The organism is Runella aurantiaca (assembly GCF_003339505.1).
Lineage (GTDB): Bacteria > Bacteroidota > Bacteroidia > Cytophagales > Spirosomataceae > Runella > Runella aurantiaca.
Genome location: NZ_QPIW01000013.1, coordinates 115,344 through 173,014, shown reverse-complemented (window position 1 = coordinate 173,014; position 57,671 = coordinate 115,344). Strand labels below are relative to the sequence as shown.

The window sequence follows — 57,671 nt, the reverse complement described above, 5'->3', positions numbered from 1 at the left end:
TAATTTTGAAATGGAGAGTAAAGACAGCACCAAGCGCGTTCGGATTAAGGATTTTGACAACATGGACAATCACGTCGAAATGCGACTGAGTGACAAGCCTGTTTGGTCATTTGACTTAGGTTTGGGAGCTGGAAAAGCGGAGTTTGATTTGTCGGAGTACAAAGTTAAAAATGTAAAAATCGGAGCTGGCGCGGCGGAAGTTGATTTGAAATTGGGTGAAAAAATTGAAAACAACGCTGAAGTAAAAATTGACGCTGGGGTTGCTTCCATCGAAATCAATATCCCAGAATCGATTGGCTGTGAATTTACGGTAGACGGGGCTTTTAATTCTAAAGAATTGGATAATTTTGAAAAAATAAGCGATGGACTGTATCGTACTTCCAATTATAACTCGGCTACCAAAAAAATCAAAGTATCGTACAACGGTGGATTGTCAAAGTTAGAAATCAATCGGTATTAAATTAACACCAATAAATAATCCAAAAATGCTGTCAGTTAAAATAACTGGCAGCATTTTTGTTTTTTGTACCTTTGTCAATCACGCAACAAACAGCCCGTTTTTTCGTTTAAAATTGGCAAACATTCGCATTCTAATGAAAAATATACTGACCGCTGCCGCTTTTTTTACAAGCGTTACCCTTTTTGCCCAAACGACGGCAAAAGACTTCACCATTTCGGGGACGGCCAAAAATCTTCAACCCAATGACAAGGTATACCTTGAAATTGCGGGTACTCAGCCACTTGTGAGAATAGACTCATCAAAAGTAGGACCTGACAAACGCTTTACTTTTAAACGTAAAGAACTGGATGAAGGTACCGTGTACCAACTCAATCTTGCCAACGCGCAACGGGTTATTGTGCTTATTGAAGGCGGAGAAACCATTGAGATTACGGCGGATGGAACGGAGAAAGGAGCGTCGAAAGTAAGCGGCTCCCAAAACAATGATTATTACCAGCAATTGATTGGCATGTATAAAGAGATGAACGAAAAGTCTCAGAAATGGCAGGAAGAATATGCCCAGGCCGAACAAAAGAAAGACAGTAAAAAAATAGCGAAGATTCAGCAGGATTTTGAAGCCGCAAGTCAGGGATTTACGGGAAAAGTTAAAAGCATGATTCCTGAAATGGGAACGTCGTTGGTTGCGTTGTTTGCGACCAATTTTCTGAACCCCGAAGTCGATTTTGCGACCATTGATGCGCTGGCAAAACGCTTTGAGGCAGAGCGCCCAACCATGAAACAGGCGCAGGTTTTTGTCGGAAATGCCAAACGTATGCGTGGAATTCAGATTGGAGATGCCGCTCCCGAAATTACGCTCAACAGCACGCAGGATAAGCCCGTAAGTCTTTCTTCATTGAAGGGAAAGATTGTGTTGATTGATTTCTGGGCTTCTTGGTGTGGGCCGTGCCGTCAGGAAAATCCGAATGTGGTGCGGGTTTATAATCGTTTTAAAGACAAAGGGTTTGAAATCTTCAGTGTGTCGCTCGACCGCGACAAAGCGGCTTGGTTGAAAGCCATTGAAAAAGACGGGTTGATTTGGCCAAGCCACGTTTCAGACTTAAAATATTGGCAGTCAATTGCGGCCCAGACTTACGGTGTCAACGCCATTCCTGCCACTTTCCTGTTGGATAAGGACGGAAAAGTGATTGATAAAAACCTGCGCGGGGCCGCATTGGAGAAAAAGCTCGAAGAATTATTGAAGGTAAATAATTAAAAGTACGTCTAACTCAGACGCTTTTTATGCTTTTCATCAAAACTTTTCAGGTTTTCAAGACTTGGAAAGTTTTTTTATTTTCAATGAAATCTTAATCTTTACATTCCAAGAAACAGAAAAATGTAAAACAGTAAATGTTAACGGTTAAAAGCCCAAAAGGGGGCACTGAACCCCAAAAAACAATATTGTTTTACCATTATTACTAGACATAGACCTTTTACTTTCATGAAATTTCATTTCTACTCTCGCATAACTTTTTTTGTGGCTGCCTTGTATTTTTCGTCGTTTGCGGTGCAAGCCCAAACTTCTGATTTTACGGCAGAGCATGAGTTTACCCAAAACTGTGAAGGACCTTCTGTCGATTCTGACGGGTCGGTGTATGCCGTTAACTACATCATGGATGGTACCATCGCCAAGATTTCCAAACGTAATAAATCGTCAATTTTTCTGACTTTGCCAAAAGGAAGTACAGGAAATGGGATTCGGTTTGGCAACGCCACGACCTTTTACGTGGCGGATTTTACGGGGCATAATGTTTTGAAAGTAGATGTAACAACCAAGCAAGTGAGTGTTTATTGCAACGAGCCTAAAATGAACCAGCCAAACGATTTGGCCATTACCAAAAAGGGACATATTTTTTGCTCAGACCCAAACTGGAAAGAAGGAACAGGACAGGTTTGGCACGTGTCGCCTGAGGGCAAAGCACGAATCGTGGCGCCCGATATGGGAACAACCAACGGGATTGATGTAAGTCCAGACGAAAAGACACTGTACGTCAACGAAAGTGTTCAACGCAATATTTGGGCCTTTGATTTGGCGGCTGATGGCTCACTTTCCAATAAACGGCTGTTGCATAAGTTTAGCGATGGTGGTATGGACGGAATGCGCTGTGACGCCAACGGAAATCTGTACATCACAAGGCATGGGAAGGGTGAAGTGGCGGTTGTGTCGCCCGAAGGAAAAGTCATAAAAACGATTACTACCAAGGGCAAAAGTGTTTCAAATATTTGCTTTGGAGGCAAAAAAGGGCGAACTTGCTACATCACTCTCCAAGATCGCGGTTGCCTCGAAACTTTTCAGGCAGAAGCTCCCGGACGGGAGTGGCTAATGATGAAAGCGTTTTTGGGAAAGAAATAAACCTATTCTATGTACAAGTTTTTAACTGTTTGTTTATCCTTAATTTCACCATTATTTTTGATGGCAGCGGATGCTCCCGGTGCCCAACTATTGACTTTGGGGCAGGCGTTTTTGCAGCTTAATGCGCAGATTCGTGAACAAACCATTGAACCAGATTCTGCTCAGTTACGGTTTAGGTTGATTTTTAGCGAACTGCGCGAAGTAACCGACGGCTATCGTCAACAAACGTGCAGTGATTCCATTCGTTTTGTTTTTCCAATAAAATCATACGATGCCGAGCAAATCGGTGGAAATGGCTCTGGATACCGTCCGTTTGGCTTTAATCTATTTGACCACGCGGTACAAGGTAGCCATCCAGCCCATGATATATTTGTTTATGACCGCAATCAGGATAACTTGGATGACCAAACCGAGCAGCCTATTGATGTACTGGCGATGCGTCCTGGTATTGTAGTGGCCACCGAATCTAACTGGAGTCCCGAAAGCACCTATCGAGGCGGTAATTTTGTGTGGATTTATGATCCGTGTTTGGATGGATTATTTTATTACGCACATCACAGCCGGGTAACGGTTCAAGTAGGTGACCAGGTGACGGCAGGGCAAAAAATTGCGGAGGTGGGAAGAACGGGCCTCAATGCTGCCAAACGCCGTTCAGGAACTCATTTACACCTTATGTACCTTCAGCTTACGCCCGAAGCGTTGCCGATGCCGCTCAATACATACGATTGGCTGGCATCTGCCGAAGTGATAAAATAAAAGGAGTTAAAGGCTGACCCCTTAACTCCTTTTCCATTCAATTATTTTCTGATTAAATCCCTAAGTTCGACTTGTAACGGTTTGTTGTCAGGAAACTCCTGCGGAATCCATCGCTCCACTATTTTTCCTTGCGCATCAATCAGTACAAAAGGATAGCGCATCGTAGAAGCATAGGACCCTTTGAGCATTTGTGCATCATAGTCGGAGGCCCATAGATGCAACACTCCAGGGCGCTTTTCGGTGGTTGGCTGCCATATTTCATACGTAGTTGCTGGGGTTACGTTGAGGTAGACGAAATTCAAACGGCCACGGTATTTTTCTTCCAAAGGTTTAAAATCATTTTCGTGCTGTTTTAGATTATAGCAGAAAGCAATGCAAACAGGCTTGCCCCGCAGACTTGACAATGCTACGGTGTTACCATCGCGGTCTTTAAGCATAAACTCGGGCGCCTGCGAGGCTACCTCCATCTTCTCTTTTGCTTCAATGGTACGCTTAAAATAAGGCACCAGAGTCGATTCAGGATATGTTTGTTCGTACTGGGTCAGTAATGTACGGGCGGTACTCATGTTGCTCCGAAACGTGGTGGAATAATTGAGCCAATGGGTCAACAAATATTCTTTTTGTTTGGGATAACTCTGGAGTTCTTCGCTGCTCAGTTGATACGCCATTTGTACCGCCTCAGGTGAGAGCACATACCGCTTGGCGGAGTCGGTCGGATATTTTTGGATGACGGGTACTTGAATAAAATTGCGCAGTTCGTTGCGATAGACTTCACTCAGTAGGGCCGCATCGGGCATAATTTTGAAATTCTGAAGTGCTAACTCCTGAATTTCTTTTCGTTGATTGGGCTTTAGCTGCACCCCCTGACTTTCACGGATTTTTTTGTCGGAAACTACGAGTTTAAGTAAATAAGGTTCCGTATTTGTAATGGCCGTTACGTAGGTTTCAAATGCTTCGTCGACGGGTTGTTGGCCTTTCAAAGTTTGCAAGCGTTGTTGACGTGTACGTTGTAGACTGTCTACCTTGGTGAGAATGTGAAAATTATCAATTTGGGAAGGATTATACCCAAATTGGGGCAAATAATCATACATGTTTTCCCGGAAATAATCTCGCAGGTACTCTTGGTAGCGGGCATTGGTCCCCGTAAAAGTCAGTGTTTTGTTGGGAGAGATGCCGATTGTAAGGTTATCATTTGGGCTGATAAACAGCAAATAATTTACACCTTCTTGGCTTTTATAAGCAGTTACCTTGCGTTTGTTGACAATATTTAATCGAACAACCTGCGGTTCTTTCAGTTCAAATTCGGTCTTTGCCCATTGTTTTGTACTGTCATCAAATACACCGATGTTTAGAAATTCTACGTCGGTAAGACCGATGGAAGGAGCATCAAGATAACGGACTTTCTCGGCCGTTAAAGAGATAATAAAATCGTTGTTTGGGGGCAGTTTGAGCAGGATTTGAGCTGTTTGGGCATTCGCCGTCAAGCTTAAAAAAAGGCAAAAAGCGAACAGATTTTTCGTCATAAAGATTTTTGTTAGTTGTACAGTGAGTTAAATGTGGATACTTGCCGAAGGTGTTAACCAAATGACCCAAGATAATAAAACGAATAAGTTGTCTAAAACGTGTCTTTTCGTTGCGTCAATTTAAGTTTCGGCAGGTCCTAAAAGAGTACTGATTGGTTTCCATGAAGGAACGTGGTCAGCAATAACTTTCAGGATGGCTGCAAAAGGTAAGAACAAAACCATGCCAGACACTCCCCATATCACCCCGCCGATAAACAAAGCAATGATGGATGCGAGTGTATTCACTTTCAATTGACTGCCAACGACCATCGGAAAAATGACATTGGCTTCCAAATATTGCACCACCCCAAACACGGCTACCACCGCCAAAGGATACCAAAGTGAATCGTAAGAAATCCAAGCAATCGAAATAGGCAACAGCGCTCCTACCATGATACCCACGTAAGGAATAATGGTCAAAATGGAGGTAATGAACCCAAACAAAATGGCGTACTCAATCCCAATGATGGCCAGCCCGATGGAGTTTAAAATACCGACCGATAGATAAACCAGTAGCAGCCCCTTGATGTAATTATGATAAGTTTGGACCGTTTGATGCGTAACGGAATAGACAAGTTTTTGATTTGATTCGCCAAAAAGTTCGTATAAAAATTTCATGATTAAACCGCGATAGTACAAAAACAACGCAGTAAATAAAGGAATCATGAAGGCGTTGAAAAGCAGATTGGCTGTGATATTAAACGTTCCGACCAAAACAGCTCCGATTTTTGAGCCCGCTTCTGAGCCTGTTTTAATCAACCAATTGTCCAGCATTTTTTCGGTAAGATGAAAACGAAATTGAAGCCATTCCTGTATTTGAGGCCAATTTTCTTTGAATTTGGTAGTGATTTTGGGTACTTCTTTTTGAAATTCGTCCAATTGCCAAACCAATAATGTCACCAATGCGGCTACAATCAGGAAGACGATGGCTAAGCAAGCGGTGATGGCTAAACTGCGGGGCCATTTCCATCTTTCTAACTTCTGACAAAAAGGTGCCATGACGATAGCAACCAATAAACCAAAAGCCATGGGTATGGTAATGGATTGCGTAAAGTACATAAATACAGCTACAAAAAAGACGATTTGAAGATATCGGACGCTTTGTTGAGTAGTAGGCATAAGAAATAGTTTTTTGACAATATTGGTAAAAAAACAGCAAAAGCCTTCTGATAAATATCAATAACTAGGATTTGAAAGTACTAAAAACGAAACAGCCGTTCTGCAACGGCTGTTTCGTTTTTAGTACATGAAGAGAGCAATACTGTTACTTGCCCGTATTTGCGATCCCGTTGGGATTAAATTGAATCCATTCCAAACCAAACAATCCTTTGTTTTCGGGAACGGATTGGGCGGTGGTGAACACAAGATAAACGTTGTGAAGCTTTTCATCGGGTCGACGAATAGATGCATTTAATACCCCTACCTTATTGTTGGGTACTTCTACTTCACCAATCAAAGCACCCGTTGGACTATCGAGTCGCACTTCGATTTTGCCGCCTACTGTGCGGCTTGGTTCGGCATAGACCATAAATGAAAGTGTACTGATGTCGGTCAAATCAATGTCTTTGTATACCGCATAGCTGCCATTTTTAACGGGAGCCAGTACCTCGCTTTTGGTCGGTAATTCTACATTGGTGGCATCTTTCACTTCGTCATTTTGCACCGCCTTCACTTTGGCGGGGCGCAGGGCTACCGTAGTGGTAGAAGTCTGTGGTCCTAGGTTAGCGTTTCCTTTGTCAGTATAGCTAGCCGTAAAAATATAAGAACCTTCTTTTTGCTTGGCGGCCGTTACGTATTCGCCTTTGACGGGTTTTTTGTCAGGCCCTTTTTCGTTGGCCAACGACATAATGTAACGTACTATATCTTTGGCGTCGTCTTTCTTAATTTGGGGGTGCGCACTCATGGCTTGCTCGCCCCAAACACCGCCACCACCATTGATGATTTTATCGGCAAGCATACTTACCACGTCGCGTTCTCTTTGGTATTTTTTTGCTACATCACGGTACGATGGGCCAATAGATTTTTTGTCAATGCTGTGACAGGCCATACAATCAGAAAGCTCCATGAGGCGTTTTCCCGTGGCAAATCCCAAGTTTGCTTGGTGGCCCTGGGCCAAAATGGTCTTGTCAAATCCTTCCAAATAATCAATCGTTACGATGACATCCTCGGGGCTGATTTTCTTATTTGCCAAGCTACCGTCTTCTTTATCGGCCACTTTTACTTCGTAGCTAACGGGTTTATTTTCCCAATAAAAAGATTTATTTCCTGCTACGGCTACTTCCACTTTTGGCGGTTCATTGCCCACTTTTACTTCTACACTGCTCGACGAAACATTCCCTTTTACGTCGGTTACTTTAAGCGTGGCGGTATAGGTGCCGGGTTTTGTATAAGTAAAAGTTGGGTTAGGAAGGGTGCTTTTAGGAAGCCCTTTGCCAAAGCTCCACTCATACGTGAGGGCATCCCCGTCATAATCTACCGTTGCTTTAGAAGAGAACACGGCTTTCATGGGCGCAGCACCCGCTTTTTTGTTGACAGTGGCGGCGGCTACTGGTTTACGGTTTCCGGCATTGTACGTAATCCGCGACAAACGCGAATCGTCATTCTGGGCAAACCAAGTGTTGCCGTATTCCATGACGTACAACGAACCGTCAACCGCAAACTGCATGTCAATCGGATGGCTAAACTTAGTGCTTGGCATGAAGGTTTCCATGCTTACAAAATCGCCTTCTTTGGTCATCGTAACGGGATGAATCCAATCGCGGATCCATTCGTAGGCAAACAGTTTTCCGTCATAATGGCGGGGGAATTTTACGTCATTTTCTGGATAGTCATCATAATAGTAGACGGGTCCAGCCATGGCGTTGCGTCCGCCTTTTCCCACGATGGGCCCAAATTCGGGTGAATCGGCGTAGGGATAATAGATAAAGGCTTTTTGAGCAGGAGGCAATTCAATCAAACCCGTATTGTGCGGGGAGTCGTTGATGGGTTTTGCGGGGTCAAATCTTTCGCCCGATATTTTGGTGCCTAAGTCGTAACGATTGTAAGCCCTATTGTCGGCTACAAACAGGGGATATCCAAAATAACCTGCTTTGCGCGCCTGATTGACTTCATCGTACCCACGCGACCCACGCGTCTCGCTGTCATTGCCTGCGTCTGGCCCTACTTCTCCCCAGTACAGAAAACCAGTCCGCTGGTCAATTGAAATACGGTAGGGGTTGCGATTCCCCATAATGTATATTTCGGGGCGGGCTTTTTCGGTGCCTGGAGCAAAGAGATTCCCAGCAGGGATGTCATATCCACCTTCGGCGCGTGGTTTGATGCGGAGAATTTTACCCCGTAAATCATTGGTGTTAGAAGAAGTGGAGCGACCGTCCCAGTTGGCTCTTCCGGGGCGTCCGTCGAGTGCGCCGTAGCCATCATTGCCAAAAGGGTTGATGTCGTCGCCAGTAGAGAGATACAAATTGCCCTGCTTGTCCCACGCAATGGAGCCTCCTGTATGGCAGCAATCATTGCGTTTGACAGGTACGCGAAGCAGCACTTGTTCGGTACTCAGCAACAAAGAATCCCGCTCGGTATCGTACTTCATACGTACTAGCCGTTGTGAGGTATCGGCCTCTGAAGAGACGGGAGAATAGTACAAATAGACCCACTTGTTTTGTTTGAAATCGGGGTCAACGTTGATACCCATCAGGCCGTATTCCTGTTTGATATAGACAGGAATGTTGCCCACGAGTTTATAGGTGTTGGGCTTTTTAGGATTGTACAGTTTTACTTTTCCTTTCCGCTCAGTAAACAACACGCGCTGATCGTCTAGCACAACCAACTCGGTAGGCTCGTCTAATTTTTCAAGTAAAATGGTTTTCGTAAAACGATTTTCTTCGGGAAGGGCAGGGGATTGGGCTGAAACGGTACTACTTAGCAATGCGGCTAGCAATAGTGAACTACTGCCTATACACATTGTTTTTTTCCAAAATGGATTTTCCATGAGGTCACTTATGTTGGTTATAATTTTACTACTAAAGTACAAACGCACCGAAAACTAATGATGTAGTCGGTGTACATATAACGCTGAAAGTCGAAATGGTACTATTGGGCGCATGCAACTGAAAATTATTTCTCTTGAAAACAATTTGTTTAATGAATTGTTTGGCCGCAGAAAAACTGTAATAGGTTGTATACCAAGCATTCTGTCTTTGTTTGAACTAATGAAAAAAATAAATCGTTTATTTATTGGATTTAGAATACAATTTAACCGATATTTGTCACGTTTTTTTCAAAAACCAAATACAAAAGTGGCACACACTCTCTCACATACTCGCTGCGCGCACATTACGCCATTTTTTTGTAGGTCCGAAAGGACACACTAATACTGTTTGCCTACGCGGCGAACGCTCTCGCCAGATTTCCAAAAATCGTTTCTTTTTTTTCTCAACACCAAAGCGGATTTGTTGTCTCCGCAGAGGATTCAATTCCAATAAATGACAATGTCAAACATCGAAATAGTAGCCAACGAGTACATCGTAGAAACAGCCGAAGACAAACACTTCCATCTCGCCGAAACCATCTGTAAAGAGATGGAAGAAAGTGCCAAACAGCGCGGAACTGGAATCGCCAAACGTTCACCTGTATATATTCAGGAAAAAATGGCCGAAGGCAAAGCCATCATCGCAACAACGTTGCTTGGCGAATGGGTTGGTTTTTGTTATATCGAGACCTGGGAGCATGGCAAGTTTGTGGCCAATTCTGGGTTGATTGTTCATCCTGATTACCGCAAAAGCGGTATCGCGAAAGCCATTAAAAGAAAGGCTTTCGAACTCTCGCGGACCAAATACCCAGAGGCCAAAATCATTGGAATTACGACCAGCTTGGCCGTGATGAAGATTAACTCAGATTTGGGATATGAGCCCGTTACGTTCAGTGAATTGCCCGCCGACGACGCCTTTTGGAAAGGCTGTTCGAGCTGCGTAAACTATGACGTACTCACCCGGACCAACCGTAAAAACTGCCTTTGTACGGGGATGATGTATGACCCGTTGGAGGTGCCAAAAACGGAAAAGAAAGCCCCATGGGATTTTCTGAAAGAATCAAAATTGTATGAGCGCTGGATGCGTATCAAACAACGGATTCTGCTGCGTCGCGAAATACGTGAAGCCAAAGTCCGTCAGCGTCAGAACGAACTGGAACTGACGCACTAGGCTGCTTTTATTCCTTTACTAACCCCGATTCTCAGTTTTGGCTGGGAATCGGGGTTTATTTTTTATCTTGGAGATAAAAATTCACATCTACATCAGGCTCCTAAGCCAAAAAGCATTTACAGTTTTGGAACTCAAACAAATTATCAATCGGCTTATTCCGTTTCTTAAGCCTTATAAATGGCTGATTATCGGCACATTGCTACTCACATTGTTGGGTTCACTGACCGCGCAGGTCAATCCTCTGGTGTTGCGATATACCGTTGATCAAATTGATTTAATGTTGCGGCAAGGCAAGGTACTGCCCGCGGGACTTTCGCTGCTTGGAGTGATTAGTGTGATTCTTTTTGCCAAAGAAATCCTTAATATTTTTCTACAATTTGGTCAAAAGTTTTACGGAGAGAAACTCCGAATCAACGTTTCTTTTCATTTGGCGCAAACAGCCGTGGAAAAGATTTTGACCTACCGAATGGCTTTTTACACCAATGAAACCAACCAATCGGGGCGTTTACAAACGCGGATCGACCGGGGTGTGGAAAGCCTGACCAAATTGGTCCAGAATTTTTTTATTGATGTTCTCCCTTTATTTGCCAACGCTATCGTGGCCTTGGTGGTGATGTTTTCGGCCAATGTGTACGTAGGCTTGGTGGCGCTTTGCGTGCTACCCGCTTATTTTTATGTGAGTTTCCGACAAGCACAGAAACTGCAGGGCGTTCGACGTAAATTGCGAGGTCAGCGGGAAGATAAAAACAACGGGTTGATTAACCTTATTGATTCTATTTCTGTCATAAAATCATTCGTAAGAGAGCAATATGAAGGAAAAAAACAATTGACCCTGCAACAGAGACTGATGGACTTGCAGTTACAAACCCGCAAAACGGGCTTTATTTTTGAGGGCTTAAAATCGTTTATTGAACAAATTGGCGTGGTGCTGATTATTATCTTGACGGCCTATTTGGTATTGGATCGTCAAATTTCAATCGGGGCTATAATGTTTCATATTATGTTGTTCAGTAATGTGTCGGCGCCGATTCGTCAGTTGCACCGTATTTATGATGAAATGAACGATGCCCTGATTTATGCCGAAGGTTTTTTCAGCATTTTAGACGCCGAGGGAGAAACTGAATCCTTGGGTCATACGGTTTCTACACCTTTAAAAGGTGATTTTGTGTTGAAAAACGTTGATTTTTATTATCCAACGGGAGTTCATGCCCTAAAAAATGTCAACATTCATATTCAAAGTGGTAAAACGACCGCTTTGGTGGGGTTGTCGGGGGCGGGCAAATCGACGGTAATTAATTTATTGACAAAGTTTTATGCCTCATCGGGCGGAACAATTGCGTTGGATGGTATACCGCTCCCTGCGTATGATACCCATGCTTTGCGTGATGATATTGGCTTGGTACTCCAAAAAAATCACATTTTTAAGGGAAGCATCGAAGAAAATATTCGTTATGGTAAGCCCAAAGCTACGTCCGAAGAAATCAGAGAAGCGGCTCAAAAAGCTTTTTTACATGAGCAAATTTTAGATTTACCTGAGCAATATCAATCCGATGCTTCTATGCTTTCGGGTGGACAACAACAGCGCATTGCTATTGCCAGATTGTTTCTTAAAAATCCACCAATTATCTTTTTAGATGAGCCGACGGCGAGTCTCGATGCGATTGTAACGGAGCAAATCCGAAACAGCATCGAAGCCATCAAGGAAGGCAGAACGGTAGTGATTATTTCGCACAGTATTTCACAAATCATGGACGCTGATATGATTTATGTAATGCAGCGGGGAGAGGTAGTAGAAAATGGGAAACATGAAGAGTTGTATGACCAAAACGGGGTGTACCGAACTATTTTTGATGCCTCTACACGGAGTCTTAATTTGGATAAAATTAGCAAGACCCTTGACAATAACTAAAAATGCGGTCTGTGGGGCGCATTTCAAAAAGGATGAATCGGGTCTCATTTTTTTTAGTAACCTTGTCTTTATTCTCCTAACTTTGCGCTAAAATAGTGAGTATAACCTACCAATTTGTCAAAGGTAATGGTTGCCCTGATGGCGTGATTTTACAAAAACCTGCTTAATGGGCTGTCGCAAACAAAATAACATTAAAGAAGTCCATGTCTGAAAGTAAAAAAGTTGTTTTAGCGTTTAGCGGAGGTTTGGATACCTCTTTTTGCGTCAAATATTTGTCGGAAGACAAAGGCTACGAAATTTACTCCGTATTGGTGGATACGGGCGGTTTTTCGGACGAAGAACTGAAAGCGATTGAAGCCCGCGCGTATTCGTTGGGCGTCAAAAAACACGCGACCATTTCCAAAACACAGGATTATTATCAGCAATGTATTAAATACCTAGTTTTTGGAAATATTCTCAAAAACAATACTTATCCGCTTTCGGTGAGTGCGGAGCGTATTTTTCAAGCCATTGCGGCTGCCGAGTACGCCAAAGAGATTGGTGCTGAGGCTATTGCGCACGGAAGTACGGGCGCTGGAAATGACCAAGTTCGGTTTGATATGGCCTTCCGTATCATTATGCCAGAAGCCGAAATAATTACTCCGATTCGGGATTTAAGACTGTCGCGTGAGGCTGAAATTGATTATTTGAAATCAAAAGGAGTGGATCAAGAATGGCACAAAGCGGCTTATTCTATCAATAAAGGCCTGTGGGGAACGTCGGTTGGGGGTAAAGAAACCCTGACATCAGATAAATATTTGCCCGAAAGCGCTTTTCCGACGCAAGTGAGTAAAACTGAAGCAGAACGCGTGACCCTGCAATTTGAAAAAGGAGAATTGGTCGGAATCAACGATACGGCTTACGCGCCAGTGGAAGCCATCCAAAAACTGGCCGAAATCGCGGCACCGTTTGGCATCGGGCGCGATATTCACGTAGGAGATACCATCATCGGTATCAAAGGACGCGTAGGCTTTGAAGCTGCCGCGCCTTTGGTCATTATTAAAGCCCACCACACGCTTGAAAAACACGTCTTGAGCGAGCAACAATTGTATTGGAAAGAACAATTGGCCAACTGGTACGGAAGCCTTTTGCACAAAGGTCAGTTTATGGAGCCTGTGATGCGTAATATTGAGACATTCTTAGCCGATACCCAACAGCACGTAACGGGCAAAGTGCACCTTACGTTGGCACCTTATCGTTTTTATGTGGAAGGAATTGAATCAAGTTATGATTTGATGTCGCCAGTGTTTGGAAGTTATGGCGAGATGAACAACGCATGGACGGGCGACGATGTGCGGGGATTTGCCAAAGTTGCATCCAACCAAGTGATGATTTATCAGAAAATCAGTGAATTGAATCAGTAGTCATCAGTGAGGATTTCAGGATTGACAAGCCTAAAACGCGGTCAATCCTAAAATCTTCTCTCAAGAAATATCCCGACTGAATGAGAAAAAATGTACTTCTTTTTATTACCCTATTTTTGGTTTCGTTGATCACAAAAGCCCAAACCGAAGGCTGGGCTATCTGTAACAGCGGTGCCAATTTATATTTCAAAATCGTCGGGAGTGGGAGCCACGTATTGGTCGTAGGTGATGCGGGCAATTCGTCGGCCTACCTAAAAGACTTGATTAAAAAATTGTCGGAAACAAACCGCGTGGTTTATTACGACCCGCGTGCTACGGGTAAAAGTCGTTTTCCCGTTATCAATGATTCAACAATTAACTTTACGAAAGCAGTGGCTGATATTGAAGCCCTTCGCATGGTGTTGAGGATTCCTAAATGGTCGGTAATTGCGCACGGCTTCGGAGCCAAAATTGCCTGTGCATATGCATCTCAGGCAGGAAGCCATTTGGCACAATTGGTGCTTATCAACCCCACCGCCATGACCGAAACAAAGCCACTTTCGGCCAATGGCTATTTTGATACCTACGAAGAATACGGTTTTTCGCGTATGTTATCGCAGGAGGTCATCAATCGGCGTTTTGAAGGGTTACAACATCAACTCCAAACGCAAATTATGCCAACGGATTCTTTGGCGAGGGCCAGAGCGATTATGGCATTTCAAGCAGCCACTTACGTGCATGATACGCTCCATGAGCCCATTGCCGCCGATTTTTTATACGAAAAAGTGCGTAACGTAGGCATTAAAAGTCGGGTAAGCACTAAATTTGTTCCCAACCCGCTTGATTGTATTACTGCATTACGACAGAGGAACATACCTGTACTGGTGGTTGTATCGCGACAGCGTTATGACCTCAATGGATTGGTGAATTTCTGGAAAAAATCAGTTCCAAATGTCACAATCAGTTTGATTGACCGGGCGCATCATTTCCCTTGGTTAGACAATCCCGCCGCATTTTATGCGCAGGTAACTCCATTTTTACAACGTTTTGTAGAGGAAACTTATGCCGAACAAAAAAAAGCTAGTCGTCCTGTCGGGCGCGGGAATCAGCGCGGAAAGCGGTATTAAAACATTTCGCGATTCAGATGGACTGTGGGAAGGGCACAGTATCGAAGACGTAGCCACCCCAGAAGGCTGGCGTCGCAATCCGCAATTGGTGTTGGATTTCTACAATGAACGTCGTAAACAGGGGTTGGAGGCCGAGCCCAACGCCGCGCATTTGATTTTGGCGGAACTGGAAAAATACTTTGACGTTCAAATCATTACCCAAAACGTCGATAATCTGCACGAAAAAGCAGGCTCAACGAATGTACTTCACTTACACGGCGAATTGTACAAATCGCGCAGTACCAAAGACCCCTCGTTGGTGTATGATGTGAAAGGCTGGGAGCTGAAATTGGGCGATACCTGCGAACTAGGAAGTCAACTTCGGCCCAATATTGTGTGGTTTAGGGAAGAGGTTCCGATGATGGTTCCGGCTGTTGAACTGGCCGAGCAAGCTGATATTTTTATTGTTGTTGGCACGTCGTTAGTGGTATATCCTGCGGCAGGATTAGTATATTACGTACCTCCTCGGGTGCCGATTTTTGTGATAGATCCCAAAACTCCAGAAATGTCGGGTAGCACGAAATACGTGACGTTTATTCAGGAAAAAGCAACGGTGGGCATGACAATGTTGAAGGAGAAATTATTGAAAGAGTATTTATGAAACTACTCGGATTAAGAACCGTCATTTACCTCGCCGCTGATTTAGAGGCGACCAAACAGTGGTACATTCAGGCAACGGGTGTTCAGCCTTATTTTGATGAACCTTTTTATGTGGGGTTCAACATTGGTGGTTATGAACTGGGCCTTGACCCCAACGCCTCTCAAACAACTACCTATTGGGGTGTGGAAAATATTGAACTGGCTTGGGAACACCTACTCGGGACGGGAGCAACTGCGGATGCAGAGATTCAGGAAGTGGGTGGCGGAATCAAAGTTGCGACGGTCAAAGACCCATTCGGAAATGAGTTTGGTATTATCGAGAATCCTCATTTTGAGAAATAAATTCGCTTATGAATCCCTTGCTGAAAGATAACTTGTCTCAATTGAAAACCATTTTTCAGGCTCATAAACTTGAAAGAGTATATGCATTTGGATCAGTAGTTTCAGAGCGATTTGGCAACGAGAGTGATATTGATTTTTTAATAGTATTTCAAAACGAAATTGAACCGCTTGAAAAAGGAGAGCTTTGGTGGTCACTTTATGATACATTAAAAGCATTTTTTAAAAGAGAAGTAGATATAATTACGGAGGGCTCATTAAAAAACCCTTATTTTATTCAGGAGATTAATAGAACAAAGGAATTAGTCTATGGATAATATTGCCAAAAAGTATCTGTTTGATATTCGAGTGTGTATTGATAATATCGAAAAATATATTGGCACACCTCAAGTCTATGAAAACTATGCTGGTAATGATATGTTACAGGATGCGGTGGAACGAAATTTAGAAATTATTGGTGAGGCGGTCAATAACTTGCTCAAAATACACCCAACTATTCCTATTTCCAATGCGCGTAGAATAGTAGATACACGTAATAAAATTATACATGGTTACGATACAATTGAGCCAGTAAATATCTGGGCAATTGTTATCAACTATCTCCCTGTTTTGAAAGTAGAAATACAGTATCTGCTTGATAATTAAGATTTAACGATTAATTTAATGCAACTATTAGACGGTAAAAAACTTTCTGCTGAAGTAAAAGCGGAAATCAAAGTAGAAGTAGATAAAATCAAAGCCAACGGCGGAAAAACCCCGCATCTGGCGGCTATCTTGGTGGGCAATAACGGTGCAAGCGAAACCTACGTGGCCTCAAAAATCAAAAGTTGTGAGGAAATCGGTTTTAAGTCAACCCTCATCAGCCTGCCCGATACCACCTCAGAAGCGGAGTTGCTTTCGCACATTCAGGATTTGAATTTCGACGAAGATATCGATGGCTTTATCGTGCAATTGCCGCTTCCGGCGCATATTTCAGAAAATACAATCATGGAAGCGGTTGCGCCCGAAAAAGACGTGGATGGTTTCCACCCCATCAACGTGGGTCGGATGTGTAAGGGCTTGCCCGCCTATATTTCAGCTACTCCTTACGGAATTTTGGAAATGCTCGAACGTTATAAAATAGAAACGGCTGGTAAACACTGTGTGGTGGTAGGGCGCAGCCAAATTGTGGGCTTGCCCATGAGTATTTTGATGCAGCGCAATGCCTATCCGGGCAACTGTACCGTCACGATTTGCCACAGCCGTACGCACAATCTGAAAGAAGTTTGTCAAAGTGCTGATATTTTGATTGCGGCCTTGGGTCGCCCCGAATTTATCACCGCCGACTACGTCAAAGAAGGGGCAGTGGTGATTGACGTGGGCATTACCCGCGTGCCAGATGCAACCAAAAAAAGCGGATTTGCCATCAAAGGTGACGTGAAGTTTGACGAAGTAGCGCCCAAATCTGGCTACATTACGCCCGTGCCGGGTGGCGTGGGCTTGATGACTATTTGCGGTCTACTGACCAACACGCTGCTATCGTCCAAGAAAGCTATTTTTAAGTAGGGGATTGGTGATTGGTTACTGGCTAACGGTGCTCTGTAGTAGTGGCCAATAACCGTTAACCAATCAACCAAGAACCAACACCAGCGCCTAGCTAGGCATATAGTTCAAGTCATTGTTCCGTTTTAGCTTGATAATTCCCGTGGCGTTGAGGAATAAAATAAACGGATAAGTAGGGTCAAATTCGTGCCATTTTACTCCAAAATTGGCGCGACCTCCGAGTTTGTGGTGGTTGTTGTGGTACGATTCGCCCATCATCAAAAAGTCAAAAGGTAAAAGGTTGCGGGCGGTGTCGTTTACTTTAAAATTGGTATAACCGTATTTGTGGGCATACCAGTTGATAATTACCCCGTGAACGGGCCCCATCAAAAAGTGGATTGGCAACAACAAAAACATCCACCAAGCCGTGGCAAATTGTATATAAAACAAGGTGTACAATACGCCCCAACCAATGCGGATAACCCAATAATCACCGAGCCGTTCCATAAATGCCCAGTGTGGGACATCTTTTTTGAATTTGGTGGGAATACTATCTTCGCGGTGCAGGATATTGTTGTAGTAATTCTTTGTTTTCCACATCATATCCACCAAACTCGACGAAAAACTCGGCGAATGTGGGTCTTCTTCCGTGTCGGCATAAGCGTGGTGGAGGCGGTGCATTACGCCATAAGCGTAAGGACTTAAAAACGATGAACCTTGAAATATGAAAGTGAGGGTATAAAAAAACTTCTCCCAAAAAGGACTCATCGTAAACATTTTGTGGGCGGCGTAGCGGTGCAAAAAGAAGGTTTGCATCAAGAGAGATAAATACCAGTGGGCTACGAAAAATACAAGAACATACATAATTTAAAGATTGTGTTATCGGTAATGTATGGCAAAAGTACTAATGCCATTTTTCAAAAAAGATGAGTAAAATCAGTTCGACCCTTTTTTTTAAGGGTAAACTTTTCTACTTTTCACAATGGATTTTATAACGTTTCAATCGAGCCTGAAGGATTCACAACCTCCCAAAGACTGTACGCCAGTGTTGCAGGCGCTTTGGTACGACGCCAAAGGAAACTGGGAAAAAGCGCATGACATCGCGCAGTCACGGGAGGGTACTCGTGATTACGATCGTTTGCACGCGTATCTACACCGCAAGGAAGGCGACCAATGGAACGCGGGCTATTGGTACCGCCGCGCCCGTGCCGAAATGCCTACGTATACGCTGGAAAAAGAATGGGAAGAATTGGTGAAAGGTTGGCTGTAAAACATGGAAAGGTAAAAATAAACTGGGCAGAGGCAAGCCCTGCCCCTACTTTCTGGCGTAAAAATATAGATTGACGCTGGGTACGTTGCGACGTTCGCTGAGGGTAAAATAGCCTCTGCCATCTTTGTCAAAACACACAGCCTCGCCCTGCGGCTCAAAAATATAGGGCAAACTTTTGGTAGGATTACGGAGCAGCACGTCGCCTACTTTTTCTTCAACTTTGCGTTTCCAGTAATAAATCGCGGTGTATCCTCTCACAATAATTTCCTTGCCATTGGTCGAAATACTGCCTCCTGTCAAATCGCCGCCAACGGTCAAATTGCCTACTTTTTCTGCCATCATGACTTCACTCGTCGATTGAGGGTAGGCAAGACGATACAAATGCGCTTGGCCTTCCCATTTAGAAACGATAAATAGGTCGCGGGTGAGGGGGTCGAGTAGCAATGTTTCGGCATCACGGGAGCCGTCTGGATAGCGAAACTGAATGCGGTCGTAGTTGGTAATGGTCGAGGTAAGACTGGCAGGTTCAGGAAAACGATAAATGCGTTTTACGTCTAGATTGATGGCATTGTCGCCGATGTCACCCAAATACAGGTAGGTTTCGTTGGCTTGTGGGCCTGGGCCGATGGCAATGTCTTCCCAGTCAAAATTGGTAAAAGGGGTTTTTATTTTACCCGCAATCTGACCCTCTCGGTTCACTAAAAATAGCTCATCGGGCGAGGCGGCGTCTTCGTGTGACCATAACAAACCCGGTTGTTTGAAACTATCGGCCAGTCCAGAAGCTTCGTCGAGGTCGTCGGCGGGCTGGACGGTTTTGGAGGTTGGCGTATCGGCAAAGTTGTCAGATTCAGGGTCTACGGGCTTTTCTTCTCTTTTACAAGATAAAAAAAACAAAACGAGTAATGTGGATAGAAAGAGTGAGTTTTTCATTTCAATTTTTTAATGACAAATTCTACCCGTCGATTCAGCGGACGGGTTTCTTCACGGTTGTTATTGGCAATGGGACGCGTTGAACCAAATCCGCGCCCGCTGATGCGTTGACTGGCAATTCCCTTTGAAACCAAAAATGCTTTGACGGATTCAACGCGCTGCCTCGACAGGGCTAGATTGAGGTCAAAGTCGCCCAAATTGTCGGTATGCCCGTGCAATTCGATTTCGGCGGCGGGGTTATCGCGCATAAACATCCACAAACGATTCAAGTCCTCTTCCGATTCGGGAAGCAACTCAGGCTTTCCCTGCACGAAGCGAATGTTTTTCAATACAATACTTTCACTAATTGTAACGGGTTTTAGGGTAAAAATAGTGCCGTTTTTTGATTTTTCGGTTAATTCCTTGGCCGTGAAATGAATACTTGTGGGGAAAAAACCATCGGCTTCTACCATAAAATACACATCCTGACCTACTTCAAACGCGATTTTAAACAATCCATCGTCGGTCCCTTTGAGTCGCTGTTTTTCAGTATTATATTTATTCAATACCAACACCGTTGGCTGTTTGATGGGTTTTCGGGTCGTTTCGTTCTGAACTTGTCCACTCAGCACCAATGAGGGCTCTTTTGAGGGCAAATCATTAGCGTTAGTAGGCGTTTTCGTCTCGGGCAGCGGGCGGGCGGGGGGAGGAGAGGTGGCTACGGGCGGAACCATCGGCTTTTTGAGTACCGACTCATTCAATTTGAGGTAGCTTTTTTTTACTTCGGTAGGTTCTACCACGTAATCGAAGATTTTGATAATGGCTACGGCTCCCGCGCTGGCTTCTTCTTTGACGATGAGGTCGTCATGAAAAAAGTTTAACACGCCGTCTTCGTCAATGACACCTTCATCATTTTGGTCCGTAAACTCCACTTTAGACTCCCCGTCCACGTACATTTTAAGTTGTTTGGTTTTTCCATTGCGCGAAATCACGTAGTGCGTGTATTCGTTGGCGCGCACGGGAGCGCGGGTTCCCAAGGCAAAATTATAGAAGTTGAGCTTACCGTCGTAGATGTAACAGCCATTGTCAGACTTACGGTTTTTGAAGTCAATGACGCGTTTCCAGCTATCGAGTGCCGAAAATTTGAAATAAATTTCGATGGTATACGAATCCCGCAGAAAGCCGTTGGCGGCTCGGTTGTCAAATTGAAGACCGTAATTTTTTTCAAATACGTAGACTGAGCGTTTGGCATTTTTGAGTTCAGGAAGCACATCTTCTTGAAATATACCTGCTTCTTTCAGTACTTTTAGGGGTGGTAATTGACCCGATTCTTCTTCCAGATTTTTCTCAAACTGATATACACCCGCCCGTTGAGCGTAAGTGCCTTGAGAAATCACCCAAAAAAATAAACACCAAAGAAGTCGATTCATTCAATAAAAACGGTTGGTACAAATACCCTTTGCCATTAGTAACGAACAAAAATAGGGGTAAATTAGCTTCAAAGGCGTTTTTTTTATTTAACGACAAACTCCCAAACCGCCGCTGAGGAGTCAACGATAGCTTGGGAGTCAGGCTGTTCTAAAATGAAATGACGGATTATTCTTCGATTAAAAACGGCAGGTCGTATTCGCGGATGATGGGTGCTTTTTTGCTCCGCACTTTTACCTCAACCCGGGCTTTGGGCTTCTCGTCAATGATTAAATAGTTCTTGATGTAGGTATCTTCGTAGGTTGTCCAAGAATTGTCGGCAATAAGGTATTCCTGAACGTTTTGTTTTTGGGCTTGGTATGCCCAGCGCTCGACATGAAGCGGCTCAAAATTGACGATGGAAGTACCGCCCGCAATGGTATACCACACCTGAATGCCCGGCACGCCACGGTTGCCCATTTCGGTGTTGTGCTCTACATAAATACGCAGGATGCCGTTATCTTCAAGGTCACGAACCTCAAATTCGTCTATTTTAGTTTTAATGTTTGACATGGCTATCAGGATTTGATTATTAATGTTTAACAAATCGAATGTTTTCAAAAGGCATGAAATAATTGGGTAGGCAAGTAAGCGTGTCGTTGTCCAACGTAAAATCAACGCCTTTAAAACTCACCTTCTCCAACGAAGGGTTAAGGCCCACTTCGAAGTAGTTGTTGTGGTTGGTTTCAGATTTTATTTTGCTGGCGATGTCTGGGAACAGCTCGTGCTGGAGGTAAATTCGGTCAATGTGCCCGTCGTTGAGGTGCAATTCGCCTTTTTTATTCACAAACTCCACCGATTTTTCTTGCCCTTTAAAAACAATCGCTTTTACGTATTGCGCCAACATCGGATTTGGGGCTACTACTTTGATGGTGTAGCCTTTGCCAATCTTACTTTGTTTGGTGATACTAAAATCCTTCCCAGCCTCTTTACTGCTTTTGAGCTTAATGGTTTTACCATCCACGGTGTAGGTACCTTGGGCAAATCGGTCGACCGCACCATACACGTAGAAAAATTCAAATGTACCTTGCTCCGTTAAGGTAAATCCTGCGGCCATGTCATGAATACCCGCTAGTCGGTATTCGCCCGCTACTTTGGTCTGTGCCATGCTGTTAAAATGGATAAATAATGAGGTAAAAAAGAAAAAGAGGGTTTTCATGACTGAAAGAAATACGTTGTAACGGTTATTTGTACCTGTTTTTGGCTGTTTTGATGATACAAAATTGTGAGATGAAATTCGGCTACCGAAACGAATGAGTATGAGGTGCGTAAAAAAACAATTGAAGTGCCGAAAATGAGGAGGTAAGGCGTAAAACCCGAAGACAAAAGGGAGAATGAACCGATAAAAGGCTGCTAAAAGTAAAGGGCCCGTAGTGGGGGGCTAAGAATGTACAAAGAGGTTGAAGTAATCAACTCAGAAGCTGGGTATATACTTTATTTAGGGGTCTTCACAGACCTGAGAAAGGATTCGGGCAAAGACGCTGCTCTTTAGCGCCTTTGCCTGAACTTTGTATTCTTAGGCTTCCTCCTTCTTCATGGATTTTTTGAAGCTTTTCAAGCCCTGCAATGGCGTATAATGGTCGCTCTTTTTGGGATAATAGCCTGTGCCGTTATAGACCCGTTTGTTGGGGCTGCATTTACATTCTTCGGAGCAGGCCCCTTCCATTTTCCAGCCGCAGTCTTCACACATTGCTACGTGAATGTTGCAGTCGTTGTTGGCGCAGTTGACCATCCGGTCGGAGGCAGTGCCGCACACGTAGCATTTTGAAATCACTTTGGGGTTTACTTGGTTGACATCCACCGTGAGGCGATTGTCGAATACGTAGCATTTCCCTTCAAAATCTTCGCCGCCTGCTTCCAAGCCGTATTTGATGATACCGCCGTGGAGTTGATAGACGTTGTCAAAGCCTTGGTCCAATAGGTACGCACTGGCTTTTTCGCACTTGATACCGCCCGTGCAATAGGTTACGATTTTTTTGCCTTGCCCTTTTAGGTGCTCGATTTCCTTGATATGGTCGGGAAGTTCGCGCAGGTTTTCCATGTCAAACGTAATGGCCCCTTTAAACTTTCCTACGCTGTGCTCGTAGTTGGAGCGCATATCAATCACCACCAAATCAGGGTCTTCCTGCAACATCTGCTTAAATTCAGTCGGCTCTAAGTGGGTTCCCGTTTGTTTCAAGGGGTCAACGGGCAGGTCTGAATTAACGATTTCTTCTTTCAGGCGCACATGCAGTTTCTGAAACGCGTGCGCTTCGTGGTATTCTACTTTGAAGTCAATCGTGGCAAAACGTGGGTCTTCTTTCACCCATTTCATATAGGCTTCACAATCGGCCACCAACCCCGACACGGTGCCGTTGAGCCCTTCGGGAGCGATGATGATACGGCCAAGCAAATTATTATTTACGCAAAACTCGTGCTGCGCATCACGATACGCCTCGGTATCTTCGATGGGCACGTATTGATAATACAAAAGGACACTGTAAGGCTTCATCACAAAAAAACGGTTGTTTGTTACGCAAACGGTTGGCCATTTACTCTTTTTCAATCAGTTAAAAGAAAAATTGACCAGATAAGTTTCCTGCAAAAATACAAATTTATCACCAGTCAATAATTGACAACGGTCATATACGGCAGAAAAAGCGCAAAATCTCTTTATCTTCGCAGACTTTTCGTATATTTCTACGTCTCAAACAGCAAATCACATACCCAAAATATATTACTACTAACGGTTAACCTTTTTTACTTCAATGCACATTGCAATTACCGGAAACATTGGTGCGGGCAAAACCACACTAGCGCGTAAACTATCAGAACATTACAAGTGGGGCGTATTGTACGAAGCCGTAGAAGGCAATCCTTATTTAGCCGATTTTTACGAAGACATGGCCCGTTGGTCTTTCAATTTACAGGTTTTCTTTCTCAACAGTCGCTTTTCGCAGGCCCAAAAAATCCGCTCTATGCACTACCAAACCGTGGTGCAAGATCGTACGATTTATGAAGATGCATTCATCTTTGCCAAAAACTTGGCCGATTCCAAATTGATGGAAGAGCGCGACTACCAAAATTACCTGATGCTGTACGAAACGATGATAAACGCCATCAAAGCCCCCGATTTGATTGTGTATCTACAGGCAGACCTGCCCAAACTCCGCAGCCAAATCCAAAAACGTGGCCGCGATTTTGAGCAAAGTATTTCTGACGAATACTTGTTGAATCTGAATGAATTATACGAAAACTTTGCCCACAGTTATCTGGACGGAACTTTGTTGACCATCAATGTCAACAGCCTTGATTTTGAAAACAATGCCGAAGATTTTGACTTCATTGTTCAGCAAATGAATAAGGCTTTGGGGTACCGATAAGTAGGCAGTCTACAGTGGGCAGTTTACAGTCAACAAATAACAGAAAAAGGAAGCCTAGGCTTCCTTTTTCTGCTTGTATACATTGGCACTTAAAATGTACTGCCTACTGTGAACTGCACACTGCTAACTGCCCACTAAAAATCAGCGTCAAAGCTCAGTTGTTGTACTTCTCTTTCTTTGCTGGAGTTTTTCACGCCTGCTTTCTGGTATTCGCCCACTTTCTTCTCGAAGAAATTGGTTTTTCCCTGAAGCGAAATCATGTCCATAAAATCAAAAGGATTGACCGCATTGTATACTTTCTGCAAGCCTAGCGACAACAACAGGTGATCCGCCACGAATTCGATGTACTCGTTCATCAACTTAGAATTCATCCCAATCAACGACACTGGCAACGATTCTGTCACAAATTCCTGTTCAATGGCTACCGCATCTTTGATTAAACTATATACGGTTTCCTCGGGTAACTTATTGACAATGTGGTCGGTATAGAGCAAGCAAGCAAAGTCGCGGTGCAAACCTTCGTCACGCGAGATAAGCTCGTTGGAGAATGAAAGCCCTTTCATCAAACCGCGTTTTTTCAACCAGAAAATAGAGCAGAATGAACCAGAGAAGAAAATTCCTTCAACGGCCGCAAACGCAATGAGACGCTCGGCAAATGTGCCGTTGCCAATCCAACGCAATGCCCATTCGGCTTTTTTCTGCACGCAAGGGATGGTTTCAATGGCCCGCAACATACGGTCTTTTTCGGTCGGGTCTTTGATGTAGGTATCTATCAACAAAGAATAGGTCTCGGAGTGGATATTTTCCATGGCAATCTGAAATCCATAGAAACACTTCGCTTCGGCGTACTGAACTTCTTTCAGAAAATTAACGGCCAAATTCTCGTTCACAATTCCATCTGATGCCGCGAAGAAAGCCAATACGTGCGAAATGAAGTGGCGCTCACCATCGTTGAGTTTTTCCCAGTCCTGCAAATCAGAGGCAAGATCAATCTCTTCTGCTGTCCAAAAGGCCGCTTCGTGGTTTTTATAAAATTGCCAAATGTCGTGGTGCTTAATCGGAAAAAGCACAAAACGGTGGGGGTCTTCAACCAATAACGGCTCTTCAGAAGCATCTAATAAATTTGACATACAATAGGTCTTTTAAAAAAGTGTATAAAAAAATTTAATTATCAATGAATACTCAACTCTGTGTCTTAGTTCGACGTAACAAATTTATTAACTTTGGTGCTCAGGTAATTACCCTTTGGGGATTTATTGAGAATATTCCTATTGTGCATTTTACAACTCAAAGGTTATCAATACATTCACCAAATAAATTCCTTTTTTTTTACCATTGATACGTATAAAGGTTATCCGTTGGCGGTGATTGTTGGGGTATTACACCACATTTGTTTTCTCCCAAATCAGGCGCTTTGCACCCTAGAATATGCTTTGTCAATCTATTTGTATAACCCGCGATAATAACTTTAGTTTCATTCATCCTGTTTAAAAAAAATCACAACTCTCTGATTGTCTTTTATGTTGCCCCTAGACATCTAATGGAGATAAAAAACCTGATTAACCGTTTGCGTTTATGGCCCTCAATCCTTGGTATATCCTTCAAAATGAGTCAGAAGCCGACTCCCCTTCTCTGCTGATTTATAAAGAGCGTGTTCAGCAAAATATCCTAAAAATGATTGCCATTGCGGGAAGTGCCGACCGACTTTATACCCACGTAAAGACCAACAAAATGCCCGAAATCGTGAAAATGATGCTTGAAGCGGGTATTTCCAAGTTTAAATGTGCCACCATTGCGGAAGCTGAAATGGCCGCGATAGCAGGGGCCAAATACCTCATGATTGCCCACCAATTGGTCGGGCCAAAAATTGAACGATTGGTTGCGCTGTGTCAAAAATATCCCGACGTATTTTTTGCCTCTCTCATTGATACAGAAGCCATCGCCGATGACCACAATCAGATTTTTGAAAAACAGGGCCTTATCAGCAACGTTTTTGTAGACGTCAACAGCGGCATGGACCGTTCAGGCCACCCGCTCGACGACACTATTTTTTCGTTATACAAACATCTACACGAACTGCCAAACCTCAAATGCCACGGCTTGCACGTCTACGACGGGCACCTGCGAACGCCCGATTTTGAAACGCGTAAACACGAAGTTGAAACGGGCTTTGTGGATGTACAGCATTTTATAGAATCCATTGAGGAAGCAGGCTTGCCCAAACCCATTATCATCGCGGGCGGTACTCCTACCTTTACTGCGCACGCGTTACACAATGAAATCTATTGCAGTCCTGGTACGTGTGTATTATGGGATTGGGGCTACGGTGACAAACTTCCTGAACAACCTTTTGAGTACGCCGCCTTGGTCTTGACCCGGGTGATTTCAAAACCTAAAAAGGGAATTATTACCATTGACATGGGGCATAAAGCGGTAGCCGCCGAAAACCCCATTGATAAACGGATTCGTTTTTTAAATTTGGAAAACTATGAGCTCATCGGCCAAAGTGAAGAGCATGGTGTGATTCAAGTCAGCGATTGGGAAAGGATCAAAGTAGGTGATGTTTTGTACGGAGTTCCGTATCACGTCTGCCCCACGGTCAACCTTTATGACGAAGCCTATGTTGTCGAAAATCAGTCTATTACCGATACTTGGCAGGTGATGGGAAGAAAACGAAGAATTACGGTTTAAAAAAAACACGCAAAGTCGCTAAGATGCAAAGCATGAATTTCTTTGCGTCCTAGCGACTTTGCGTGGCCCGCCGCAGCGGTGATTAAACTGACTACGCTACAAAAATCTCTTGCGTGGGTTGTTCGGAGCCAGGAATAATCGGTAAAGTTACCTGCAAAATCCCGTTTTGATATTCGGCTCTAATTGCGGCTGAATCAATCGTTTCGTCGACAAAGAAACTGCGTTCAAACGACGCTTTTTTAAATTCGGTCCGAATCCAATTTTTGTTTTGGTCTGCTTCTTCTTTTGCCTGATACGAAACGGTCAATTCATTGCCTTTCAGACTGATTTTGAAATCATCCTTGGCGCGGTCGGGCGCAATGACGAAAATTTCGTAGCTGCTGTCAGTTTTCAGGACGTTGACAGGAACCCGAAAAGAACCGCCTCCAAACGGCCGGCCAAATCGCTTCCCTGGGTGGCCGTATCCCATTCCGGGGTGTCCATGGCCACATCTTCCTTGGTGATGCATATTGTTGTAATTTAGTTGGTTACTGATTTTTTTGAGATTCGGTCTGGGGCTTTTCGGTGCCTTGGTGACCGTGTTTGTGCCAATGGCTTTCGCATTGTTGATGGCCTTCAGCATGATGACGATAGCCTCGCCAATGATGATGATGCCCAACGGTAATGCGCAAACTCGCGGCGGTAATGAGCGCGACTGTTACGCCCAAGACCCATTTGGTTCTTCGGTTCATGTTGGTTCCGTAATTTTAGGGGATGTTTAGATTTTGATGGTCGGACGTTGAAACTCGTCCTTCAACCCTTCTTTTCGGTACTGCGCCGTTACGTCTTCATAGGGCGCAAAATGGGTTTGGTATTGTTTCCAATATCGGCGGCGACGCCCCGCAAATAAACGGAAAATCAGCCCTGCAAAAAGAAAAAACAAAAAGGCCTTCAACAATAAAAAGGGAAGAATAAATAAAAATAGCCCACCCAAAAGACCCGCAATAATTACTCTTGAAACTTGTGTTAACATAGCTGTAATTGGTTTAAATGATTCGTTTAAAAGCGTACAAATTGCTGTACATAAAGGATGACGAATGAAATCAAAAATTACTTTAAAGAATGTAGAGAAATTTTTAGTTTTTTTGATTTACCAATTCCCTTTTACATTCTACATTTAGAATTCATCGGTTTTTCGGTTTATTGCTTGCCTCCGCGCCTACTTTTGGCAGCGTTTACGCCATTCTTCTTTCAATTTGGCGCGTTCTTCGTCAGTCATGTTCCGCCATTTTTCTCGCCACGCGCCCCCTCCCTGAAAACGATTTCCTTGGTTCCATCGGTGGTTTCCACCCATGGAGCCGCGTCCAAAATTTCCGAACAAAATACGGCACAAAACGAGCAACCCCACTGCCTGCCAAAAAGAAATGATTCCTACCCCTAGCAGAGGCGGCAAAATTGCATTCCAAAGCCATTTTACAACCCCTCCCAATGCCAGAGCCGCTACCGCTGCAAAAAGGGGGAATAGCCAAAAGCGAGGTCTGTAGTTACGTGGTCTGTTCATATTTTTACTGGTTATCAATCAAATTCATTATTGAGATTCAAAACATTTAGCCACCATCTGTTAAATCCTGATACAGGCTTTCGAGACGTTGGCGCAGGTGTTGTACGGCATAGCGTTTACGAGAAATCAAAGTTTTGATGTTTTCGCCCGTACGGTCCGCAATCTGTTGAAAGGTTTCGTCTTCCAACTCGTTCCAAATAAATACCTGCCGTTGATTTTCGGGCAGTTCGTCGAGGGCGTCAAACAATTGTTGCCAAAAGATTTCCCGCAAATATTCCGTTTCGGGCGTACCGTCGTCGGCGAGTAACAAATCTTTAAAATAGATTTCCCCCTCATCGTCTTCGTAGCCGTAGTCTTCCAGTCGTTCGGGTCGCTGCTTACGGTAGCCGTCTACAATACGGTTGCGGGCCACCCGATACAACCAGCTCCCTACTTGCTCAATGGCTTCCACTTCCGGTTGACTGCTCAACTGATACCATACATCCTGCAAAATATCCTCGGCATCTTCGTCGCTGCTCACGCGCTGACGAATAAAGCCGAACAATTGCTTGCTGTACTTTCTGATGGTCTGTACGATATTTGATTTTTGTGATGCCAAAATCAGGAATAAATGCTTTTCAAGGTAGACGTATCACGGCAAAAATTACTTTATTTGACCCAAATATTTTTTATCATAGCACCCGCAAACAAGCCCCATGAATATTTATTTACGAAAACCTTGTTGAAATCTTAGGGTGTTGTTCTTCGTTAGTATCTTTGTAGTGTACAATTTTTTCTAAACATCAACCTAAATCCCGATGACAGTCACTATTGATTCTTTTCCATGGCTTAAATTTTATCCGCCGGGAATGGCTTACGAAGTTGCTCCTGAAATCTATCCATCCCTTTTGGAAATGATGGAAGAGGGCTTTACCAAATATGCTTCCAAACCTGCGTATGCCTGCATGGGCAAGCAAATTAGCTACGCACAACTTGATAAAATGTCGAATGATTTTGCCGCTTATTTACAACATATCGGATTAAAAAAAGGCGACAGGATTGCCATTCAAATGCCCAACGTTCTTCAATATCCCGTAGCGATGTTTGGGGCGCTGCGGGCGGGGCTTACCATTGTCAACACCAATCCGCTCTATACGCCCCGCGAGATGGAGCATCAATTCAAGGATTCGGGCGCTAAAGCCATTGTTATTTTGGCCAACTTTGCCGATAAACTTGAAAAAGTACTTCCTAGTACCCAAATCCAGCACGTGTTTGTGACCCAAATTGGCGATATGCTGGGCTTCCCCAAAAAGCAGATTGTTAATTTTGTGGTGAAGAACGTCAAAAAAATGGTTCCTGCGTACCACCTTCCTAAGGCGATTTCGTTTATGGATGCCGTGGAACAGGGCGCTTCTATGTCGTACACAAAACCCGCCGTAAATCAATTGGATTTGGCCTTTATTCAGTACACAGGCGGCACAACGGGCGTTTCGAAAGGGGCCATGCTGACCCACCGTAATATCATCTCCAACGTAGAAGCCAACTGCATCTATCTGGGGCCCTTGCTCGAAACGATTCCCGAAGGGCAACCCAACGTTCTGGTGGCGGCGTTGCCTTTGTATCACGTTTATGCTTTGACTTGTAATGCCCTTTCTGCCCTCAAAAACGGTGGCATGAACCTCCTCATTACCAATCCTCGCGACATGGAGGCATTCATAAAGGAGCTAAAAAAATACCAAGTGACGGTTTTTACTGGACTCAATACCCTTTATAACGGGCTGATGAACCACCCTAAATTTGGCGAAATTGATTTTAGCCAGTTGAAAGTTACTTCGGCGGGAGGCATGGCCTTACAAAAGGTGGTGGCTGAGCGTTGGTATAAACTGACCGGCAATCTACCGACCGAAGGCTACGGTCTTTCCGAAACATCTCCCGTTTTGTCGGCCAATCCACTCGACCCCAAGCTGAACCGCATCGGCACCATCGGTATCCCTTTTCCAAGCACCGAAATGCGAATTTTGAGAGAAGACGACACCTGGGCTGACGTTGGTGAATCGGGGGAGATTTGCGCCTTTGGTCCACAGGTAATGCCCGGATACTACAACCGTCCTGACGAAACCGCCAAGGTGATGTTTACTGACCCCATCGATGGTCGTCAGTGGTTCAAGACGGGCGATGTCGGCATTATGGATTCCGACGGTTATTTCAAAATCGTTGACCGTAAGAAAGACATGGTATTGGTTTCGGGCTTTAATGTCTACCCCAACGAAATAGAAGATGTAGTGGCCCAGTGTCCGGGGGTATTGGAAGTAGCCTGCGTAGGCGTGCCCGACGAAAAAACCAGCGAAGCCGTTAAAATATTCGTGGTCAAAAAAGATGAAAGCCTTACCAAAGAGCAAATTATGGCATTTTGCCGCGAAAATCTGACCGCTTACAAGTGCCCCAAACACATTGAATTTAGACAGGAACTCCCCAAAACCAACGTGGGTAAAATCCTCCGCCGCGCCTTACGCGATGAAACCGTAAAATAAGACTTTCGAGCCGCCGATGAGGCGGCTCGACGTTTGTTTTTAACGTCAACAAAAATGCCTTCATTCTTCTCAAAACGCGACCTTCATTTCAATTTATACGAAGTACTCAACGTTGAGCAACTCACGGGTTACGACTATTTTAAGGACCATGACCGACAATCCTTTGATATGGTTCTAGACGCGGCCGAGCAGATTGCCGACAAGATGCTCCGCCCTCTCCTGACCGAGATGGACCGCAAAGAGCCGCAATTGATAGAGGGGACCATTCGCGTACACGAAGGAATGAAAGCAATCACCAAACGTTTTGGCGAAGATGGCTGGATAAATGCCACGTTCAGCTATGATGAAGGTGGTCAGCAGTTGCCCGTTACGGTTCAAAACGCCGCCGCATTTATCTTTCAAGCCGCCAATTATTCTGCCAGTGTGTATCCTTTTCTGACCACGGGAGCAGCCAATTTGATTCGCAGCTTTGGTTCTAAGGCACTCATTGAACGTTATACGCCACTCATGTACAGCGGACGTTGGCAAGGCACCATGGCGCTCACCGAGCCCAACGCGGGCAGTTCTCTTTCCGACATCAGCACCGCTGCTGAGCCTACCAACGAAGAGGGTGTCTATAAAATCACTGGGCAAAAAATCTTTATTTCCTGCGGTGACCACGACGCCTGCGAAAACATTGTGCATCTTTTATTGGCCAAAATCAAAGGTGGGCCTGCTGGTACCAAAGGGATTTCCTTGTTTGTGGTTCCCAAAAAACGAATTACCGAAAATGGGCTTACCAACAACGGGGTAACCACCGCGGGCGTTTATCACAAAATGGGCTACAAGGGAGCGCCCATTGCGCACCTGATGTTTGGCTCTGACGAAACTTGCTTAGGCTACTTGGTGGGGGAGCCCCACAAAGGGCTCAATTATATGTTTCAAATGATGAATGAAGCCCGCGTAGGCGTGGGCATGAACGCCACTGCTATCGGTACTGCCGCCTATTATGCCTCGTTGGCTTACGCCAGAGAGCGCCCGCAGGGCCGCCCCATCACCGCCAAAGACCCAACCCAACCCCAAACCCTTATCATTCACCACGCCGATGTAAAACGAATGTTACTGTTTCAAAAATCGGTGGTAGAAGGTGCACTTTCTCTGTTACTGCAATGCGGATTGTGGGCAGATTTGGCCCATGTAACCGAAGGAGAAGCCAAAGAGCGTGCCGAGTTATTGCTTGATTTATTAACGCCAGTTGCCAAGTCATACCCTTCAGAAATGTGTTGCCAGACTACGAGCGCTGCGGTGCAGATTTTAGGCGGGGCAGGCTATACCACCGACTTTCCAGTAGAACAATATTATCGTGAAGCGCGTATCCATCCCATCCACGAAGGCACGACGGGCATCCACGGCTTGGATTTGTTGGGTCGTAAACTAACCCTCCACGGTGGCAAAGGATTGCAATATCTGACGGAGGAAATAGAGCGAACGATTGCGGAGGCTAAGCAGTCTGCTAAGCCTCAATTACTTGATTTAGCGACAAGGTTGGAAGAGGCTTTGGAGCGTGTTCAAACCGTTACGACCTCGCTCCTGAATCTTGCCAAACAGAATAAAGAATTATTTCTGGCCGATGCCACCCTCTACCTAGATTTTTTTGGAATTGTGACCATTGCTTGGCAGTGGTTAAAGCAGGCTATTCAGGCCCAAAAGGGGTTAACTACAGCTAATTCGGAAGAAAATTGTAATTTTTACCAAGGAAAACTAGCCACCGCAAATTACTTTTTTGATTATGAGCTAGTCAAAACGTCCCCTTTGGCCGCGCGTCTAACGAGTCATGCCAAGGCTACGGTTGAAATGCAGCCCGACTGGTTTTAATAGAACCCAAACAAAAATAAAAAAGCCGTGCAGAATGTCCGCTCGGCTTTTCGACTTTACTCAACGTTATGAAAAACTCTTTTTAGAAAAACTTAATTAGACATAAAAGTCATACTATTTCTGTTTTTCTATTTTTGGTATATTTTGTGTCTCTTTTTAGAGGGAATTAACAATTTCTTAACTCTTAAACAAGTACGCAAAGTTAGCATTTTCATCGAAATGCTATTCTTTATTTTATAAATTCTTATAAAATAAATATTTAAGACTCAATCTGTTACCTTTCAGGAATAAAAGTACAGCATTAATAATTTTCATTCAGCGCTTTTAATAATATAACACATATTTGATAAAATTAGTGTTATTGGTGTAAAAAAAATAAAAAGACAAAATATTCTACTTTGATTTTCCACTTTTAGGCATTATCAATTTTTAATATAAGACATAAAAAAATGACCAAGCGGTATAGCTTGGTCATTCCTACATCAATCTCAATTAATAAAATTAACCCACCAATTCTTCTTCTAGTACCTCTGTAACCGAGGTAAAATCAAGACCAAAAGCGTCAGCAACGGCTTTATAGACCACTTTACCGTTTACTACATTTAAGCCTTTCTTTAAATCTTCGTTTTGAGCACATGCTTTTTGCCATCCTTTGTTGGCCAATTGAATGGCATAAGGCAGGGTAGCATTTGTCAACGCCAAGGTAGAGGTGTAAGGCACCGCTCCTGGCATGTTGGCAACGCAGTAATGCACAATTCCATCTATTTCATAAATCGGATCTTCGTGAGTCGTAGGCTTGCAGGTTTCGATACATCCACCTTGGTCTACGGCTACGTCCACCAATACCGTTCCTTTTTTCATCAATTTCAACATATCGCGTGTAACCAAGTGGGGTGCTTTGGCTCCAGGAATCAGTACGGCTCCCACAATCAAATCGGCACTTTTTACCAAGTCACGGATATTATATTCGTTTGACATCACCGTGTCCACATTGGCGGGAAGAATATCTTCCAAATACCGCAGTCGATTCAGATTAATGTCAACAATGGTTACGTTGGCTCCCAATCCAGCCGCCATTTTGGCCGATTGCGCACCTACGATACCACCGCCAAGCACTAACACATTGGCTGGTTTAACTCCTGCAACACCGCCCAATAAAATACCGCGTCCACCCATGGGTTTTTCGAGGTATTTGGCTCCTTCTTGAATGGCCATCCGTCCCGCTACTTCCGACATAGGTACCAATAAAGGCAACGAACGATCGGCTTTTTCGACGGTTTCGTAGGCCAAACACACCGAGTTACTTTTCAGCATGGCGTGCGTCAGTTCTTCCGATGAAGCAAAGTGAAAGTAGGTAAACAGCAACTGGTTTTCTTTGATAAGGCCATATTCGGAGGCAATAGGCTCTTTTACTTTCACAATCATTTCGGCAATCGCGTATACTTCCTCAATCGTGCCCAAAATCGTGGCACCTACGGCTTCGTACTCACTGTCTTCAAAACCGCTTCCTTGCCCAGCGGTAGCTTGTACATATACTTTATGGCCGTTTTTACGAAATTCTGCTGCTCCTGCGGGCGTTAAGGCCACGCGGTTTTCGTTGTTTTTGATTTCCTTTGGTACGCCGATGATCATAGTAGTAATAGGCTTAATGTTCAGAAATTTATTGCGTTTAAGTCTTGGCTGGAATACGATACAAAATTACGTGAAAGAAAAATATTTCCTGTTATTTAATAATAAATAAGAAAATATTTCTTATTTTTAAAAATAAAAATGATTTATTACTGATTTGTCCTGATTTAAAGGTTACGAAACGAAAAAAATTCGGACAAGCGCTAAAATAAAAAATGTAGCACCTAAAAACGACTGAATCAGATGTACTTAGACGAAACCGACTACCGTATTTTGCAGTTGTTACAAACAAACGCGCAATTGACCATTAAGGAGATAGCCGCCGAAATCAATCTATCCATTACGCCCGTCCACGACCGCATCAAAAAACTTGAACGGGAGGGCGTCATTGAAAAATACGTAACCATTTTGAATAAAAAACGCCTTGGCAAAGGGCTTACGGTCTTTTGTAACGTAACACTTGATAAACAGCAACGGGAGAATTTTCAGGAATTTAGCGAGGCCATGCTTCAAATGCCCGAAGTCGTGGAATGTTGCGTGGTATCGGGTACGTTTGATTATCTCATTAAAATCATCGCTACGGATGTGGAAAGTTATCACACTTTTTATCAGGAAAAACTCGCCACCCTCAAAGCGATTTCGCACATAAGCAGTTTCTTTGTGATGTCGGAAGTAAAAAGTACGACGTCGTTACCAATATAAATCAAGAGTGAGGAGCGGCCGCAGCTGCGGATAGGAGCGAGAATAGTAGTACACATTGCTGTCTTTTCTCCTGACTTCTCACTCCTCATTTCTCACTTCTAACAAAAAATGCTTCTTCAACCTATCAACAATATTGCCGAGATATGCGCCCGCAAAGGCGTTAATAATGTGGTTATTTCACCAGGGTCGAGGAGCGCAGCCCTGACCTTGGCCTTTGCGCGACATCGTGGTATAAAAACAAAAGTCATTCCCGATGAGCGCGTAGCGGGGTTTGTGGGTTTGGGCATGGCTCAATACAGCCACCAAACTGTGGCGCTGGTCTGTACTTCTGGTAGTGCCGCTTACAACTTAGCCCCTGCGGTGGTGGAGGCGTATTTTCAGGAAATTCCGTTGCTGGTTTTCACCGCCGACCGCCCCAAAGAATGGATTCACCAACAAGACGGACAGACCATTTATCAGAACGAGCTGTACGGCAAACACGTCAAAAAATCGTTTGACTTACCTTCAGACTATGCGCATCCCGACGCCAATTGGTACATAGAGCGCGTCTTAAATGAAGCGATTAATTTATCACAAACAGTCCCCAAAGGTCCAGTGCATATCAACGTGCCCATTCGGGAGCCGTTTTATCCCGTGGCAGACGAAAAAATAACGTACGACCGTCACGTAAAGTTGGTCGAGCGACTTGCTACTGAACCAACCCTGAGCACCGAAACTTGGCACCGATTACAAAATGAATTTGAAAATGCCAACCGCGTGCTCATCGCCGTGGGGCAATTACCGCCTGCATCGGCACTGTGGACGGTTTTGAAAGAATTCAGCGAAGAAATGGGGGTGCCCGTATTGGGGGATATTATCTCAAATATCCCTGTTAATGAGGCATTTGTACGGCAACACGATGTATTTCTACGCGGAAAAAATGAAGAATTGTTAACGACTCTCCAACCCGATTTGCTGATTACGGTCGGTGATTCGTTCATTTCTAAAAACTTTAAACTTTTTCTCCGCAATCATGCTCCTGTCCGGCATTGGCACGTAAAATCGACCGAGCAGCTTATTGATACGTTTCAAACGCTCACCATGCAAATTCCCGTGGAGCCGTTGTATTTTTTTCAAAAATTATTGGGAGACCTAGATTATCAGCAGTTTGTGGAAAATGATTCTGATGACGATGGGCGCGGGGCCTTTCGGGAAACATGGCTGCAAGCCGACCGACAGGGAAAACGAAGCGTACACCAATTTTTACGGCAAGAAACTCGTTGGAATGAATTTGCATTGGTAAGCAATGTCTTGGAAAACTTACCCGAAAACAGCGTACTGCACCTTGCCAACAGTATGCCCGTGCGTTATGCCAACCTACTTGGGCTTTCTCGCCCAGCCGAGGTGTTTGCCAACCGAGGCACGAGCGGCATTGATGGCTGCACAAGTACGGCATTGGGCGCGGCATTAATGACCAACAAACCGGTTTTTATCATCACTGGCGACGTGGCTTTCTTCTACGACCGTAACGCGCTTTGGCACCCGCACATTCCCCAAAATCTGCGCGTAGTGTTGTTCAATAACGCAGGGGGGAATATTTTCCGACTCATCGACGGGCCAGCGGCTCAGCCTGAATTGGAGCAGTATTTCGAAACGCGACATTCTACCACCGCCCACCACACCGCCGAAGATGCTGAATTGGGTTATTATTCCTTAAAAGAAGGCGAAGATTTCAGCGCTGTTTGGAATGAATTCATTGCTCCAAACGGCCAAGCCAAATTGCTGGAGATTTTTACTGACCCAGTGCTGAACGGAGAAGTTTTTGAAGCGTATCGACGCATGGGAACTGCTTAGGTTCAGCGTTTAATGGCTTTCAAATAAGATAAAGTCCCAAACAGCGTGGACTGATTTCCTTTGATTTCTACATTTCTAAATCCCTCAATTGCCAGTAATTGGGGGATTTTACCTTTTATATTATCGTTGGTGGTGTAGAAATTGTCAATCACTTGTACTACAAAAAACAGAAACCGCATCAAACCGTTTTCAGCCTTGCCCCAATCAGCAATGTGCAGTTCGCCGTTAGGCTTAAGCACACGGCGTATCTCACGAAAAGCATGATGTTTTTGCTCCGTGGTCAAATGATGAAACACCCAAGCAGACAGTACCTTATCAAAAGAAGCATCGGCAAAAGGAAGCGTTTTTCCGTCAAATTCTTTTAATTGAATCGACGAATTTTTAAGCTTTGCCTTTTTATTTGAAATAGTAAGTATTTGAGGGTCAATATCTAAACCAACAATGGTGCAATCAGGATGTAAGTCTTCTATCAAAAGCGTGAGGGTAGCGGTTCCGCAGCCAAAGTCTAAAATAGCTTGCCCTTTCTTTATGTCTGCCTGTTGAATCAACCGCTTTTTTACCTTTATCTCAGGCATAGTCAGCCAGATAAACCAATCGTAGATGGGCGTCAGAAAATGGTATTTTAGGGCGGGGATGTAGTTGGAAGGCATTGGCAGCGTTGGCGATTCTTACTCCACAATCGGCGTTATTTCAATTATTTTATCTGCATTACCGCCGTTGCTGGTACAAAGATACACTTTCCCATTTGGCGCAATGGCAATGTCGCGCAGGCGGCCGAACTGATTCACCAAATACAGATTGGCAGGACCTTCAATGGTGTTTCCGTCGGCACTTACTTTGAGACTGTACAATGTTTGATTTTTCAGAGAAACCAACAACAAATGGCCTTTCCAGCGCGGATAGGCATCATTGTTATAATAGTCTAGCCCGCAAAATGCCCACGTGCCGCCCGTTCCTGACGAAAAAATGGGTTCAATCACCGAGTTGGCGTTACAAAATGTGATTTCTGAAGGGGTATTACAGAAACCTTCCACGTTGGGCCAGCCATAATTGCCCGCCTGTTGAATGAGGTTGATTTCGTCTTCAATCCCCGCCCCGTGCGACGAGCAGTATAATTTCCCATTGGCATAGACCAATCCCTGCGGATTTCGGTGCCCTTTACTCCACACCAAACTACCCGCAATTGGGTTATCAGCGGGAACGGAGCCGTCTAAGTTCATTCGCAGAATCTTACCATTGAGGTTAGTATCATTCTGAGGTGCACTAAGGTCTTGTGCATCACCCGTGGTGACAAATAATTTCAATTCTGGCGTAATGACCAACCTGCTGCCGTCGTGGGTGGAATTGCCTAAAATATTCTGTACCAATATCAACGGACTGCCCAAGGTAGCAGTGCCGCTGTTGTAGGTAAAACGTACCACTTTTACCCGCATTCCCGAAACGGTATTGTCAATGCTGTAGTTGTACGAAACATACACGTAGGGGTTATTGGCAAAATCGGGATGCAACACCATACCCAATAAACCGCCTTCTCCGTTAGAAAAAACATCCGAAATGGTAATCAAGGTTTGAACGGCGCTCGTTTGCGGATTCACTCGACTGATTTTTCCACCTTTCTCGGTCATCCAAATAAAGTCATCAGGGCCCCAGAGTATTTCCCACGGCAATTGCCGACCCGTCAGTACTTCTCTCGTCTGTAATTCGGTACATTTACCCGTAAACGCTTTAAAAACACCCCCCGATTTTGCTTCAAATCCAGGGTTTAATTGTACGTAGTTCTGCGCCTTAAATTGTACACTTGCGTTGGCTTCAATGTCGCCCGTACCAATGATATAATTATTTGATTCGTAACGGTATCCTATATTTGAGAGATTTGAAGAAACCGACACATTGCTGTTGCAGGGGGAAGTGGTCAGCCCCACCTGCACAAGCACACTGTTGGAGGCGCCGCTTGTCTGCATTCCGCTCGTGCAGGTGGCCGTAAAGCGGGCACTTTGTTTGGGAGAAACGGAAATCGACGCACCTGTTTGTCCAGTAGACCAATTAACCGTTCCCATACAGCCCGTAGCGGTTAAAGTAACGTTGGAACCATAATTAATAAAAGCGCTCGTGGGCGTGACGGAAGGCGGTGTTTGTCCAAATCCATAAAACACAAAAAAGACAGGAACCAAGAAGATGTAAATCGTTTTCATACGCCTGAGTTTTTTTACCCTAAGATACGATTTTAACAGCCGTAAAGTTTTTGGCGTATCAAAGTAAATTCAAGCTGCCGCTTCATTCCTGCCTTTTAATCAAATCAATGACTATAGCGCTAAAAATCAATTTATTAGAAATCCATTGACACATTAATCCTTCCTGCGAACATATACATTGTTGCTGATGGATTCCAGCCGCAAATCTGGCCCGCCGCCGTTGACGGTTCCCTCCAACAAATAGCCAACAATCGGATTCTTTTGTTTTTTGGTTTTGAAGTCAATGTTCAAATCCGTGTATACCTCTCCCGTGATGGTTTTCATGGCAATGTTGGCTCCTTTAGCCTTGGGCCAACTAAAATCCACATAGCCGCTGATGGTTTTGGCAAATACGGGCCCCGAAGCGCCTTTGATGTCGATGTTGCCATTGATGGTTTCCAGCTTCAACTTAGCATTTTTGGGCAGATAGACCTGATAATTGATTTTGCTGCACACATAATGATCGGCCCCGTTGTGTTCGGTCCGCCATTTGTGTTTTTCGCCCGGGCAATCTTCGACATTCCCTTTTTTCAACAGGTCTTTATCAAAGTCTGTTTTGAGTGTGATTTCGTCGGCGGTTGACCCCGATTCTACCGTTAATGCATCATTAAGCCGGCCGCTGTTGATGACAACCGCGATTCGTACCGATACTTCGGCTTTGTCCCAGTACCGTACCTGAATGCTGTCGGCAAATTTGAGGTTGAGATTAACCGTTTGGCTAGTAGAGAACGGAAATTTTTTCTCAATGATTTTTTGGGCAAAAGCTGCGTTTGTTACTAAACTTAGGACAACAAATAAGATTCGTTTCATGGCTGTATGCGTTAAAAGTGAGGTTATTTTTGTTTGCGGAGATAAATGTTACTGCTGATACTCTTCAGTTGAATTTCCACACCGCCGCCGTTGGTGGTGGCCTCAATATTGTGTCCGCCGCCTACTTTAGGGAGGCCATCTTTGGATGCTTTTTGGCCGAGATCAAAATCGGTGTACATTTCTCCCGTGATAGACCGCATGTTTAAATTGGCTTTGGCGTTGGCGGGTAGCGTCACGTCGATTGCACCGCTAATGACGGAGATAGAGGTCGGTTTTTCCTGACTCAGGCTCGAATATACCACTTTGATTTCGCCGTTGGTGCTATTGGCCACGACGGGACCCGTTACATTATTCAATTCAATTTTTCCGTTATTGGTTTTTATTTCCAAATCTCCCTCCACATTATTTATGGTAATATTGGCTCGATTCCAATTGGTTTGCTCATAAAAAATAGCGGCTTTTTTTGGAACCCGTAACGTATATGTAACCTGCTTTCGCGAGGCTTTTTCAATTTTTAATACCGTAGCCTGAGAAGTAACCGCCAGTCCGATGCCCGTGTTATCAACTGCCGTATTGTAGAGTGCCTTTAGTCCTTTGGCTTGTTCGGGAGGAGCTTCAAAACCATTTCCTTTGATGATCACTTCATCGCCATCATATCCTTCAATTTTCAAATCGCCAGCGTCCATTTCTATGCTAATTTTTCGGTCTTTGGCGTTGGCTAGTTTGGCTTTAAATTCCTGGGCAAAGACTCCCCCGAAGCACCCTAAAAGCAGGGCACTCAATAACATGTTTTGTTTCATGGTTTGATTGTGAGTACTAAAGCACTCGTTAGTGGTTATTTGCTAATTCTTGGTAAGACTTTTTTGATTGCGATGTTTAACGACTCTCATTTATTATCAGGACTCTACACTTTCCCCTTTTACCCCTAGACTCTTTTTTTCTTCAATTGGGTTAAGTGGGTAAACCCTTCTTCGGCTTTCATACGCACCACGTCCATCGCTTCTTTATTTTGGGCCAACCGCTGCATTTCTTCCGCTGCACGTTTTTCTTTGATAGCAACCAATATTTCAATCAAAGTCAGCTGCACGTTGGGGTCGGTCTGAATACTGAGCGATTGAATGAATCCTTCACGCACCAAAGGCTCATTTTCAAAGCGCCTCAGTGCCTGACACGCCGCCAGACGCACGTTTACATTATCGTCAAAATTCATGGTGTTGATGAGCATCTGCGTAATGTCTTCGTCGGCATGGTTGAGTTCGGCACTCAAATTGACGGCCTGAATACGTTCGCTGGCGGAGGTATGCTCCCCTTGCTCAAACCGCAGCGCTTTTTTCATGAGTACCACCTCTTTCGGCTCATTATCATCTGGCTGTAAACCAAGATTCGTATAGAGCATTCCTCCCCCAAACCCCACCAGAATCAGCGTAACTCCCGCCGCGATGCGCATTCCCCAAGAAGTCAAACGGCGTACGTTGCCTTGTTCTTTCAGATTTGTAACTATTCGAAAACTTGTTGTTGCCGAGGGCTGCTCCCGACGAGCCTTTTCAAAATACTGGAACTGTCCAGCGTGGGATTGTAAATGTTCCGGAATGTTATTTCCTTGGAAGAATTCCCGCAATTCGCGCTCTTCTTCCAGCGTGGTATCGCCTTCGTAATATTTATCTAATAACTTTTCAATGTCCTGCTTCATAGTTGTTTACTTTTAGGTAACCAGTCCGAACCTCTTTTCTCGCCCTCGCTAAAATCACCCGTATATTATTGACTGTCAGGCCCGTTACCTGTTCAATTTCTTCGAAAGTATACTCCTCTACATCCCGTAAGTGCAGAATCAGTTTTTGGGGTTCGGGCAAAGCATCTATCAGTTGACGCATCAGAGCCGCGCTGTCTGCAAACTCGGTTTGCTGATACGGCGATACACTCTCTTCACCCAACTCATGCAACTCTACCTCGCCCCTTGTGGTTTGGTACGCTTTTGATTTCAGCTTATCTAAACACAGATTTCGGGTCATTTGTACCGCGAAAGCCTCTACACTTTGATAGGATTCCAATTGTTGGCGATTGGTCCAAAGCTTCAACAACACATCCTGCAAAGTATCCTCGGCTTCTTCTCTATTGCGAAGAAATAGCTTGGCCAACCTAAAAAGTCGTCCTTGCGTTGGAAGTACCAATTGTGTAAAGGCTTTTAAGTCCATTTCAAGAGCATAGACGATTGAGTCAGAAAAACATTACAGAAAAAACACAACTTTTTTTGTACTACCGATTTTAGGTACATTTCATTAGCCATTTTCTCTTTGGTAAAAAATATTGCAACAATTTTTCTAAATCGCTGTAACCTTCTTCCAAACCCGAAGTTACCACGTACAAATCACCTGACAAACCATTCTCTAAACACTTGAACGCTCTAACGGACAACGCACTTATGCTCCGGGTCAAAGCTGGAGACATCGACAAGATGGGCCTGCTCTTTGAGCGCTACCATCGCCCGTTGTTTGCTTTTTTGTACCACATGACAGGACAGGCCCACGCTTGCGAAGACTTAGTACAAAATGTGTTTTATAGAATGTTGAAATACCGTCATACATTCAACGGCGAAGGTGAATTCAGAACGTGGATGTATCATTTGGCGCGTAATATCCTGAATGATTCGTTTCGACAAACCGAACGTTGGGGAGGGCATCCTTTCGACATCGCCGACCTGACCGACAAATTGGGCGGGGGAATCTCGGCCGATGAACAACTTGAAAAACAGCAAGAACTGGATGCGCTCCACGAAGCACTTGGCAAATTAAGCCCCGAACACCGTGAAGTGTTGGTACTGAGTCGGTTTCAGGAATTAAAATACGAAGAAATTGCCGCCATCTTGCATACCACCGAAGGCGCCGTCAAAGTACGCGTCCACCGGGCCTTGGGGGAGTTAAAAAAAAATTTCTTAAAGATTGAAAATGGAAGCAAAGCTCATGAACTGTGAACACGCAAAAGAACGGCTAACGGGCTGGCTAAATCACCAACTCTCAGAAACCGAACAAAAAGAAATAGATCGACATTTGGCGGGTTGTGCTGATTGCCAGCAAGAATTTGAAGCCGACCGTCAATTGTGGAAACTACTGGGAAAAGTAGCTGCCACGCCCGAACCGAGCGGAGCCATGCGCGAGGGGTTTTATGCGATGCTGGATACCTACCAAAAGACAGAAGCTACTAAAAACCGTAACACATGGCAGGATTTTGTTCAAAAATTCCAACAATTCTGGACGCCCCAACTGGCTCTTCGCGTGGCTTACAGCGCGTGTTTGTTGAGTATAGGGTTATTTGTGGGCTATTGGCTCAACCGGCCGCAGGAAGTAAAAATGGAGGCGCTCACTGCTGAAGTCCAAGAAATGCGACAAATGATGATGCTTTCAATGATTGATAACCCTTCGGCAACCGAGCGACTCAAAGCCGTGAGTTATACCAAGGAAATCAACGAAGTGGACGACAAAGTTCTAAAAGCCCTGTTTACGACCCTCAACAATGACCCAAATGTCAATGTGCGTTTGGTGACGTTGGATGCCCTAGCCGAATTGGCCCACGACCCACAGGTTCGGGAAGGTTTGGTGCTTTCGCTGTCGCAACAGGAATCACCATTGGTACAAGTGGCTTTGGCCGATGTGATGGTGAAATTACAAGAAAAACGCTCTATCAAAGCGTTCCGACAAATGCTGCGCCGCGATGATTTGAATGACCTCGTCAAAACCAAAATTCAGCAGACCATCAAAGATTTATCGTAGAAACCAATCATCCATTTTAATAGCTATGAAACGTTCCCTTATCCCCTTTTTAGCGGGGGTGGTGCTGTCTTGTACCCAAGCCCCCGCCCAAACGCAGGAATTCAAAGAGCAGATTGTCAAAGAATATGCGCTCAAAAAAAATGCAGCAAGCAGTACGCTGGCCATTTACAACATCAACGGCTCCATCAATGTGGAAGGCTATGCGGGTGATAAAATAGTGTTGGAGGTAGCCAAAACGATTTCGGGTAAAACCAAAGAAATACTAGACCAAGGCAAAGAAGAATTTAAGCTGATGTTTGAGCAAAATGAGGACAGCGTCATTGTCTACATTCTTGAACCTTATGATTCTCGCCCCAATCGCAACAACTGGAAAAACCGAAACGATAATCGCCGCATTGAGTATAAATACGACTTGGATTTCACAGTTAAAGTGCCATTTGCCATGAATTTGCACGTTTCGACCGTCAACGGCGGCGATTTATCGGTCAAGGATGTGACAGGCACACTGCATGTGTACAACGTAAACGGAGCTATTGCACTAATCAACGCCAAAGGTGCCACCGAAGTACGAACCGTTAACGGGAATGTAGAAGCTAATTACACCAGCATTCCTCCCGGAAAATCGGATTACAAAACCCTCAACGGCGACATCAAAATCAGCTACCCAGCCAATCTTTCGGCTGACTGCGAATTCAAAAGTTTCAGAGGAGAATTCTACACCGATTTTCCCGATGTTGAATCACTTCCCGTCAAAGTCATCAAAAACCAAGAATCCAAAGGCGACAAAAGCACTACCTACAAACTCAACACCGAGACCTCCATCAGAATCGGTAACGGAGGTAAAACCTTCAGATTTGAAACATTTAACGGAAACATATACATTAAAAAGCAATCCTAACAAGATGAAAACCACCCACATAAGTATCGCAGTTTTAGCCCTGACAATTACTTGCACTACCCCATTGGTTGCCCAAAACGAGGCTAAAAATGAAATCAAAGAACAACTGGTCGTTCCTTTGAGCGACCCAAACAAGGCTGGTTCTTTACAGGTAAGATTAATCAATGGCTCTATTCATGTGATAGGCTACGCTGGCAAAGAGGTCGTTATTGACGCCGTTGCAGAAGCCTACAGCGGCAAAAAAACTGAGCACAAAAACGACGAACTCGCCGCAGGAATGAAAAAAATCTCGACCAATGGCGGTATTGATATTACGGCCGAAGAGCGTAACAATGTCATCAAAGTAACGTCGCAATTCATGAAGCGCCCCATGAATCTCACCATTAAAGTACCACAGCAGTTTGGCCTGAAAGTAAGTACAGTCAACAACGGCGACATTTTGATAGAAAACGTGAGCGGCGAATTGGAAATCAGCAACGTAAATGGTGCCATCAAGCTCGCAAATGTGTCGGGCTCGGCCGTGGCTACCACCGTAAACGGCGGCGTAAAAGCGACCTTCAAAAGTATCAACGCCGAATCGCCGATGGCGTTTACATCCCTCAATGGCAGCGTTGACGTTACGTTTCCGCCTTCGGCGAAGTTTGACGTAAAACTCAAATCTGATCGGGGCGAAATTTACAGTGACTTTGACGTAGACGTGGACAAAACCCAACCCAAAGCCAATCGGGTAAGCAAAGACGGTATGTACAAAGTCAGTGTTGACGACTGGATTCAGGGAAAGGTCAACGGCGGAGGTAGTGAAATAATGATGAAAAACATGCACGGCAACATTTACATCCGCAAAGCAAAGTAAATTCGTTCACATGGTAACGTCGGCGAGGACTGCGCCGCATGGGCGGACCGGTCTGCGGCTCAAAACCTCGCCGATGTTTTATCGACTGACGGTGGATGCCAATCCTAAAGTGATTTTAAGAAGAAGTGTAACTTTAAATTCCTTCTTTCTGCAAAATTTCCGTCGCTTCTGTGTCTTCGTATTGCTTGATAACCTTCTTTAAATCAGCCAATAACTGTTTTTGAATGGTTTTGTAGGCGGGATTTTCGTATTGGTTTTTCAGTTCATCGGGGTCGGTTTTTAGGTCGTAGAGTTCCCAATAGTCACCGTCTTTGTAGAAACGAATCAGCTTGTAGCGGTCGGTGCGGATGCCGAAGTGTGCTTGCACACTGTGTTCGGCGGGATACTCGTAATAGTGGTAATACGTTGATTTTCGGGGTGTTTTGCTGAAAAAGGATTGTCCCTGCATGTCTGCGGGGACTTTGAGTCCAGCTTCCTGCAAAATCGTGGGCGCAAAATCGGTATTGTTGTGAATGGCTCGGTCGATGGTTCCCGGTTTGATGCGCTTCGGGTAACGTATCAGCATCGGCATGTGGTGGGATTCTTCGTACATAAAACGCTTGTCAAACCAACCGTGCTCGCCCAGATAAAATCCTTGGTCGGAAGAATAAATCACGATGGTATTTTCGGCCAAACCCGTTTTATCCAGATAATCCAACACCCGACCTACGTTGCGGTCAAGAGAGCGGAGTGTGCCCAGATAATCCTGCATATAACGTTGGTATTTCCATTCGTCGAGGGCGCGGCCCGTTAAGTTTTGTTTCTTAAAGTCGGCCGTCACTTGGTCATAATACGCCAACCACGCCTTGCGCTGGGCGGGATTCATACGCTTTACAAACTCATCATTTTCAGCGCCCACTTTCAAATCTTCTTTCAGGCGCATGGTTTTGGTCACGGTCATGTCTTGGCGTTTGGCAGCAATCCGACCTTCGTAGTTATCATAAAATGTTTTGGGCAATTGAAATTTAACATTGTCAAACGCCCGCAAATCACCCGTATCGGGTAACCAATTACGGTGCGGACATTTGTGGCCGATGACCAAACAAAACGGCTTTGAATCATCGCGGTCGCTGCTTAGCCATTTCAGCGCTTTATTGGTGATAACGTCGGTGGCGTACCCTTCGTGTCTAACGGTTTTGCTGCCCATTTCATTAAAGTCGGGATTGTAATACGCCCCTTGGCCTGGCACCACCGACCAATAATCAAAATACTGCGGTGTGGCCTGTAAATGCCATTTGCCAATCCAACTCGTTTGATAGCCAGCCGCTTGTAGGTATTTGGGGTACATATTCTGACCCGCATTAAACTGGGTAGAGTTGTCTCTGTGGCCATTTTTGTGGCTAAATTTACCCGTCAGCAGCGTGGCACGGCTCGGCGCGCAAAGCGAATTGGTGCAAAACATATTTTGGTACAAAGCACCTTCCTTGGCCAATCGGTCAATGTTGGGCGTTTTGATATATGGACTGCCGTAAGCACTGATGCCTTGCAGGGCGTGGTCGTCCGAAAACAGGATGAGGATGTTGGGGCGCTTGTCTTTGGGCTTGAACGACAATAGGCCAGCACCCAACAGGCACATAAAGAGAAAGAGAGGAAGGATGGTCTTTTTCATATCATAAAGAACAATAAAAGAATATTTACCACAAAGGGCTCAAAGAATGGCGCAAAGGTCACGAAGCGGTTTTGAGCCAACGTCGGCGAGGGCTAGGCGCCCCCGTTCTAAACCTCGCCGACGTTATTTTTCCAGCCATTCATAGCTGAATTGAGCATAAACGATCTGCGTATAATCATTTTTTTCGTACAACACTCCAAGTACATTGTTTTGCTGCACCACCAAATCTGAATATGCCGATGGGTCTGAGTATGCCTTGGCGGCGCCGTAAATTTCTTTACCGGCCGACCAGCTTTTTCCGTCGTCATAGCTGACGCGAACGGTCAGTTTATCGCGTTGGGTTTGGCTGTTGTTGTTGGAAAAAAGCAACACTTTTTGTCCTTTTTTGGGTTGAAAATCAATCATGCTTCCTTGGCAAACAGGGTCGGGGAGGTCGGTCATGATTTTCACTTCGTCCCAAGTTTCGCCCGCGTTTTTGGTAAAGGCTTGAATTCGGTACTTGGCGTCGCCCGATTGATTGCGGCAATTGAAAACCAAACTGCCGTCCGAAGTTTCGGCGGCGATGGCCTCGTTACTGCTGGCGTAGGCCACGTTGGGCGAAAGTTTGAAGGTTTTGCCGTGGTCATCGCTGTAAAAAGCGTGGGCCACATAATCCCGGGACTCCTTTTGGGGTGGTCCTGCCGAGTGATTGGCGGGAATAAAAAGTCGGCCTTTGTACTTTCCTTTTTGAATTTGCAGACCGTGGCCCGGGGTATTGGCGTATGAGCGCCAGTCTTCTTTGAAATTGTAGGCGGGATTTACGCTGGGTTTATTGGGTTTGGAAACCTGCGTGGTGATATTGACTGGCTCCGACCAAGTTTGTCCGTCGTCGGTGCTGGTCTTATACCACACTTCCCGAATGGCTTTTCCTTCGCGGACTTCCTGCTCGTGGGCGATGCCCGTGTTGTAAAACAAAAACAACCGACCTTTGGGAAACCGCTTATCTGTCAAGTCAAAAACGGGGGCTTGGTTGCCTGCTTGGTCGTTGCCGTTATCGGCCACGACTTGCAAGTTTCCCCACGTCGCGCCGTTGTCGGTGCTGCGTTTCATCACGATTTCCACATCGCCAAAATCCCCGCAATTGTTGCGGCGCGCTTCGGCAAAAGCCAGTAAGTGGCCGTTGGGGGCTTTGACAATCGCGGGAATACGGTAACATTTATAGCCGTTTTGCCCGTTTTGGAAAACCACAGTTTCTTTTGGCGGTTGGGCATTTCCCAAAAATGGAATCAATAAAAGTAAAAATAGACGTAAATGCATCTTTGCGATTGATTAGGCGGTGTTTGGTTGGGCCTTGAAAAGCGTTTGTGTTTTATTTAAAGAAGAGAATGCCTGTAAAGTACTACCAGAGGTGTGTAAATCTGGGAGAATTTTGTCGAAAATGCGCAAAAAATAAAAAATTTGCCTAGGTGATGGCCCCAAATCGTGTTGATGCTCTGGAGAGGAGGGGAGTACAGGCGGTAAGCTTAAAAATAGAAAATCGGAGAACGGACGTGTGCCATTCTCCGATTTTTACTTCCTGAACAATATTATACTTCTACTGCTTCAAACCCTGCCTTCTGAATGGCGCTTTCGATGAGTTCGCAGGTTAAATCTTCGCCCGATACGGTCAGAATTTTTTCGGGATTGTTGGTGTCAACTTTCCACGTCTCTACGTTTTCGAGTTGATTCAAGAAAGGAGTTACTTTTGCTACGCAGCCTCCGCAATTGATATTGGTTTTGAATTTTAACGTTTCCATGATTTGAATAATTGATGATTTTTGATTATTATGGATATAAGAGTTAAGAAATAAGAGGATTGTTTTTTTGGTACTTCTGGTTTCTTATTTCATACCTCTTAATTCCTACTTCTTGATTATAAGTGTTTTAGCTTAAGTCTCAGACTGTTTCCCACCACCGACACCGAACTCAGCGCCATGGCTGCCCCCGCAATCATCGGATTGAGCAGGAACCCGTTGAGTGGGTACAACACGCCAGCGGCGAGCGGAATTCCGATAAGATTGTAAATAAACGCCCAAAACAAGTTCTGATGAATCGCCGCTACGGTCCATTTAGAAAGGCGAATGGCCTGCGCAATTTTATGCAAATCGCCAGAAATAAGCGTCATTTTGGCCACATCCATGGCAATATCGGAACCTCGACCCATGGCAATGCTCACATCGGCCATCGCCAGCGCGTGGGAGTCATTGATGCCGTCGCCGACCATGGCCACCACTTTGCCCATTCGTTGTAATTCTTCCACAAAAGCGGCTTTGTCGGAGGGTAACACTTGGGCTTTAAAATGGTTGATTCCCACCTGTTTCGCTACTTGTTGCGCCGTTTGGACATTGTCGCCCGTCAACATATAAACGTCAATTCCTTGGTTTTGAAGTTCTTCAATGGCTTTGGCTGACGTTTCTTTGATGGGGTCAGTAATGCCAAAGGCGGCGATTACCTTGGTTTCGTTGGCAAAAACGATGACCGTTTTGGCTTCCAATTGCCACTTTTCAATGGGCGATTCCGACAAAGAAAGTTGCCGCTCGGTCATCCATACGGGGCTGCCGACGTAAAAAATCTCTCCATCGACGGTCGCTTTTACTCCCCGACCCGTTACGTTTTCAAACTGCTGAACTAAGCGCGTTTTGACGCCTTCCATTTTCAAATGATTCACAACCGCCTCGGCCAACGGGTGAGCCGATTGACTTTCAATGGAGAGCAAAATGCTCTTTTGAGATTCATGATTTTCGACCCAAAAACTGTCGGTGAGCGTAGGCTTGCCTTCGGTAATGGTGCCTGTTTTGTCCAAAATGATGGCATTCACCCGATGGGCTAGTTCCAAACTTTCGGCGTCTTTGATGAGAATCCCGTTTTCAGCGCCTTTGCCCACGCCCACCATGATGGCCGTTGGGGTAGCCAGCCCTAGCGCACACGGACAGGCAATGACCAGTACCGTAACCGCCGCCAGTAAACCCTGCGACAGGGCGTTTTCACCTCCTAAAATGAACCAAGCCATAAACGTCAGAATGGCAATGCCGATGACAATCGGGACAAAAATGCCCGCGATTTTGTCGGTCAATTTTTGAATCGGGGCTTTGCTGCCTTGGGCATTTTGGACCATCTGAATGATGCCCGCTAGTAAGGTTTCTCCGCCGATTTTTTCCGCAATAAATCGAAAACTACCCTGCTGATTGACCGTTCCTGCGAAGACTTTGGCCCCTTTGGTTTTCTCAACCGGAATAGGCTCCCCAGAAAGCATACTTTCATCCACAAACGAGGTGCCAAAAAGCACTTTGCCATCCACGGCAATCTTGTCGCCGGGCTTGACGATGATGCGGTCGCCAATGCGGACTTGGGCCAATTCTACTTCTTTTTCTTCGCCGTTTTCGATAATCCACACGGTATGCGGTTGGAGGCCCATCAGTTTTTTGATGGCTGAGGAGGTATTGGCTTTGGCTTTTTCTTCGAGCAATTTCCCCAACATAATAAACACAATCACGACGGCCGCCGCTTCAAAATAGACGTGCGGGTGAAGTCCCCGGCTGTGCCAAAATTCGGGGTAAATGGTATTAAAAAGGCTGAATAGGTAGGCAATTCCGGTGCTTAACGCCACGAGCGTGTCCATGTTGGATTGCCCGTGGCGAGCTTGTTTCCAGGCGTTAATAAAAAAACTTTTGCCAAACAGGGCCAATACGGGCGTGGTCAGGGCCAGCATAATCCAATTGGCGTAGGGCATTTTCATAAAAAACATACCGATAACCACCACGGGAGCGGTTAGGATACTCGCCCAAACCACATTGTTTTTGAGTGATTGCACGTGCGCTGTTTTTAATTCAGCTTGCTTTACTTGGGCATTGGCAGTATCCAAAATCAAGTCATACCCCACGGCCTGCACCGATTTTTTGAGCGCTTCGGGGGAAGTTTGGGTGGTGTTGAAAGTGATTTGGGCCGTTTCGTTGGCAAAATTTACGGCACATTCCAATACCCCTTCCTGTTTGTTGAGGACGTTTTCGACGCTGCTCGCACAAGCCGCACAGGTCATTCCCGTCACAGGAATCGTTATTTTTTGTTCGTTCTCTATCGTGAGCGTTTCCATGCTATTGTTGATTTGACGGTACAAAGGTACAGTGCTTAGATGAGGGAGTTGTTACACGATTTTTGGTAAAATTTATACTTTTATCGTTTCGATTAAGGCTTTTGAACTTGAGCCCCAGAAAACAATTTGCAGCTTGTGAATACGCAACATCTAAACACCGAGCTAGGTTCTGAAACCTCAGCTTATCAGCCAAATATTGGGTTCTTGGGGCAATCGTATTTTATTCTATGATGGCCGTAAAAATCAACTTTCTGGGACCTTCTTTTTCAATTGCCTGAAATAATCGAATATCTTCGTACTAAGTAAGAGAATGTGTCAGTTCCTTTTAATACAAAACAACTTGCCATGTTAAAGCGCCTTCTTTACCTATTTTTGGGTGTCCTCTTCGGGGTGACCGAAGCAACTGTTGCCCAAGTTTCTGCCAAACACAACTTGGTTTTTGACAAACTCCCAACCCGTTGGGACGAAGCATTGCCGTTGGGGAATGGTTTTATTGGAGAATTGATTTGGCAAAAAGGCAATAACCTACGCTTCTCCCTCGATCACGCTGAATTGTGGGATTTACGCCCGATGGAGGGCATGAAAAAGCCCGAGTTTACGTATGCATGGGTGCAGGAGCAAATCAAGAAAAACAACTACGCCGCCGTACAGCAATACGGTGATGTGCCGTATGAGCGTGAACCCGCCCCGAGCAAGATTCCGGGTGCGGCATTGGAAATAGAAAGCCAAACTTGGGGCGAAGTAAGCTCTGCTCGGGTGGATATACAAAAAGCCACGGCCGAAGTAAACTGGGCCAACGGGGCCAAACTTACCTCTTTTGTTCATGCTTCCGCGTTGCTAGGTTATTTTCGGGTGGAAGGTGTGAAAGATTTTAAAATCAGCCTGTTAGCGCCAAAATACGAAGGAGAAGTAGACAAAACTGCGGGTGGGTCGGTAGCGGGTGATGATTTGGCGCGGTTGGGCTACCAACAGGGAAAAGTGCTTCAACAAGGAAACGCCTATACCTACCGCCAAAAAGGCTGGGGTGGGTTTGAGTACGAAGTAAGTGTACGCTGGAAACCCCTCGGTGCTGATGTATGGGAAGGAGTTTGGGCGATTTCGGTGCATTATCCCAACAAGCCTAAACCTGCCGCCAGTACATTGACCGCTAAAGTAGTTCCGTTTGAAAAAGCGGCCTTAACGCACTTGTCTTGGTGGAAAAATTTCTGGGCTAAATCGAGTATTGAGCTGCCAGATGCCGTCTTGGAAAAACAGTATTATCTGGAACAGTATAAATTTGGCAGCACGGCCCGTCGGGGGGCGCCACCGATTTCATTGCAGGCAGTTTGGACGGCCGACAACGGCCGATTGCCGCCGTGGAAAGGCGATTTTCACCATGATTTGAATACGCAATTGAGTTATTGGCCCGGCTACACCGCCAATCATTTGGAAGAAACCCTCGGCTACCTTGACCACCTCGACCAAAATCGCCCCGCGTACCGCGAGTATACCAAATGGTTTTATCAAAGTGAGGGAATCAATGTTCCTGGCGTGACTACCCTCACGGGGGTGCCGATGGGCGGATGGATTCAGTATTCGTTTTCGCCGACGGTCTCTTCGTGGCTGGCGCAGCATTATTATCTCCAATGGCGCTACAGCATGGACCGTGATTTCTTGCAAAAACGGGCCTATCCGTGGTTTAAAGAGGTGGCGACATTCTTAGAAAAAAATACGTTTCTGAATGCACAGGGGCAACGTCAACTTCCCATCAGTTCGAGTCCAGAAATCAATGATAATCGGGTAACTGCTTGGTTTTCTGAGAATACGAACTATGATTTGTCGCTTATGCGTTTTACGTTTAGCAAAGCCGCTGAATTGGCGGCAGAATTGAAACTAACGCAAGAAGCCGCGCATTGGCAGAAGATTTTTGGCCAGTTTGCTCCTTATGCTCTTTCAGAAAACGCCGAATTGAAATTTGCACCATCGTTGCCCTATAATCAATCTCACCGGCATTTTTCGCACGTGATGGCCATTCATCCTTTGGGTGAAATTCGCTGGGAAAATGGTGAAAATGACCAAGCCATCATCAAAAATAGCCTTGCCTTGCTCGAAAAAATTGGCCCTGATTGGTGGTGCGGATATTCGTATGCGTGGTTGGGCAGCCTGAAAGCCCGCGCCAAAGACGGCACAGGGGCGGCCAAAACGTTGCGTACTTTTGCCACGGCGTTTTGTTTACCCAACTCCTTTCATGCCAACGGCGACCAAACGAAATCGGGCCTGTCTAAGTTTACATACCGACCGTTTACACTGGAGGGGAATTTTGCCTTTGCGGCGGGAATACAGGAAATGCTGTTGCAAAGCTATGCGGGTTTTATTGAAGTGTTTCCCGCCATACCTGCCGATTGGAAAGACGTTTCGTTCAAAGAACTACGAGCTGAAGGTGCCGTGTTGGTCAGCGGAAAACGTACGGGCGGCTTGGTGGACGAGGTTATTTTAAAATCTGAAAAAGGCGGTATCGCGCGGCTGAAATTGCCCTTCAAAACGCACTTTGTAAAGGAGAAAAAAGGGGCTGTGCTGGAGAAAATGGAGAAAGAATTTGTGGAAGTCAGTTTTGAGAAAGGTGGGGTCATTGTTTTTAAAAATGGATACGAATAACCAAAAAAGCAATTCTAGCCAATAAACGCATAAAGGCCAGTCATTCAGTAGAATAATTGACGCTGAATCTCGTTTATTTTAGTGCTTTCTCGATAGAATGTCTGCGGTAATGCAACGGTGAAAATCAAAAGTGAAAATCTGATGATTTGTCCGTAACTTTGCCCGCCTAAAATGAGAAATAACCCATTATGTATCCTCCAAAACCGCTAATATTAGTTAGTAATGACGATGGTATTACATCGCTAGGAATCAGGACGTTAGTTGAGTTAATGCAAGAGTTAGGCGACGTGGTGGTGGTGGCTCCCGACAGCCCCCAATCGGGGATGGGCCACGCGATTACGATTGGGGAGCCTTTGCGGCTTCATGCAACGGAGATTTTTAAGGATGTAAGGGCCTACGAATGTAGTGGTACTCCGGCCGATTGTGTGAAATTGGGCAAGCATTATGTGTTAAAAGACCGCACTCCCGACCTGGTAGTGAGTGGTATCAACCACGGGTCCAACAGTTCTATCAGTATTTTGTATTCTGGTACTATGTCGGCGGCCATCGAAGCAGCTATTGAAGGGATTCCCGCCATCGGATTCTCGTTGTGTGATTTTGCTCCGAATGCTGATTTTTCGCACGCCAAACCTTACATTTTGCAGCTTGCAAAAGCTGTTTTGGAGAATGGCTTACCCAAAGGAGTGGCACTTAATGTGAATTTTCCGAAAAAATCCGATGAGCCACTGAAAGGAACGCGCATTTGCCGTCAGACCAACGGAAAATGGGAAGAAGAGTTTGAGAAAAGAAAAGACCCGCACGGACGTAGTTATTTTTGGATGGCGGGCAAGTTTGTCAATTATGATGAAGGTATGGAAGATACCGACGAGTGGGCACTGGCCAATAATTATGCCGCAGTAGTGCCTTGTCAGTATGATATGACTGCCTATCAAACGGTTGAGTTAATGAAACAGTGGCAGTTGGAAGAAATTGAAAGTTAGCAATAAGGAAGAAAGGTAATTGAACCTTATACCGCGTTATCTTAAAAACTCTCTTGAAAATAGACCTTTCAGCTTATGAAAAATCAACAATCATTTAAAAACCCCTGCTAGCATGGCACTTTTAGGAAACTTGTTAAAAGGAGGACTAAAGCTGACCGTAAGCATTCAGCGTGAGAAAAACAACCACGCAAAAGTGCAGCGAAAAACGTTGAGCAAGCTTCTTGCGAAGGCGCGTTATACGCAGTTCGGTGAAAAGTATAATTTTGAAGAAATACTTAATACCGCCGTTTTTGACGAAGGCAATACGTTTTACGAAAAATACAAACAGTTCGTTCCCGTTCATAATTACGAAAAAATTTTCCGTGAATGGTGGCATAAAGCGCACGAAGGAGAAAAAAATGTATGCTGGCCCGGGCGGGTCAAATACTTTGCGTTGAGCTCAGGTACGTCGGAGGCGGCGTCGAAGTTCATCCCCGTCACCAAAGCCATGACCAAATCGTTTCAGCGCACGAGTATTCGTCAAATCCTGTCGCTGGGGCGGTACGAAGAACTACCGAGTGACCTTTATGAAAAAGGCTTCTTGATGATTGGCGGTAGTACCGACCTAAGCTCTATTGACGAGGGGCGTTTTCAGGGAGATGTAAGTGGCATCAATGCAGCCAATATTCCTTTTTGGTTTGAGCGTTATTATAAACCTGGGCCAGAGATTGCCCGTGAGCGTGACTGGAGCCGAAAGCTAGAAAAAATCGTGGAAGAAGCTCCCAACTGGGACATTGGTTTTATGGCGGGGGTGCCGGCTTGGCTCCAAATTATCATGGAGAAAATCATTGAACGCTACAAGCTGAAAAATATCCACGAAATTTGGCCAAACCTCAGCGTTTTTGGCCACGGTGGGGTTTCTTTTGAACCTTATCGGGCTGGTTTTGAAAAACTCCTCGGCCGCCCGCTTATTTACATTGATACGTATTTGGCGTCCGAAGGATTCATTGCTTTCCAAAATCGTCCGCACGCTGATGGGATGCGGTTGGTCCTCGACAATGGCATTTTCTACGAATTTGTGCCTTTCAACGACAAAAATTTTACCGAAGACGGCGAACTCGTTCCCAATCCACAAACCCTGATGATTGATGAAGTGGAAGAAGGCGTAGACTACGCGCTGCTGATTTCCACCTGCTCAGGAGCGTGGCGCTACCTGATTGGCGATACGATTAAGTTTGCTAATAAACAACGCGCCGAAATTACCATTACGGGACGCACAAAGCATTATTTGAGTCTTTGCGGAGAGCACCTTTCCGTCGAAAACATGAACAAGGCCGTAGAGCTAAGCGCCGAAGAGTTGGGAATCACCGTGAAAGAATTTACGGTAGCGGGCATTCGTCACGATTCGCTTTTTGCGCACCAATGGTACATCGGTACCGACGACGAAGTAGACGCCGATGCCCTGCGCGATAAGATTGATGGCCACCTCAAAGTGCTCAATGATGATTACATCGTAGAGCGGCGTCATGCCTTAAAAGATGTTTTTGTGACGGTGTTGCCTTCGGCAACTTTTTTAGGTTGGTTGGCCAAAAGAGGTAAAATGGGCGGACAAAATAAGTTTCCCCGTGTTCTGAAAAAGAACCTCATTGATGAATGGGAAGCGTATTTACAGGAACAAGGACTACAAGTTGAGACCGTTAATCTAAAATAAACGCCCCTTTCTAAGTCTGCTTTATTCCGATTCATAGGCAGGAAATTACACTTCAGCGAGCTGCCAGTTGCTACTGCCCTTCGACAAGCGCCATCTTTGCGTTGTCGAAGGGCAGTATTTTTTTGCATCGTTTATCGCATTAAGTTACTTCGCTCACGGCACATTCATACAACCACTTTAAAAAACAAAAAAGTAAGCCATGAAACGAATTAACTCTTTTATTGTGGCCACAATGGCCTTTCTGTTGATGACCCTTGCGGGTTGCAAAAAAAACGAAATCGAAGGTGAGCCTGCAGATGGCCTCCCTTTTGTGGGTAAACGAATGGTACTTGCCTCCTTTATCATGGACCCAGCGGTCGACTTTGATGGGGATGGAAAAGTGGATCCCGATTTGATGGTTTTTTTGCCAGACTGTGAAAAAGACAACGTCATGATTTTTGAAAAGGGCGGCCGATTATCGGGCGATAACGGTGCTAAGCGTTGCGATGATGACAGTCCTGTGCAAGGAAACACGGGTAGCTGGACGTACGACGAGCAGACCAAAATGTTACGTATTGTGGACGGCGACGACAATACCGATATTTCGGAGCTGAAAGTCATTGAGGCTTCCTCTAAAACCCTGAAAGCGCAGGTAGAAGTTGAGGAAGATGGTTTTGTGATTAAAGCCATCATGACTTGGAAAGCGATATAAACGAGCACCTCAAAAGCTAAAAATGCCGAGCCGTTTGCCGCTGGCAGGAAAGGCAAAAAGAAGGTATTTTCAATCAAAACAACTACAAGATTGACCCGATTGAATGACAGATGGCTACGTATCATTGGCATCACATTGTTGATGCTGATGAGCGTATCTGTCAATAATTACCTCCAAATGCCATTCAGTTGGACGGTTGCTGGGCGGTTGATGCTTACAATGACTTCTATTTTGGCTACTTGGCACCTCAATCGTTTTGTTATTTTTAAGTTTAGAGAACGGTATCCTTTGGGTAGCCAGATTATAAAACGGCTTGTT

General features: G+C 44.9%; 55 protein-coding genes (2 of these 55 cut by a window edge). 29 read left to right on the top strand and 26 right to left on the bottom strand.

Annotation, left to right across the window (positions count from 1 at the left end; genetic code table 11):
- The 4 genes from DVG78_RS16870 to DVG78_RS16855 all read left to right on the top strand — a co-directional run.
- On the top strand, positions 1-460 hold the final stretch of the coding sequence (locus DVG78_RS16870; RefSeq protein ID WP_114462221.1) for a toast rack family protein. 548 nt of this gene lie to the left of the window's left edge; the window shows 460 of its 1,008 coding nt (coding positions 549-1,008); its start codon lies off the left edge, out of view; the stop codon is at positions 458-460.
- A gap of 133 nt (positions 461-593) precedes the next feature.
- Entirely contained in the window at positions 594-1,712 is a 1,119-nt protein-coding gene (locus tag DVG78_RS16865) for a TlpA disulfide reductase family protein (protein ID WP_114462220.1), read from the top strand.
- A gap of 225 nt (positions 1,713-1,937) precedes the next feature.
- Positions 1,938-2,849, top strand: a complete 912-nt coding sequence (locus DVG78_RS16860; RefSeq protein ID WP_114462219.1) for an SMP-30/gluconolactonase/LRE family protein — start codon at positions 1,938-1,940, stop codon at positions 2,847-2,849.
- Between the two features lie 60 nt (positions 2,850-2,909).
- Positions 2,910-3,605, top strand: a complete 696-nt coding sequence (locus DVG78_RS16855; protein WP_229598250.1) for a M23 family metallopeptidase — start codon at positions 2,910-2,912, stop codon at positions 3,603-3,605.
- A gap of 41 nt (positions 3,606-3,646) precedes the next feature.
- On the opposite strand, the gene DVG78_RS16850 is transcribed toward DVG78_RS16855, so the two are convergent.
- The 3 genes from DVG78_RS16850 to DVG78_RS16840 all read right to left on the bottom strand — a co-directional run bounded on the left by DVG78_RS16850 (position 3,647) and on the right by DVG78_RS16840 (position 9,152).
- A complete protein-coding gene (locus DVG78_RS16850) occupies positions 3,647-5,128 on the bottom strand; it encodes a TlpA family protein disulfide reductase (RefSeq protein WP_114462217.1) in 1,482 nt (493 codons plus the stop codon).
- Positions 5,129-5,248: 120 nt separating this feature from the next.
- Positions 5,249-6,286 (bottom strand): AI-2E family transporter, encoded by a 1,038-nt coding sequence (locus DVG78_RS16845; protein WP_114462216.1) that lies wholly within the window; start codon positions 6,284-6,286, stop codon positions 5,249-5,251.
- 145 nt (positions 6,287-6,431) lie between these two features.
- Entirely contained in the window at positions 6,432-9,152 is a 2,721-nt protein-coding gene (locus tag DVG78_RS16840; protein ID WP_114462215.1) for a PQQ-dependent sugar dehydrogenase, read from the bottom strand.
- A 499-nt stretch (positions 9,153-9,651) separates the two neighbouring features.
- On the opposite strand from DVG78_RS16840, the gene DVG78_RS16835 reads away from it, so the two are divergent.
- The 9 genes from DVG78_RS16835 (at position 9,652) to folD (ending at position 17,303) form a co-directional block, all read left to right on the top strand.
- Complete coding sequence (locus DVG78_RS16835) at positions 9,652-10,362, top strand: GNAT family N-acetyltransferase (RefSeq protein WP_114462239.1); 711 nt, start codon at positions 9,652-9,654, stop codon at positions 10,360-10,362.
- A gap of 124 nt (positions 10,363-10,486) precedes the next feature.
- On the top strand, positions 10,487-12,271 hold the full coding sequence (locus DVG78_RS16830; protein WP_114462238.1) for an ABC transporter ATP-binding protein: 1,785 nt from the start codon (positions 10,487-10,489) through the stop codon (positions 12,269-12,271).
- Positions 12,272-12,474: 203 nt separating this feature from the next.
- Positions 12,475-13,674 carry an argininosuccinate synthase gene (gene argG / locus DVG78_RS16825; RefSeq protein WP_114462214.1) on the top strand — a complete coding sequence of 400 codons (1,200 nt, stop codon included), beginning with the start codon at positions 12,475-12,477 and terminating at the stop codon, positions 13,672-13,674.
- An 80-nt stretch (positions 13,675-13,754) separates the two neighbouring features.
- Positions 13,755-14,780, top strand: coding sequence for an alpha/beta fold hydrolase (locus DVG78_RS16820; protein WP_114462213.1), 1,026 nt, complete (start codon positions 13,755-13,757; stop codon positions 14,778-14,780).
- A complete protein-coding gene (locus tag DVG78_RS16815; protein ID WP_114462212.1) occupies positions 14,716-15,420 on the top strand; it encodes an SIR2 family NAD-dependent protein deacylase in 705 nt (234 codons plus the stop codon). Before DVG78_RS16820 ends, DVG78_RS16815 begins: the two co-directional genes overlap by 65 nt.
- Positions 15,417-15,761: a VOC family protein gene (locus tag DVG78_RS16810; RefSeq protein WP_114462211.1), complete on the top strand. Its 345-nt coding sequence runs from the start codon at positions 15,417-15,419 to the stop codon at positions 15,759-15,761. The genes DVG78_RS16815 and DVG78_RS16810 overlap by 4 nt, the downstream gene beginning before the upstream one ends.
- Before the next feature lie 8 nt (positions 15,762-15,769).
- Positions 15,770-16,075, top strand: coding sequence for a nucleotidyltransferase family protein (locus tag DVG78_RS16805; protein WP_114462210.1), 306 nt, complete (start codon positions 15,770-15,772; stop codon positions 16,073-16,075).
- Positions 16,068-16,403, top strand: a complete 336-nt coding sequence (locus tag DVG78_RS16800; protein WP_114462209.1) for a HepT-like ribonuclease domain-containing protein — start codon at positions 16,068-16,070, stop codon at positions 16,401-16,403. The genes DVG78_RS16805 and DVG78_RS16800 overlap by 8 nt, the downstream gene beginning before the upstream one ends.
- 18 nt (positions 16,404-16,421) lie before the next feature.
- Positions 16,422-17,303 (top strand): bifunctional methylenetetrahydrofolate dehydrogenase/methenyltetrahydrofolate cyclohydrolase FolD, encoded by an 882-nt coding sequence (folD, locus tag DVG78_RS16795; protein WP_114462208.1) that lies wholly within the window; start codon positions 16,422-16,424, stop codon positions 17,301-17,303.
- 87 nt (positions 17,304-17,390) lie between these two features.
- On the opposite strand, the gene DVG78_RS16790 is transcribed toward folD, so the two are convergent.
- The gene (locus tag DVG78_RS16790; protein WP_114462207.1) at positions 17,391-18,143 is read right to left on the bottom strand and encodes an acyl-CoA desaturase; all 753 of its coding nucleotides are present in this window, start codon (positions 18,141-18,143) and stop codon (positions 17,391-17,393) included.
- Positions 18,144-18,261: 118 nt separating this feature from the next.
- On the opposite strand from DVG78_RS16790, the gene DVG78_RS16785 reads away from it, so the two are divergent.
- The gene (locus tag DVG78_RS16785) at positions 18,262-18,549 is read left to right on the top strand and encodes a hypothetical protein (protein ID WP_114462206.1); all 288 of its coding nucleotides are present in this window, start codon (positions 18,262-18,264) and stop codon (positions 18,547-18,549) included.
- A 45-nt stretch (positions 18,550-18,594) separates the two neighbouring features.
- Here DVG78_RS16785 and DVG78_RS16780 read toward each other — a convergent pair whose 3' ends face one another.
- From DVG78_RS16780 to trhO, 5 genes are all read right to left on the bottom strand, one after another.
- Positions 18,595-19,479, bottom strand: coding sequence for a YjiK family protein (locus DVG78_RS16780; protein ID WP_114462205.1), 885 nt, complete (start codon positions 19,477-19,479; stop codon positions 18,595-18,597).
- Positions 19,476-20,888, bottom strand: coding sequence for an OmpA family protein (locus tag DVG78_RS16775; RefSeq protein ID WP_114462204.1), 1,413 nt, complete (start codon positions 20,886-20,888; stop codon positions 19,476-19,478). The genes DVG78_RS16780 and DVG78_RS16775 overlap by 4 nt, the downstream gene beginning before the upstream one ends.
- Before the next feature lie 166 nt (positions 20,889-21,054).
- Entirely contained in the window at positions 21,055-21,438 is a 384-nt protein-coding gene (locus DVG78_RS16770) for a hypothetical protein (protein WP_114462203.1), read from the bottom strand.
- Between the two features lie 19 nt (positions 21,439-21,457).
- On the bottom strand, positions 21,458-22,084 hold the full coding sequence (locus tag DVG78_RS16765; protein ID WP_114462202.1) for a hypothetical protein: 627 nt from the start codon (positions 22,082-22,084) through the stop codon (positions 21,458-21,460).
- Positions 22,085-22,441: 357 nt separating this feature from the next.
- Positions 22,442-23,416, bottom strand: coding sequence for an oxygen-dependent tRNA uridine(34) hydroxylase TrhO (gene trhO / locus DVG78_RS16760; protein ID WP_114462237.1), 975 nt, complete (start codon positions 23,414-23,416; stop codon positions 22,442-22,444).
- 256 nt (positions 23,417-23,672) lie between these two features.
- On the opposite strand from trhO, the gene DVG78_RS16755 reads away from it, so the two are divergent.
- Positions 23,673-24,287, top strand: a complete 615-nt coding sequence (locus DVG78_RS16755) for a deoxynucleoside kinase (RefSeq protein WP_114462201.1) — start codon at positions 23,673-23,675, stop codon at positions 24,285-24,287.
- 134 nt (positions 24,288-24,421) lie between these two features.
- On the opposite strand, the gene DVG78_RS16750 is transcribed toward DVG78_RS16755, so the two are convergent.
- Positions 24,422-25,417 (bottom strand): ribonucleotide-diphosphate reductase subunit beta, encoded by a 996-nt coding sequence (locus DVG78_RS16750; RefSeq protein ID WP_114069460.1) that lies wholly within the window; start codon positions 25,415-25,417, stop codon positions 24,422-24,424.
- Between the two features lie 445 nt (positions 25,418-25,862).
- On the opposite strand from DVG78_RS16750, the gene DVG78_RS16740 reads away from it, so the two are divergent.
- Complete coding sequence (locus DVG78_RS16740; RefSeq protein WP_114462199.1) at positions 25,863-26,978, top strand: D-TA family PLP-dependent enzyme; 1,116 nt, start codon at positions 25,863-25,865, stop codon at positions 26,976-26,978.
- Between the two features lie 91 nt (positions 26,979-27,069).
- Here the strand turns inward: DVG78_RS16740 and DVG78_RS16735 are convergent, their stop codons facing one another.
- The 5 genes from DVG78_RS16735 to DVG78_RS16720 form a co-directional block, all read right to left on the bottom strand.
- Positions 27,070-27,486, bottom strand: a complete 417-nt coding sequence (locus DVG78_RS16735; protein ID WP_114462236.1) for an Hsp20/alpha crystallin family protein — start codon at positions 27,484-27,486, stop codon at positions 27,070-27,072.
- A 19-nt stretch (positions 27,487-27,505) separates the two neighbouring features.
- Positions 27,506-27,709, bottom strand: a complete 204-nt coding sequence (locus DVG78_RS29910; RefSeq protein WP_147277100.1) for a hypothetical protein — start codon at positions 27,707-27,709, stop codon at positions 27,506-27,508.
- A gap of 26 nt (positions 27,710-27,735) precedes the next feature.
- Positions 27,736-27,990 carry a hypothetical protein gene (locus DVG78_RS16730; protein ID WP_114462198.1) on the bottom strand — a complete coding sequence of 85 codons (255 nt, stop codon included), beginning with the start codon at positions 27,988-27,990 and terminating at the stop codon, positions 27,736-27,738.
- Between the two features lie 186 nt (positions 27,991-28,176).
- A complete protein-coding gene (locus DVG78_RS16725; protein ID WP_114462197.1) occupies positions 28,177-28,518 on the bottom strand; it encodes a hypothetical protein in 342 nt (113 codons plus the stop codon).
- Positions 28,519-28,564: 46 nt separating this feature from the next.
- Complete coding sequence (locus DVG78_RS16720; protein ID WP_114462196.1) at positions 28,565-29,116, bottom strand: RNA polymerase sigma factor; 552 nt, start codon at positions 29,114-29,116, stop codon at positions 28,565-28,567.
- A 199-nt stretch (positions 29,117-29,315) separates the two neighbouring features.
- On the opposite strand from DVG78_RS16720, the gene DVG78_RS16715 reads away from it, so the two are divergent.
- Entirely contained in the window at positions 29,316-31,028 is a 1,713-nt protein-coding gene (locus tag DVG78_RS16715) for an AMP-binding protein (RefSeq protein ID WP_114462195.1), read from the top strand.
- Positions 31,029-31,082: 54 nt separating this feature from the next.
- Entirely contained in the window at positions 31,083-32,882 is a 1,800-nt protein-coding gene (locus tag DVG78_RS16710) for an acyl-CoA dehydrogenase (RefSeq protein ID WP_114462194.1), read from the top strand.
- A 501-nt stretch (positions 32,883-33,383) separates the two neighbouring features.
- Here the strand turns inward: DVG78_RS16710 and ald are convergent.
- Positions 33,384-34,514, bottom strand: a complete 1,131-nt coding sequence (ald, locus tag DVG78_RS16705) for an alanine dehydrogenase (protein WP_114462193.1) — start codon at positions 34,512-34,514, stop codon at positions 33,384-33,386.
- A gap of 240 nt (positions 34,515-34,754) precedes the next feature.
- On the opposite strand from ald, the gene DVG78_RS16700 reads away from it, so the two are divergent.
- A complete protein-coding gene (locus DVG78_RS16700; RefSeq protein WP_114462192.1) occupies positions 34,755-35,213 on the top strand; it encodes an Lrp/AsnC family transcriptional regulator in 459 nt (152 codons plus the stop codon).
- Between the two features lie 108 nt (positions 35,214-35,321).
- Positions 35,322-37,046 (top strand): 2-succinyl-5-enolpyruvyl-6-hydroxy-3-cyclohexene-1-carboxylic-acid synthase, encoded by a 1,725-nt coding sequence (gene menD, locus DVG78_RS16695; protein ID WP_114462191.1) that lies wholly within the window; start codon positions 35,322-35,324, stop codon positions 37,044-37,046.
- Between the two features lie 2 nt (positions 37,047-37,048).
- Here the strand turns inward: menD and DVG78_RS16690 are convergent, their stop codons facing one another.
- The 6 genes from DVG78_RS16690 to DVG78_RS16665 form a co-directional block, all read right to left on the bottom strand.
- Positions 37,049-37,696 carry a class I SAM-dependent methyltransferase gene (locus DVG78_RS16690; protein ID WP_114462190.1) on the bottom strand — a complete coding sequence of 216 codons (648 nt, stop codon included), beginning with the start codon at positions 37,694-37,696 and terminating at the stop codon, positions 37,049-37,051.
- An 18-nt stretch (positions 37,697-37,714) separates the two neighbouring features.
- Complete coding sequence (locus DVG78_RS16685; protein WP_114462189.1) at positions 37,715-39,238, bottom strand: PQQ-dependent sugar dehydrogenase; 1,524 nt, start codon at positions 39,236-39,238, stop codon at positions 37,715-37,717.
- Between the two features lie 153 nt (positions 39,239-39,391).
- Positions 39,392-40,087 (bottom strand): DUF4097 family beta strand repeat-containing protein, encoded by a 696-nt coding sequence (locus DVG78_RS16680; RefSeq protein ID WP_114462188.1) that lies wholly within the window; start codon positions 40,085-40,087, stop codon positions 39,392-39,394.
- A 23-nt stretch (positions 40,088-40,110) separates the two neighbouring features.
- Positions 40,111-40,887 carry a DUF4097 family beta strand repeat-containing protein gene (locus DVG78_RS16675; protein ID WP_114462187.1) on the bottom strand — a complete coding sequence of 259 codons (777 nt, stop codon included), beginning with the start codon at positions 40,885-40,887 and terminating at the stop codon, positions 40,111-40,113.
- Between the two features lie 125 nt (positions 40,888-41,012).
- Positions 41,013-41,777 (bottom strand): HEAT repeat domain-containing protein, encoded by a 765-nt coding sequence (locus DVG78_RS16670; protein WP_114462186.1) that lies wholly within the window; start codon positions 41,775-41,777, stop codon positions 41,013-41,015.
- Positions 41,761-42,279, bottom strand: coding sequence for a GFO_1088 family ECF-type sigma factor (locus tag DVG78_RS16665; RefSeq protein WP_114462185.1), 519 nt, complete (start codon positions 42,277-42,279; stop codon positions 41,761-41,763). Before DVG78_RS16665 ends, DVG78_RS16670 begins: the two co-directional genes overlap by 17 nt.
- Positions 42,280-42,506: 227 nt before the next feature.
- Here DVG78_RS16665 and DVG78_RS16660 point away from each other — a divergent pair, with 227 nt between their 5' ends.
- The 4 genes from DVG78_RS16660 to DVG78_RS16645 are packed head-to-tail and all read left to right on the top strand — an operon-like array spanning position 42,507 to position 45,602.
- Entirely contained in the window at positions 42,507-43,055 is a 549-nt protein-coding gene (locus DVG78_RS16660; protein ID WP_114462184.1) for an RNA polymerase sigma factor, read from the top strand.
- Positions 43,030-43,851, top strand: coding sequence for a zf-HC2 domain-containing protein (locus tag DVG78_RS16655; RefSeq protein WP_114462183.1), 822 nt, complete (start codon positions 43,030-43,032; stop codon positions 43,849-43,851). Before DVG78_RS16660 ends, DVG78_RS16655 begins: the two co-directional genes overlap by 26 nt.
- A gap of 25 nt (positions 43,852-43,876) precedes the next feature.
- Complete coding sequence (locus DVG78_RS16650) at positions 43,877-44,749, top strand: DUF4097 family beta strand repeat-containing protein (protein WP_114462182.1); 873 nt, start codon at positions 43,877-43,879, stop codon at positions 44,747-44,749.
- 4 nt (positions 44,750-44,753) lie between these two features.
- Complete coding sequence (locus tag DVG78_RS16645; RefSeq protein WP_114462181.1) at positions 44,754-45,602, top strand: DUF4097 family beta strand repeat-containing protein; 849 nt, start codon at positions 44,754-44,756, stop codon at positions 45,600-45,602.
- Between the two features lie 133 nt (positions 45,603-45,735).
- On the opposite strand, the gene DVG78_RS16640 is transcribed toward DVG78_RS16645, so the two are convergent.
- From DVG78_RS16640 to DVG78_RS16625, 4 genes are all read right to left on the bottom strand, one after another.
- Positions 45,736-47,250, bottom strand: a complete 1,515-nt coding sequence (locus tag DVG78_RS16640) for a sulfatase family protein (RefSeq protein ID WP_114462180.1) — start codon at positions 47,248-47,250, stop codon at positions 45,736-45,738.
- 123 nt (positions 47,251-47,373) lie between these two features.
- Positions 47,374-48,546, bottom strand: a complete 1,173-nt coding sequence (locus tag DVG78_RS16635) for a sialidase family protein (protein ID WP_229598249.1) — start codon at positions 48,544-48,546, stop codon at positions 47,374-47,376.
- A gap of 269 nt (positions 48,547-48,815) precedes the next feature.
- On the bottom strand, positions 48,816-49,025 hold the full coding sequence (locus tag DVG78_RS16630; protein WP_114462178.1) for a heavy-metal-associated domain-containing protein: 210 nt from the start codon (positions 49,023-49,025) through the stop codon (positions 48,816-48,818).
- 116 nt (positions 49,026-49,141) lie between these two features.
- Positions 49,142-51,358, bottom strand: coding sequence for a heavy metal translocating P-type ATPase (locus DVG78_RS16625; RefSeq protein ID WP_114462177.1), 2,217 nt, complete (start codon positions 51,356-51,358; stop codon positions 49,142-49,144).
- Positions 51,359-51,703: 345 nt separating this feature from the next.
- Here DVG78_RS16625 and DVG78_RS16620 point away from each other — a divergent pair, with 345 nt between their 5' ends.
- The 5 genes from DVG78_RS16620 to DVG78_RS16600 all read left to right on the top strand — a co-directional run.
- On the top strand, positions 51,704-53,992 hold the full coding sequence (locus DVG78_RS16620) for a glycosyl hydrolase family 95 catalytic domain-containing protein (RefSeq protein WP_114462176.1): 2,289 nt from the start codon (positions 51,704-51,706) through the stop codon (positions 53,990-53,992).
- A 188-nt stretch (positions 53,993-54,180) separates the two neighbouring features.
- The gene (gene surE / locus DVG78_RS16615) at positions 54,181-54,972 is read left to right on the top strand and encodes a 5'/3'-nucleotidase SurE (RefSeq protein WP_114462175.1); all 792 of its coding nucleotides are present in this window, start codon (positions 54,181-54,183) and stop codon (positions 54,970-54,972) included.
- Between the two features lie 112 nt (positions 54,973-55,084).
- Positions 55,085-56,662: a GH3 family acyl-acid amido synthetase gene (locus DVG78_RS16610; protein WP_114462174.1), complete on the top strand. Its 1,578-nt coding sequence runs from the start codon at positions 55,085-55,087 to the stop codon at positions 56,660-56,662.
- Positions 56,663-56,861: 199 nt separating this feature from the next.
- Positions 56,862-57,353 carry a hypothetical protein gene (locus DVG78_RS16605; protein WP_114462173.1) on the top strand — a complete coding sequence of 164 codons (492 nt, stop codon included), beginning with the start codon at positions 56,862-56,864 and terminating at the stop codon, positions 57,351-57,353.
- 90 nt (positions 57,354-57,443) lie between these two features.
- Positions 57,444-57,671: the beginning of a sensor histidine kinase gene (locus DVG78_RS16600; protein WP_229598248.1), read on the top strand. Its footprint extends 864 nt past the window's final position; only the first 228 of its 1,092 coding nucleotides appear in the window; the start codon lies at positions 57,444-57,446; its stop codon lies beyond the right edge, outside the window.

Bases quoted from the DNA above. Each gene is read 5' to 3' on its own strand.
- DVG78_RS16865 (WP_114462220.1), top strand. From the start codon at position 594: ATGAAAAATATACTGACCGCTGCCGCTTTTTTTACAAGCGTTACCCTT.
- DVG78_RS16860 (WP_114462219.1), top strand. From the start codon at position 1,938: ATGAAATTTCATTTCTACTCTCGCATAACTTTTTTTGTGGCTGCCTTG.
- DVG78_RS16855 (WP_229598250.1), top strand. From the start codon at position 2,910: ATGGCAGCGGATGCTCCCGGTGCCCAACTATTGACTTTGGGGCAGGCG.
- DVG78_RS16850 (WP_114462217.1), bottom strand. From the start codon at position 5,128: ATGACGAAAAATCTGTTCGCTTTTTGCCTTTTTTTAAGCTTGACGGCG.
- DVG78_RS16845 (WP_114462216.1), bottom strand. From the start codon at position 6,286: ATGCCTACTACTCAACAAAGCGTCCGATATCTTCAAATCGTCTTTTTT.
- DVG78_RS16840 (WP_114462215.1), bottom strand. From the start codon at position 9,152: ATGGAAAATCCATTTTGGAAAAAAACAATGTGTATAGGCAGTAGTTCA.
- DVG78_RS16835 (WP_114462239.1), top strand. From the start codon at position 9,652: ATGTCAAACATCGAAATAGTAGCCAACGAGTACATCGTAGAAACAGCC.
- argG (WP_114462214.1), top strand. From the start codon at position 12,475: ATGTCTGAAAGTAAAAAAGTTGTTTTAGCGTTTAGCGGAGGTTTGGAT.
- DVG78_RS16820 (WP_114462213.1), top strand. From the start codon at position 13,755: ATGAGAAAAAATGTACTTCTTTTTATTACCCTATTTTTGGTTTCGTTG.
- DVG78_RS16815 (WP_114462212.1), top strand. From the start codon at position 14,716: ATGCCGAACAAAAAAAAGCTAGTCGTCCTGTCGGGCGCGGGAATCAGC.
- DVG78_RS16810 (WP_114462211.1), top strand. From the start codon at position 15,417: ATGAAACTACTCGGATTAAGAACCGTCATTTACCTCGCCGCTGATTTA.
- DVG78_RS16805 (WP_114462210.1), top strand. From the start codon at position 15,770: ATGAATCCCTTGCTGAAAGATAACTTGTCTCAATTGAAAACCATTTTT.
- DVG78_RS16800 (WP_114462209.1), top strand. From the start codon at position 16,068: ATGGATAATATTGCCAAAAAGTATCTGTTTGATATTCGAGTGTGTATT.
- folD (WP_114462208.1), top strand. From the start codon at position 16,422: ATGCAACTATTAGACGGTAAAAAACTTTCTGCTGAAGTAAAAGCGGAA.
- DVG78_RS16790 (WP_114462207.1), bottom strand. From the start codon at position 18,143: ATGTATGTTCTTGTATTTTTCGTAGCCCACTGGTATTTATCTCTCTTG.
- DVG78_RS16785 (WP_114462206.1), top strand. From the start codon at position 18,262: ATGGATTTTATAACGTTTCAATCGAGCCTGAAGGATTCACAACCTCCC.
- DVG78_RS16780 (WP_114462205.1), bottom strand. From the start codon at position 19,479: ATGAAAAACTCACTCTTTCTATCCACATTACTCGTTTTGTTTTTTTTA.
- DVG78_RS16775 (WP_114462204.1), bottom strand. From the start codon at position 20,888: ATGAATCGACTTCTTTGGTGTTTATTTTTTTGGGTGATTTCTCAAGGC.
- DVG78_RS16770 (WP_114462203.1), bottom strand. From the start codon at position 21,438: ATGTCAAACATTAAAACTAAAATAGACGAATTTGAGGTTCGTGACCTT.
- DVG78_RS16765 (WP_114462202.1), bottom strand. From the start codon at position 22,084: ATGAAAACCCTCTTTTTCTTTTTTACCTCATTATTTATCCATTTTAAC.
- trhO (WP_114462237.1), bottom strand. From the start codon at position 23,416: ATGAAGCCTTACAGTGTCCTTTTGTATTATCAATACGTGCCCATCGAA.
- DVG78_RS16755 (WP_114462201.1), top strand. From the start codon at position 23,673: ATGCACATTGCAATTACCGGAAACATTGGTGCGGGCAAAACCACACTA.
- DVG78_RS16750 (WP_114069460.1), bottom strand. From the start codon at position 25,417: ATGTCAAATTTATTAGATGCTTCTGAAGAGCCGTTATTGGTTGAAGAC.
- DVG78_RS16740 (WP_114462199.1), top strand. From the start codon at position 25,863: ATGGCCCTCAATCCTTGGTATATCCTTCAAAATGAGTCAGAAGCCGAC.
- DVG78_RS16735 (WP_114462236.1), bottom strand. From the start codon at position 27,486: ATGCATCACCAAGGAAGATGTGGCCATGGACACCCCGGAATGGGATAC.
- DVG78_RS29910 (WP_147277100.1), bottom strand. From the start codon at position 27,709: ATGAACCGAAGAACCAAATGGGTCTTGGGCGTAACAGTCGCGCTCATT.
- DVG78_RS16730 (WP_114462198.1), bottom strand. From the start codon at position 27,990: ATGTTAACACAAGTTTCAAGAGTAATTATTGCGGGTCTTTTGGGTGGG.
- DVG78_RS16725 (WP_114462197.1), bottom strand. From the start codon at position 28,518: ATGAACAGACCACGTAACTACAGACCTCGCTTTTGGCTATTCCCCCTT.
- DVG78_RS16715 (WP_114462195.1), top strand. From the start codon at position 29,316: ATGACAGTCACTATTGATTCTTTTCCATGGCTTAAATTTTATCCGCCG.
- DVG78_RS16710 (WP_114462194.1), top strand. From the start codon at position 31,083: ATGCCTTCATTCTTCTCAAAACGCGACCTTCATTTCAATTTATACGAA.
- ald (WP_114462193.1), bottom strand. From the start codon at position 34,514: ATGATCATCGGCGTACCAAAGGAAATCAAAAACAACGAAAACCGCGTG.
- DVG78_RS16700 (WP_114462192.1), top strand. From the start codon at position 34,755: ATGTACTTAGACGAAACCGACTACCGTATTTTGCAGTTGTTACAAACA.
- menD (WP_114462191.1), top strand. From the start codon at position 35,322: ATGCTTCTTCAACCTATCAACAATATTGCCGAGATATGCGCCCGCAAA.
- DVG78_RS16690 (WP_114462190.1), bottom strand. From the start codon at position 37,696: ATGCCTTCCAACTACATCCCCGCCCTAAAATACCATTTTCTGACGCCC.
- DVG78_RS16685 (WP_114462189.1), bottom strand. From the start codon at position 39,238: ATGAAAACGATTTACATCTTCTTGGTTCCTGTCTTTTTTGTGTTTTAT.
- DVG78_RS16680 (WP_114462188.1), bottom strand. From the start codon at position 40,087: ATGAAACGAATCTTATTTGTTGTCCTAAGTTTAGTAACAAACGCAGCT.
- DVG78_RS16675 (WP_114462187.1), bottom strand. From the start codon at position 40,887: ATGAAACAAAACATGTTATTGAGTGCCCTGCTTTTAGGGTGCTTCGGG.
- DVG78_RS16670 (WP_114462186.1), bottom strand. From the start codon at position 41,777: ATGAAGCAGGACATTGAAAAGTTATTAGATAAATATTACGAAGGCGAT.
- DVG78_RS16665 (WP_114462185.1), bottom strand. From the start codon at position 42,279: ATGGACTTAAAAGCCTTTACACAATTGGTACTTCCAACGCAAGGACGA.
- DVG78_RS16660 (WP_114462184.1), top strand. From the start codon at position 42,507: ATGCTCCGGGTCAAAGCTGGAGACATCGACAAGATGGGCCTGCTCTTT.
- DVG78_RS16655 (WP_114462183.1), top strand. From the start codon at position 43,030: ATGGAAGCAAAGCTCATGAACTGTGAACACGCAAAAGAACGGCTAACG.
- DVG78_RS16650 (WP_114462182.1), top strand. From the start codon at position 43,877: ATGAAACGTTCCCTTATCCCCTTTTTAGCGGGGGTGGTGCTGTCTTGT.
- DVG78_RS16645 (WP_114462181.1), top strand. From the start codon at position 44,754: ATGAAAACCACCCACATAAGTATCGCAGTTTTAGCCCTGACAATTACT.
- DVG78_RS16640 (WP_114462180.1), bottom strand. From the start codon at position 47,250: ATGAAAAAGACCATCCTTCCTCTCTTTCTCTTTATGTGCCTGTTGGGT.
- DVG78_RS16635 (WP_229598249.1), bottom strand. From the start codon at position 48,546: ATGCATTTACGTCTATTTTTACTTTTATTGATTCCATTTTTGGGAAAT.
- DVG78_RS16630 (WP_114462178.1), bottom strand. From the start codon at position 49,025: ATGGAAACGTTAAAATTCAAAACCAATATCAATTGCGGAGGCTGCGTA.
- DVG78_RS16625 (WP_114462177.1), bottom strand. From the start codon at position 51,358: ATGGAAACGCTCACGATAGAGAACGAACAAAAAATAACGATTCCTGTG.
- DVG78_RS16620 (WP_114462176.1), top strand. From the start codon at position 51,704: ATGTTAAAGCGCCTTCTTTACCTATTTTTGGGTGTCCTCTTCGGGGTG.
- surE (WP_114462175.1), top strand. From the start codon at position 54,181: ATGTATCCTCCAAAACCGCTAATATTAGTTAGTAATGACGATGGTATT.
- DVG78_RS16610 (WP_114462174.1), top strand. From the start codon at position 55,085: ATGGCACTTTTAGGAAACTTGTTAAAAGGAGGACTAAAGCTGACCGTA.
- DVG78_RS16605 (WP_114462173.1), top strand. From the start codon at position 56,862: ATGAAACGAATTAACTCTTTTATTGTGGCCACAATGGCCTTTCTGTTG.